This window comes from Microlunatus endophyticus (genome assembly GCF_014646195.1).
Classification (GTDB): domain Bacteria; phylum Actinomycetota; class Actinomycetes; order Propionibacteriales; family Propionibacteriaceae; genus Microlunatus; species Microlunatus endophyticus.
Genome location: NZ_BMMZ01000009.1, coordinates 114,234 through 171,904, shown reverse-complemented (window position 1 = coordinate 171,904; position 57,671 = coordinate 114,234). Strand labels below are relative to the sequence as shown.

Here is a 57,671-nt window from a genome sequence, read left to right as displayed (position 1 = left end):
CAGCGGAGTCCGGCGGCCCGGCCGGCGATTTCGCCGGTGCCCGCGGTGTGGTCGACGAGTGGAACAGGCAGATCGGCAAGGACCGTACGGCCAATCCGTCGGTCGACATGGGTGAGGTGGCGTCCTACGTCGCAGGATCCGCGGCGACCCCGACCGACGCCGGGCACCGGACGACCCTCCACTACGGACCGAAGCCCGATGATCAGAAGCCGGATGGTCAGAAGCCGGGGGCCCAGAGCACACCGACCCCTGCAAGCGGTGCGGCGAAGCCGCCCAAGGAGTCGCCGAGCACCGACCAGGAGATCACCGACGACATCCGCAGCGATCTGCTCAACCGGCCTGTCGCCTCGATCTTCGCCTTCGACAAAGTCGGTCTGATCACCCCCGTCTACCCGAAGATGCGGGCCGTGCTGGTCCACAACGGCCAGGCCACCAACGACGCCATCGTCGCCGGATGGCTGTGGCCGACCAAACCGGCGATGACACCACCGCCGAGCCAGACCGGCGACTACTGGCTTGCACTGCCCACCGAGCTGGACGGCGACGGACTGCCCACCGGCAAGGGTGTCAACGACCTGACAGACAAGAACGGCAACCGGGTGATCACCGCCCGATCGACACGGATCGTCGTCGGCCAGTCAGCTCTTGATGACGTCGGGAAGCGACCGAAGGTCACCGAGCCGGACAGCCTGGTGATCGAGCACTCCAGCGGGACCAAGATCACCGTCGACAAGGACGGTGGCATCACGATCGACTCGGCAGGCGAGGTCAAGCTGACCACCCAGAGCAAACCCATCACGCTCGGAAACGGCTCCGTCGCGGTCAAGATCGACGGCGCCTCGGTCCAGGTGGGACAGTGATGGCGACTTCGGTGCTCACCGCGACGGACCTCCTGCAGTGCTCACACGGCGGACCGATCACCGTGATCGTCGCACCCAGGCGCAGCCTGTCCGCGGGTGGGAGCCTGGTCATGGTGCAGTCGGACCTGACATCGGCGGTGATCGCCTGTCCGAACGTCAACGCTCCCTGTGTCTCGATCACCTCGGTGATCTCCGGAGCGAGCCAGGTGCTCACCGTCGACGGCTCCCCGGTGCTGCTGGCCGATGTCCAGGGTGCGACCAATGCCGGCACCTGGAAGGCCACCAGCCCCGGCTCACCACTACTGAAGGCATGAAGCGCGAGGGCATGAACAATGGCTGAACTGTCCAGGGCGGATGCCGAGGCGACGGCGTACGGAGTCGGGCTGCTGCTCGACGACGGCGACGTCGTGCTCGAGGGCGGAACCCTGCAAACCGTCGAGGGCCTGGCCAATCTGGCGCAGGTACTGCAACTGCGGATGCTGACGCCGTGGGGCACCGACCCGATCAATGCGGCGTACGGCCTGGACCTGCGGGACGCGCTGACGATCGGGCTCGGCCGGGACGCGATGAAGGCGCTGGTCCGGCTGAATCTGATCCGTACGGTCGCCGCGGACCCGAGGGTCTCCGAAGTGCGATCGGTGCTGTTCGACGACGATCCTGACTACATCGCCGCGCACCCGGATGCTGCGGTCGCTCCCGGTGACAGCGAGCGCCGCCGTCGGGCACTGGTCGAGATCACCTTCGACCCGGTTCCACTGCCGCAGGACGGGACTGCCGGTATGTCGGCGGCCGCCCTCACCGGGGGCACCGGGGTCTCACTGCTGACCGATCTGAGCTGGTGACCTGATGAGCGACGACTACGGCATCACCGACAACGGCTTCGTCCTCAAGGGCATCGACGTGCTGCTGGCGGCGGTCCTCGCCGATGCGGCCCAGATCCTCGGCCCCGGCACCGACCTGACGACCACCAGCGTCGCCCGAAAGCTGTACGAGACCGCGACACTGGAGTACGGCGAGCTCTGGAAGGAGCTGGAGCGCCAGTACTACGCCACCTATCTGTCCACCGCCAGCGGCGACGCGCTCGACCTGCTCGGCGGCGACGCCGGCTTCACCCGGTTGGCCGATTTCGCCACCGGCACCGTGACGCTGACCCTGGGCAACGGGGTCGCCGGTCGCGGCTACGTGCTCGACGAGGCACTGCTGGTGACCAGCACCACCCCGGCACTGGCCTTCACCCTGGACCAGTCGGTGACTCTGACCGCCGACCGGCCGACGGCAACCGTCGGCGTCACCTGTACGACCCGCGGCTACCTCGGCAACGTCGCCGCCGGGGCGATCGACGGCATCGATCCCGGCTGGCTGGCTGCGATGACGGCCGACCTCGGTGCCGCAACGCTCACCGTCACCAACGAGGACGCACTCGCCGGCGGCGGCACGCCCGAGGCCGACAACGACTTCCGCGGCCGGCAGATCGGCGCCTCCCGGACGCTGTGGACGCAGGACTCCGTGCTGCGCGCAGTGAGTGCGGTCGACGGCGTGGTCGACGTCTTGATCTCCGATCCGCTCGGCGGGGTCGACGTCGCCCAGTCCTACTTCAACCAGTTCGACTTCGGCACCCGGCTGTTCTCGGCCGAGCGCCGGGTCGGGGAGCCCTACCGCTTCGACATCGTCGTCGCCCACGACTACCGGTGGCCCTGGGACACCAGCGGTGTCCAACAGGGCATCTCCGACGGCGTCGCCGCAGCCGTCGAACTCGTCCGTCCGCCCGGAATCCATCCCAATATCCTGGAGGCCGACCACATCGACGTCGGCGTCCGGGCGACCGTGGTCATCGAGCCCGCCTACGACGGTGCGGCATTGCTGGCCCGGATCGAGGACCGGATCGCAGCTGGGATCGCCGGGCTCAAACTCGGCAGCGACGTGGTCGCGTCCCAGGTGATGAAGGCCTTCACCGACGAGCCCGGGGTGGTCGACGTACGGTCCCTGCACCTGCGCCGCGGACCAGCCGCTTTCGGCCGGATCAGTCTGGGCGGCGTCCGCTTCCAGGCCGACATCACCGAGGCCGCGGTCGGGGAGAACCTGACCATGGCCGCCACCGAGTTGGCGATCTTCCGGGCCGACTCCCCGCTGAACGACCTGCTGGCGGCGACGTCATGACCGCCCAGCCGGCTGTCGCAACCATGGCAGCCCGGCTCACCGCGCCCTTCGGCCGGGGGGCCGACCTGATCATCCTCGGGCTCGCCGCCGGCAGCACCGCGGACAAGATCGCCGTCGGTCCGTACGACGCCGGCCTGCTCGAGCACCGCGCGCGCTTCGGCCAGGACCCGGTCACGACCTACGCCCTGGAGGCCGTCGCCGACGTCTCACCGCTCACCACGGTCACTGCCCAATGGGCCAGCCCCGCAGCGACCACCTCGATCACCTTGGACGACGGACTGGCGCCCGGCGACGGTGTCGCCCTGCCGCTGCCGGGCGGTGCCGACACCAGCACCCGGCTGGTGGCACTCCAGGAGAGCCCGCCGCGCCCGAATCCGGTGCCGGCCGTCACCCGGTATCGCGTCACGGCCCTGCTGGGCACGATCGCCCGGCTGCTGTGGGCGATGGCCCGGGAATCGGACCGGATCCGGGCGCTCCGACCGGTGCTGGCCGACCAGCGCACCACAGCCGGCGCCACCGGAGCCGGGCTCGACCTGATCGGCGCCGATCTCTACGTTCCGCGGTTCCCGCCGATGCCGTACGCGGTGGACGACGACACGATTGCGCTCTACCACCTCGACGACCCAGCTGCCGCGCTGGACGCGGTCGACGGCTTCCCCGGCCACGCCGCCCACCCGGGAGTGCCGGCGGCCGGCGCGGCACTCGGCTCGGTCGGCCGCTACGGCGGCGGTCTGTGGCTGGCGGCGGGGGGTTCGGTGTCGATCGCCTCCTCCACCGATTTCGACATCGGGGGAACCGACGGATTCACCGTCGAGTGCTTCGTCCGACCCGACCAGACCACAACCGTCGGACCGATCGTCTCCCGGACGGGTACGACCAGCACCGGCTGGGAACTATCGGTCGGCGGCATCGCACCCGACCCGCCCCTAGCCGTGCGAGGTGTGCTGCGGGACGGCACCACCGAGGTCGAGGTGGTGTGCGGCGCAACGCTTCCCACCTCCCGGTTCAGCCACCTGGCGCTGGTGCTGGACCGGGGCGTCGGACTGGTGCGGCTGTTCGTCGACGGTGCCGAGGTCGCCCATGCCGACGCAGCCGGCCTCGGTGCGATCGGCAATCCGGATCCGGTTCTGCTGGGCTCGACGACCGGCGGCTACGCCGGCTGGCTCGACGAGGTGCGGATCAGCAACATCGCCCGATCCGACTTCAGTCCGGCGCTCGGCGAGGCCGATGATCACTATCGCCGCCGGCTGGCGCTGTTCCGTCGCTGGCTGCTGCCGACGCCGCAGACGGTACAAGATCAACTCAACGCGCTGGTCCCGGTCCTGGCCGGCGTGACGAATCCCTTCCTGGTCACCGATGCCGACGAGCCGATCGTCCGCGGACGGCACCTGGTCCGGGTCTGGCCGGCGAGTGTGCTGCGGGGCGCCCACATCGACCGCGACGGCCGCACCGACACGACTCCGGCGCAGCTGTGGTCCGACGACGTGGACAGCTTCGATCCCGCCCTGTGCGGACACCACCACAACCCGTCGATCGTCTACGACGCACCGCGTCCTGATCCCAAACGTGATCTTGCATTGCTGCCGCCGGATCCGTCGCTGTTGCAGCCGCCTGTCGCCGCGGCCCTGGACGCATTGGTGACGGCGCTGGCCGCCGACGGCATCGGCAATGTGCTCCATGTCGTGTCCGGCTTCGACCAGGCGGCCCCCGACGATCGTCGCTCGGCTCGCGGGGTCGTGCTCCGACTGGCCGCAGCGACCTCCGAACGGCTGGCCGCATTGGCCCACCGCGCCGGCTTCGACTTCGTCGAGCACGCCCATGACGGCTCCGTGTATGCCGCTTGCGCGCCCGGACGGCAGCTGCTGCTCGGGCCGGCAGGCGCCACCGCCGACCTGCTCGCCGGACAACCGGTGACCATCGCGGAGGGCGAATCGGCCACTTTCACTTTTGCCCAGACCTCGACCACTTACACCCAGACTGCTCCGGATCTGACCGTCGAGGTCGACTGGTTCAGCGTCGACGGCGCGGTCGGGCGGGTCGATCTTGCTCCGCCGCCGGCGATCCCGCCGGCGCCACCTGTACAGAACCAGCAGGTGGTCACCGGTGTCGCCGCCGGGCAGGTGCTGGTCTCGGTCGACCTGCTGCGCAACGGTCACGTCCAGACCGCCGGCGTCCAGGTGGTCGTCGAACCCGCGCCGCTGGCCGACGGCCAGACCATCGCCGCCGACGGCACTCGGTCGATCACCACCGCCGATCTGGAGCCGCCGGAACCGGTCTTCGACCCGAGCTACCTGGCCACCCTCGCCGATCCGTTGGTGACGATCACGGCAGGGGTCTCGGACCGGATGCAGTCCGCCATCCTCGACCTGCTCGAGTCGCTGATCGCCGATCTGCACGCCGACGGACACGACGGGCTGCAGCTGACCGGGGGTTACGTCGCCGACACCGGCGCGCCGACCCTGGTCGGCCGCGGCCGGCAGGTGCGGGTACGCCACACCTCGATCGGCAACGACGCACTGGCCGTACGCGCCCACCGCTCCGGATTCGGCTACGTCGGCCGGGCCGACCCGGACGTCGTGCTCGCAGCCGAGCTCGCCGACCTGGCGCGGATCACCGGACCGGACACCGTCGAGGTCGGCGGCACCCAGATCCTGACCGTCAGCCCGGAACCGACCGACGTGTCGCCGACCACCCGGCTCGGCTGGTCCTCCGGCCAGCTGCTGACCGCCGACGACAGCGGAATCGCGCTCGGCGCCGTACCGCCCGCGGACCCGGATTCACCGCAGATCCAGCTCCGCGGCATCGCGCCGGGCATCTCCTGGGTGCAGGCGACCCTACGAGAAGTCGACGCGGTCGGGCCGTTCTCCTTCACCGTCGACCTAGCCCCTGCGCTGGCCGGTGCCCGGCTGCCGCTCGACGACTACTACCTGGTCATGAACGCGCTGCACACGCTGTGCCCGATCGGGGTCGAGATCCGCACCGACAAGATCCGGGCTGCTGTCGTCGAGCTCGGGCTCAGCGGTGCGGCGGTCGACCCGAGCTTCACCTATCCACTCTTCCGGCTGCACAGGGCCGCGGCCACCATCCGAAAGGAGCCAACTGATGGCTGATATCAGCTTCACGCCCACCTTCACCCACACGCCATGGGTGGACAACAAGGACCGGGTCCAGGCCGGCGGCACCAACGGGTTCAACATCCGCTTCTCCTCGTTGGAGAACGATCTGCAGACGATCGCCACGGTGGTGGGCAGCATCGACGGGGCCCTGGACGCACTCGAGGCCGGCACCGGCCCGGTCGCCCAGCTGCTCAGCATCGCGCCGCCATCCTTCCTGCCGATCGGCGGTGCGACGAACCAGATCTGGACCACCGATGTCGACGGCTCGGCGATCCCGTCACCCCTGCACGGCAACGCCGACGGCATCATGCCGGTCACCCTGCCGGGCGGTGCGACGCTGACCCAGTTCGCGGTCAAAGGAGCTTTCAGCGGGGCAGGTGGGCTGGAAGTGGACTTCCAGCGGGGCAGGCCGACCGGCACGACAGCGACGATCGATCTGCTGGCGTCGGTGATCGTCGGCGTCACTCCGGGCAACACGGTGGCGATCGGCGGTCCGAATGCGGTCGTCGACACCAACAACTACTACTACTTCGTGCGGGCATCGATCGCCGGCGCCAGCGCCACGACGAACGCACGGATCTTCGGCACTCAAGTCACATTCACGGCGTGAAGGCCGGCACCCGACCGACACCGGACACGGAGGTTCGCAATGCTCTATTTCAAGATCGATTACGACGGCAACCCCGATCCCTCGACGGGGGACCAGGGCGGGAACTACACGTCGACGGCCCCACCTTTCTGGGACAACAACAGCTTGTGGCTGGTCGGCGGGCCGTCCCAGACCAGCGTCAACGTCAACAACCAGGTGCAGGTGAAGACCCGGGTGACCAACAACGGCGACAACCAGGTCGGGGCGGTGCACATCCAGGCATGGGTGTTCCAGCCCTTCGTCGGGCTGACCCAGCCCGGCAAGGCGATCACCGCACTGCACGAGACCAACGGACTGCCGGACGGGTCGCTGATCAGCTTCTCGGGATCGCTGGCCAACCTCGCCCACGGGTCAGGGGCTGACGTGCCGGATCCGCACGTGGCGATCGCCGGCACACCCACCGGCAGCGGCTACTGGGGGGCTTCGCAGCAGGAGCTCGACACCTACGGCGGCCATCTGTGCATCGTGGCGAATGTCTACACCAGCCAGGAAGGGAAGCTGCTGAACACCGAGGACTACTTCGCCACCACGTCCTACGTCGACAGCAACGGTGTCACCCAGCCCCGCGACGGCCATCACGGCCAACGCAACATCGCCTTGTTGCCCTCTGCCCAACCCAAACAGGTGATGGGTTTCCAGGTCCACCCACCGCTGCTGCAGGGACATCCCACGTTGCTGGACATCCACGCGCTGGGATCGGTCGGCATCGGTGCGGGCGAGCGCTGGCTGCTCCAGTCGCGAGCGAACGTGACCAAGATCAACAACAGGCAGTTCGTGATCCCGGGCCTGCGCGGCAAGCCCGCGACACCGCTGAGCTACAGCCGCAAAGGGCTGCAGGGAACGCTCAATCTGGAGAGGTTCGGGGAGATCGACCTGGCCGAGGCGTCGAAGGCGACGAAGACCGCGCTGAAACGGTCGGACGGCGCCATGAAGGTTCCCTTCAGCACCCGGAACGACGGAGCCCGGATCCGGTTGGAGAGCCTGGCCGAGTCCCAGACCGCGACGATCACGCTGCAACGCGACGATGCCAAGGGATCAATGCAGGCCTTCGACATCGTGCAGCGCACCGAGGACGGCCAGATCCTCGGCGGGCTGCGGATGTTGTCCTTGGTGACCGGCGACCTCGACTGACAGCGGTGCCGGATGGGTGACCCGGTCCACGTGCACGTGCCGGTGACGCTGACCGTCACCGGCACGCCGACCGACGACGACCTGGACCGGCTCAAGGACACGCTGCGCCGGCAACTCGGCGACGCGGTGTCGTCGGCCCGGCGGCAGGCCGCCGGCTACCGGCAAGCCCGTACGCCGCCCGCACCGGTCCGGCGTCCGGCCACGCAGGTCGTCACCCGGGCGGTGATGCCGCTCTGGCAGCCGCGCACCGGTCCGTTGGTCGTCGGGAGGGACTGGCGGGTGCTCCGGGCGCTGTCGATCCAGGTGACCATCAGCAGATTCCTGGCCGCGGTCACCATGATCAACGGGGAATCGCCGGACAGCATCCCCGACGTGCTGCAACAGGAGCTGATCGAACGCCTGGGTGATCGGCCGCTCTGGGTAACTGTGTGGCTGGTCGAGACGCTGCGGTCCGCCACGCTCGACGAACTCGAGCAGGCGGTCGACGACCGCTATCTCGAGCTTGCCCATGCCGGCAACTCGGCGTACGCCATCAGCCCGGCCGACGGCGATCGCGCGGTGCTCGCTGATCTTGATCCGAGCGGGACGATCGCCGGCTGGCCTTCGCTGGACGCCGTCAACCTCCGCCGCGTGACCGGCGATCACGAACTGCTGCACGGCGCCCGGCTGGTGTTCGCAGCGGTGACGGTGCCGCGGATCGACTTCGCCGACGTCGTGACGACCGGGCCGCTGGTCCGGTTGTCGCTGACGGCAGCCGAACTGACGCCGTTCGTCGACCGGCAGGATTTCGAACATCGCTTCCTGGATTGGGATCGGTATGCGACCGAGCTCGGCACCCGGACGATCACGGTCGCCCTGCTCGGTGGCGTGGTGCATCGGCCGTACAGCCGACGGACGGCCGCGGCGGCCATGATCAACGAGGTGGAGACGCAGGTGCCTGCCGATCCACTGCTGGCCCGCGGCAGGCGCCTCTACGACGCCGACGAGCCGCAGCTTCCCGCGATCGCGCGCAACCTGGTGATCGGTCAGCAGGTGGTGGTCGCGGTCTTCGACCTGCCCCTCGATCCGGACACCATCACGGCGGCCCGTGAGCGGCCCGACGCCCACCGGAAGGCGTCCGAACTCCGGGCCAGAATGACCGGCGATCCGACCGATTACCACTGGGGCTGGGACCTCTACCGGTGGCTGCGCGACTACTACGGCGATCCTCCGGACGCCCGGCCGGAGGGCGGTACCGCCTTCGAGTACGTGGCGATCGACCTGGCGGCGACCGGCGACCTTGACCGGCTGATCGATTGCGCCGACCGCTCGGGCGAGGAGTTGCTGCGATTCTGGCTGCTGCGTCAGCTGCAGGCCGCCGGGTACGGCAACCGGCCGCGGGTGCAGCAGTTGCGCGGCTCGTTGACCCGGCTGCGGGAGTCACGGTGGGCGAACCGCTACAGCCTCGGCACGGGCGAGCTGTGGCTGGACGGCAGCCACCACGTGCGGGCCGGCACCGGCGACGACGCCGTCCTGGCCAACGCATTCTCGATCTACGTCGTCTCCGCCAAGAGCCAACGACTCAAACCCGCTGCCGCCGACCGGCTCCGCGGGCTGGTGCCGCAGGTGGCGATCGACCTGCTGCGGGAGATCAACATCGCCGGGACGGGGACGTACACCCCGGAGTCCTTCGGCCAGGAGGTGTTCGCGCGCGCGGCCAAGAAGGCCCATGTGACCAACGATGACGTGGATTCGATCGAGATCCAGCGGAGCTGGCGGGTCGAGCAGATCCGGCCGATCGAGCAATGGGGCGTACCGTCGTACGTCCTGGTGCTGAGGGCGGTGCAGAAGCTGCCTGGCGGTGGCTGGGAGCCGGTCGGCGACATCTTCGAGCAGACCGCCGGTGACTTCGAGGCGAATCTGACCTACTGGGCGCTGGGCGCCTCGGCCAAGGTCTACCAGACACTCGGCCTGATCGTGACCGGCATCGGGCTGATCGCCGTTGCCTGGGAAGTAGGGATCATCGCCTTCCTGGTCGACGCCGCCGGCGGCGCAGCGGCACTGGCCATCTCGATCACCGCCAGTGAACTGCTGTACTTCGCCAAAGTCCTGCTGGGCAAGGCGGAACTGACCTGGGAGGGCTTCTTTCTGGCAGCCGCAGACGGCTACGTCAACGCCGTCGGCTTCCGGATCGGCGCGCTGGTCGCGGCACCGATCGGGCGGGCGATCGGCATCGGCACGGTGACCCGGGTGTGGACCGGGCTGGTAGTGGAGCGTCTCGCTGCCGGAGCGGTCGGCGGTGCGTTGTCGGCGGCCGGTGACACCTTCGTCCACGACATCGTGAACGTGGCCTTCCACGACGGCAGTCTCTCGGGCTGGCGCAGCTATGTGCGCAATATGGGCATCGGAGCGGCCCTGGGTGCGCTCGGCGAGCTGACCGTACGCCCAGTGCTCGCCGGGCTCGGCCGCCGCGCGGCCGTCACCGCCGCGGAGATCATCGAGCAGCTGCGGACCGAGGGCGTCTCGCTGGCCACCTTCACCTCGATCGCCACTGCAGCATTGAGCCGGCTGCGGACGGCGATCAACGGGCTGGTCGAACAGGCCGAGGCGGGAGGACTGTACGAGTCCTTCGAGGACTACATCGTCACGGTGATCAAGGAGTGGGGTCCGACGACGGTCGCCCGACGGGTGCTCGAATTGCAGCGCGTCACGTTGACCCCGGCCGCCGAGGCCGGGGTGTCCCGGCTCGCCCGGCTGACCGAGACCCCGCTGGACCAGGAGGCGATCCGGCGGCTGACCTCGGAGCTGGCCGCCCATCCCGGCCCGGCAGTTCCGTTCCTGGAGGTCCTCGGCCGGCTGGACCCTGCGGTGGCCCGCCGGCTCGTCAGCGGCACCTTCGGCAGCGACGCGGATCTGGCCGCCTTCATCGGACGACTGGCCGGCTATCCGGCCGACCAGCAGCGTGCGGCCGTGCAATTACTGGCCGATGCCGATCTGGTCGCCGGGCCACCCGGTGCCGGCGACGCATCGGCGGTCCTGGACCGGCAGTTGCGCCAAGCTCTGGACATCGAGGCCCGGGCCCGGCGGGCCGAGGCGGACGCGCTGCTGAACCAGGCGAACAAGGAAGCGGCGCGGGGCAAAGCGGTCCGGGCCGGCCGGATCCAGCAGCGTGGCGAGGTCCAGCAGGCGCAGGCCGAGGCGCTGGAGCAACAGGCCGCCGGAACCGCCCAGGGGGCAGGACGAGCCGTGCTGCCCGACATCGCCGGGGATCCCGAGGCGGCGGCCGCATTCGAGCAGGCTTTCGGAGGTCCGGGTGGCGAAGGTGCAACGTTGAGCCTCGGCAGCCATTACCGGCTCCCGGCGCGGCCGGACTGGGAGCCGACCGATGCCGACGTCCGGATGATGTTCAGCAGTCGCTCCGGCAATCCGGTGGTCTTCCGCGTCCAGGGCGGCAGCAATCCGCCGCTGGTGAGCAAGCAGGTGTTCGCCGTCGATGCCGCAGGCCGGGTGTCGATCCCGGGCGGGCGTTCCGAGGACGTGTTCGTCAACGTCGGGTCCCTGGAGCGGGCCATTGAGTGGCTGGTGGAGAAGCGGCCGGGCGGGTCCCTGGTGATGTTCGAGGTGGACGCGGCCTGGCTGAGATCGTTCCGCGGTATCGCCCGGCCGGAACAAGCGGCGACCGCGGCCGGAGTCCCGTACACCGTCGACGTCAGCTACGCGGCGGACCAACTCGCTATCCCGTCGAATCTCCTGGCGGAGTTCGAGGAATTCATCGTGCAAGGTACCGGACGGGTGCTCACTTTCGTCCCTGCCGGTCGGTGATCACCTGCATGTCACGATTAGCCTTTGCAGCCAATTGTCACAGCAAGATCAATTCTGGTCCGCAGTATCCGGCGGAGCACGAAAATGTGCCGCTGTTGTGGTGAAAACGGCTCCAAGCCGACCCTGTGACGGTGCACAATTTGGTGATCGGAAAGGTGAAGCGCTGACCCGGGGGAGGTCACAGGTGATCACCGCTGCCACGGTTCTGCAACTCAGCCGCCAGCTTCTCGAAGTGCCACCAGCCGGATACCTCGAAGCTGCTGCCGACTGTATCCACGAATTGATTCCCAGTGACGATGTCGTCTGGATCCAGGGCAACTGGAGGGACGACTCGTTCACGGTCTGGCGCAGAAGTCTGCGCGGTCGCGATGCCTCGGCAGAGCAGATCCTGCGGTGCGGCTACCAGAGCCCGGTGGTCCAGTCCTGTATCCAAACGCCGGTTGATCTTTCGCCACGCCGGCTGTCGGATCTGTCGGCGCCGGACCACAATGCCGCTGCTGTGCGCCAGGCCCAGCAATGCATCGGCCGTGAGCAGCTGTGCCTGATGGTGAATGTGTACAGTCCGATCGCGGGGCGGTGCTGGGTGATCACCCGCGACGACACGGATTTCAGTGACCGGGAAATGGCGGATGCCGAACAGATTCTGCCGGTGCTCTACCTCCTTGATCACTTTCATCACCCTGGGCCGACGCCGACGCCGGCGGGTCTGTCCGTCCGCCGGGCCGGGCTGACGACCCGCGAGGGTCAGGTTGTTGACTTACTCACCACTGGGATGACCGCGGCGGCGATCGGCCGGATCCTCGGCATCTCCGAGCGGACGGTCAGCAAGCATGTCCAGAATGCCTACGACAAGCTCGGCGTCCACGACCGCCTACTGGTGGCGGCAGATCGCCGGTCCGCCGATCACCTGCGGATCCCACCGCCCCGTGAGCGGGTCCCGGATCTGGCGGGAACCTGACGGACCGGGCCGAAGCCGTACGCCGGGCGCTGCCCGGGCGCGGATACCATCGCCGGGTGGGCAGGACGACTTCTGATTCGGTGACATTGCGTCAGGTCGCCGAACGTGCGGGAGTGTCGATCCGCACAGTCTCCAATGTCGTCACCGGTGCGGTACCGGTCAGGGACGCGACCCGGATCCGGGTCGAGCAAGCAGTCGAGGAGCTGGGATATCGGCCCAATGTTGCGGCCCGCCGGCTCCGGTCGGGTCGCGCGCAGGCGATCGGGCTGGTGCTGCCCGACGTGACAGTGCCGTACTTCCGCGAATTCGCCGACGACGTGTTCGCGGCAGCGCGCGCTCACGGCCTGGCCGTCGTCGTCGAACAGACCCGTGGCGACCTCGACCGTGAGCGGTCGGTGCTGGCCGATCCGCGACTGCGGCATGTCGACGGGATCGTCTTCGCGTCGGTAGCGCTGGACCGCGATGATCTTGCCGCAATGCCGCCGCCCGGCCGACCGGTGGTGCTTGCCGGCGCGAGCGCGTTCGACGGTCCGCTCGATGCCGTGGCGCCTGACCAGTACGCCGCCGGGCATGCCGTCGGCGATCTGTTCGGTCGGACCGGGCGGTCACGGCCGGTCATCGTCTCCGCCGACTCGCAACGGTCGCCGTTGCAGGCGTCCGCGCGATACCAGGGCTTCATCGACGGCCTCGCTGATCATGGTGTCGACTTCGGCGACACCGGTGGGGGCCAGGCCGTCCTGCGGAGCGCTGCCGTGACGCTCGAGGCCGGCCGGGCTGCGGTGCCGACCGTCCTCGACCGATGGCCGGGCGTCGATGCGATCTTCGCCAACGCCGACGCGCTGGCCCTCGGGGTGCTCAGAGGTTTGCACGATGCCGGTCGGCGGGTGCCCGAGCATGTCGCCCTGGTCGGATTCGGCAATGTCGAGTACGCCGCCCACAGCCACCCGACGCTGACCACTGTTGACACCTCCCGTGCGGCTGCTGCCCAAGCGGCGGTGAAGCTGATCCTGCAGCGACGCGACGCGGCACTGCCAGCGGCACCGCAACACCTGGACATCGGGTTCACGTTGGTGGAACGGGAGTCGACCGGTGCCGGCGGCTGAGCGCCGGACCGGTCGCAGGAGGTCGACCGGATGGGTGACCATGGCCGACGTCGCGGCGCGGGCCGGCGTCTCCAAGAAGACCGTGTCGGCGGTGGTCAACGGGGTCGGCCAGGTCAGTCGACGGACGGACGCTCGGGTCCGTGCTGCGATCGAGGAACTCGGATTCCTGCCGAATCCTGCGGCCAGAAGCCTGAACTCCCGTCGCGCCGGCGTGATCACGCTGGCACTGCCGCATCTGGGCTCGGGCGACCTGGCCGCGATCGCGTCGGCGGTGATCGCGGCCGCCGAGACTGCCGGCGTGGGAGTCGTCGTCGAACCGACGGGCGGCGACCCGGCACGCGAGGGTGAGGTGTTGCGACCGGGCGCCGGCATCACGGACGGCGTGCTGCTGATCCCGTCACGGCGCACATTGCCGGTCGTGCCCGGCGTGCCGGTAGTGGTGATCGGGGACCGGATGGTGCAACGAACCGTGGCCCAGGTGGTCGCCCCTGCCGAGGCATCGATAACCGTGGCGGCGGAGGTCACCGGCGAATCGGGCGAGCTGGTGGTCGTCGCGGCCGAGGAGGACGCCGACCTCGTCCCCGAATCGCTGGGCGCCACTGTGGTGCCCGCCGAGGATGCCTCGGCGGGCGCGGCGTTCCGCGCCGTCGTCGCGGAACGCACACTGTTCTCCAGCGGCACCCCGAACCGGCCGCGGGCAGACAGGGTGGTGACACTCGGGGGCGGATCGGCGATCGGCGTCGCGCACGCCCTGCGGACGCTCGGGCTGGATATCCCAGCAGATGTCCGGCTGGCGGCTGTCGGTGGCGGCGGCGAGCCGGCCTTCGCCGATCCGCCGATCACCACCGTCGCGCCCGACGTCCGGCAGCTGGCCGAGATCGCGGTGGGTCGGCTGCTCGGCCACCTCGACGGCAGTGATCGGACCGTCCGCTACGACGAGGTCGGACTGCTGGTGACCCGTCGCGCGTCGACCGGCAGTTGACCCGCCAGCTCCGAGGCAGCCGTTGACTCTGCCGCGCGATGCTTCTACGCTGCACTTTGCAACGGTAACGGTAACCGTTGCAAAACTGCTCGGATCTGCATCGAAGGAGCTGTATGAGCGGCACCCAGCCCATGGCGGGACCAACCGGCGGTCGCGGACCGATCTCCCCGGCCGCGCGCCGGACCGTCCTGGCGAGTTTCCTCGGTTCGCTGTTCGAGTGGTACGACTTCGGGATCTACGGCACCACCTCGGCGATCGTCTTCGACCAGGTGTTCTTCCCCAAAGAGAGCCCCGCCGTCGGCACCCTGCTGGCGCTCACGACCGCCGCAGTCGGCTACTTCACCCGACCGATCGGCGGCATCATCTTCGGCCACTTCGGCGACCGGGTCGGGCGCAAGCAGCTGCTGGTGATCACGATGTTGATCATGGGCATTCCGACCTTGATCATCGGGTTCCTGCCCGGATACGCGAAGATCGGCATTCTCGGGCCGATCCTGTTGTTGCTGATGCGGCTGGTGCAAGGAGTGGGCCTGGGAGGCGAATACGCCGGTGCCGCGCTCGCCACCATCGAGTCCGTTCCACAGAACCGGCGCGGCTTCTTCGGTTCGATCCCTCAGCTGGGCAACCCGATCGGGGGCCTGCTCGGCGCGGTGCTGGTGCTGGCGGCAACCAGCGTCGCCGGCGACGACGTCTATGCCGCCTGGTTGTGGCGGGCGCCGTTCCTGATCAGTGTCGTACTGCTGGTCTATGCCATGGTCGTACGGCTGCGGCTGGTCGAGACCGGCGACTTCCACAAGCTTGTCGAGGACCGAGGCGTCCAGAAGTCTCCCTTGATCACCGTGCTGCGCTACCACTGGCGACCGCTGCTGCTCGGGTTGGGTGCCCGCTGCGCCGACGCGATCAGCGGCAACATCGCCATCGTCCCCTACATCGTCACCTTCCTGCACCTGTCGAACAGCACCAGCCTGGCGACGACGATCATCCCGGCGATCTTCGCAGTGCCGCTGATGCTCTCGATGGGCGCGGTGTCGGACCGGATCGGCCGCAAGCGAATGTTCGTCATCGGCCTGTGTGTGCTCGCCGTCACGATCTTCCCGCTGTTCGCGCTGCTCAACACCAAGATCTTCTGGCTGATGGTGCTCGGCATCGTGATCATGAAGCTCGGCAACAGCACCCAGTTTGCGGTGCAGAGCGCCTTTCTGTCCGATGTCTTCCCGACCGAGGTCCGCTACACCGCCGTTTCGCTGGTCTATCAGCTCACGGCGATCATCGGCGGATTGACCGGTCCGGCCTGTGTGGCCATCCTGATCGCCTCGAACGGCAGTCCGTGGCCGTTGGCAGCGGCCGTGACGGCGGCCATCCTGGTCAGCGTCGGCTGTGCGCTCGGGATGCGAGCGAGGGTCAGCACCGAGACGATGCAACCCGTACAGGCATGACAACAAGCCGTCTGATCAAGACACCGGAGGAGCGCCGTGCCGACTGACCGTCCCGACATCGTCATCGTGATGACTGACCAACACCGCGCGGATGTCCATGCCCGCAACGGTTTTCCATTGGACACGATGCCGTTCGTCGACGCGCTGGCTGCCGAGGGCACCTGGTTCGACCGCGCGTACACGGCCAGTCCGCTGTGCTGTCCGGCGCGTACCAGCCTGATGACCGGCCGATGGCCGTCGGCCCATCGGGTGACCCAGAATCCGGCCGCGGACCAGGCCGTCTTCGGCACCGACCTCTTCCAGGCCGCCAAGCAGGCCGGGTACGCGACGGCGTTGATCGGCAAGAACCACACCTATCTGACGGCCGACGACGTGGACGTCTATGTGGACTTCATGCACGACGGTGCCGTGATCCCGTCCGCCGACCCGGTCGAGGCGGCCTTCGATGGGTGGCTGGCCGGACTGCGACACCGGACCGCCGAGGATCCCACCCCGTATCCGCTCGAGGCCCAGAATCCGTACCGGATCGTCCAAGCAGCGTTGGACTGGAGCCGAAGCCTGCCCGACGACGTGCCGATGATCATGGTGGTCTCGTTTCCCGAGCCGCACAACCCGTACCAGGTGCCGGCGCCGTACTTCGATCTGTTCCCGCCCGAGTCGTTGCCACCTGTCCGGGCCGGCGCGGAGGCACTGGCGGACCGGCCGTTCAGCTGGCGCTACCTGCGCGAACTCGGTGATCAAGCCGTCGAGGACTACGAGGGCATCATCCCCAGGGCACGGTCGAACTACTTCGGCATGCTGCGGCTGATCGATGACCAGGTCCGTCGACTGCACGAGGGCTTGGCCGACCGGCACGCCCGTCGTGAGCGGGTGATCGCGCTGACTGCTGATCATGGTGACTACGTCGGGGAGTACGGGCTGGTGCGCAAGGGTGCCGAGGTGCCGGACGTGCTGGCGCGGATTCCCCTGGTGATCACCGGCGATGCCGTTCGGAGCGGCCCGTCCGAGGCTCACGTCTCGCTGGCCGACCTGATGCCGACCTTCTGTGAAGCCATGGGCCTGGCACTCCCGGTCGGCGTCCAGGGCCGCAGCCTGTGGCCACTGATCACGGGGGCCGACTATCCCGAGGCCGAGTTCCGGTCCGCCTACGTGGAACAGGGCATGGGCGGACTGCCCTACGACGAGCATGATCGACTGCCGGATCCGATCCCCGGCCTGTTCCGGGACGGGCCGGGCGGGGCACCGCGGTTCGACGAACTGAACGCCGTCACGCAGAGCGGTCGCCGCCGCAAGATCCGCGCCGGCCGGTGGTCATTACAGATCGACCTGCTCGGGAACTGCGGGCTGTACGACCTGGATGACGATCCCGACGAGCTCATCGACCTCTGGGACGCGCCGACCGCGGAGGTCCAGGACGCCAAGATCGACTTGCTCCGGGAACTGGCCGTCTGGCAGCTGCGGACCGAGGATTCGCTTCCGCAGACTCCCCGCGGCTACGTCCAGAAACTCAACCCCCGCAATTGGCTGGCAGACGGCTGAACGCAAACGTCCGGCGCCGGACCCGATGGACCGGCGCCGAACGATCGTGGATCCGCGTGAGCGGGAAGGTACTCAGTGGGTCCAGGCGTGGTTGCGGATGTAGGGGAGCCGGTTGAAGTAGCGGCCGAGGCCCCAGGTGATACCCGCGGAGGTTGCTGCCAGCACGATCAGGGCCAGCGCGTAGATGATGTGGTAGTCGACGATCGGGTTGGTGGAGCCGCTCGGGTCTCCGGTGGTGGTGAATCGGGCGATCGGGAATTCGGTGGCCCACATCATCAGCATGATCAGCGAGCCGGCGACCGCTGCCGGCCGGAGTGCGATGCCGGCCATGACGGCGACGCCGACGGCGAGCATGCCGAGCATGAAGAGCCAGTCGGCCCACCAGGTGCCGGCGATCGCGTGGGCGATGCCGGTGAAGGGTCCGACGTCGGCGGAGGCGAGGAAGCCCTTGGTGGGTGAGCCGCCGTTGATCCAGGATTTCGCTGCGGTGGTGGAGTAGCCGAGGCCGAAGGTCTTGTCGAGGAAGGCCCACAGGAAGATGAAGCCGGTGGCGACCCGTAGTCCGGCCAACAGCCGGCGGGCGACGGTGCTCGTGGTTCGGGTGCTGCTCTGCGCGGATACCTCGGCGGCGGTGCCGGGGACCTTGGTGATCAACTGCCCGGTCGCCGGAGCTGATGTGGTGCGGGCAGTGCTGGTGCGGGCGGCGAGGCCCACGGTGTGCGTTCCGTGATGAACGCTCATGATCGGTCCTTCCCTTGGTGATCCGTGCTTCGAACCCGGGTCGCTGTGTCTGTTTTCTCTGACGTCTTTGATCTTGCTCCGGGGCGCGATGCGAAGGATCTGTCGAAGGACGGTACTTCGTAGGACCTTCGTCATACGAGTTCCGCGAGTATTCCTGGAAACGCCGGATCCGAGCGGGGTCGCGTCAGCGCAGGGTGCGCGATGCCAGGTGCAGCGCGAGCCTGGTCTCGGGATCGGCAAGATCAACTCCGAGCAGCCGTTGGATCTGGGCGAGACGGTTGGACACGGTATTGCGGTGGATATCAAGGATGGCCGCGGTCTCGGCCACCGACGCTCCGGTGTCGAGATAGTGCCCGAGCGTGATCAACAACTGCCCACCGGCCCGGTCCAGTGGAGCGAGCAGGTCGCGAGCGGCGGGCAGGAAGGTGTCGGTCTGCGTCCAGGCGAGCAGCAGCTGGGCCAGGCCCAGGGTGTCGATGTGGACGAAGTGGCCGGTCTCGGGCCTGTTGCTCGCCAGCCGCGCGGCATCGGCCGCTTCACCGACGGTGCGTACGAGACCGGATGCGCCGGCTTGGACGCTGCCGACTCCGACGTTGGTCGCGATCCGTGATCGGAGGTCGGCCTGGCCCCGGCGCATGCCGGCAGACGCCGAGCGGACCTCGGTCACCGACGGTTCGGAGTCGTAGGAGATCCAGGCCGCCCAGCCGGTGTCCTGCTCGACGGACTGGATCGCCAGGCCGCGCCGCGCGAATGCCTCCAGGATGTCGGACCGCTGGGCGATGGGGTCGGCGGGTCCGCGCGGGACGATCCGGATGCCGATGTGCCAGGCGTCCAACGGCCAGCCGGCCCGGATCGCCCGCTGGGCCAGCTCCGGTGGCGGCGCCGATCCGGCCGCCCGGAGTTCGTCCAGCAGGCTGGTACGGGACTGGGCGTCGCGTTCGTCGGCCAGGCGCGCCAACGCGAGCCGGTGGCCGACGGCGATGCTGGCGGTCTGGAGTGCGCCCAGCAGCCCGGCGGTCTCCATCGGAAGACTTCGGGGGACGGCCGCGGCCAGCCAGGCCCGTGGCCCGATGCCGGTCCCTACCGCAGCCGCGACCAGGTGGCCGCCGTCGCGGTCCGGCACCTGCACCGGGTGATCGCCGGCCGAGCTCGCGATCAGCAGCGACCTCCCGGCGTCGTCGAGCACCGTCGCTCCCTCGAGCGTGTGGCCGGAGGCGTCGAGCAGCGAGAGCGGGTGGCCAAGTGCCGCCTCCAGGCGGTGCAGGGTCTCGGTGACATCGGGTCCGGCCTCGAGCGCTGCCTGCGCCGCGCGGGTGATGAGCCGGACCGCCGGCGCGTGTGAGGAGGCGAGCTGTTCGTGGAGCTGGATCGACGTCTCCCACGGCTCGGACACTGCGAGCAACCCGACGTGCAGCCGGTTGGCCAGAGCCGTCGTGCCCGGGCCCGGTTCGGCGTCTGGGGAGGCGGTGAAGGCGACGGCAACGATCCGGGCCTGACTCGCTCGGCGCAGCAGCACGTCGAAGGCCGTGTCGAAGCGGGTGACCGGGTCCATCAGCACCAGGACCGCAGGCGGGCCCTCGGCGAGCGTCGCGGAGATCTTCCGCGGTGGACCGGAGCGGCCGAGGACGCGCTCGATCTGAGTCTGCGGGTCGCCGGTGATCAGTCGAGCGTCCTGGAGATCCGGTACGGCCAGCAGTTCCGCGAGCCGCGCTGTCATGGGGTTCTCGCTGTCATGGGGTTCTCGCTGTCATGGGGTTCTCGCTGTCATGGGGTTCGCCATGATCGGGTCGGCGTCGATGCCATAGAAGCGAGGATCGGCGCGGGCGAGGAAGGCGGGATCCGAGCGCCAGAGCGGCGCGCCGGGCAGTACCAGGACCTCGACGTGGTTCCCGGTGCGCAGTTGGTCGGCGCCCAGTGGTCCGCCGGTCCTGGCGTCCAGCACGCTGATCACATCCGGGACGCTGGCCGCGGGCTCGCCGTCGACGGTCAGGTAAAGGTATTCGCTGCCCATCTCCAGTCGCGCGACCGCTCCGCTGCGCGGGTCGCTGAGTGCCGCGGTCCCGTGCACAAAGCTGATCGGGTCGTCGTGTCGTTCGACCTCGATCACCCGGCCCCGCGCCGCGATCCGGCCGCCGAGCGCGGCCGCAGCGGCAGCCAACGATGCGTGCTCGGCCATCGCGCGGCCGATCCGGATCGCATGACTCACGCTGCCGGCCACCAGATCGGAACGTACCTGCTCCAACGGCAACGGGCCGAGGGCGAAAGCGGCCCATCCGCCGGAGCGGGCGACCGCACCGCGGAGGGCCGACTCCAGCTCGGCCGGGGAACTGGCGTCGATCACGATCGACAGGCCGCTGGTGGTGACGATGGCCGCCGTCACCCGGACGACGCCGCGGGTGAAGATCGACAGCTGGTCGAGCCGGGGTGTGGCGCGGCCAACCATGTCCGCGTCGAGGATCGGCAGTCCGGACACCGCTGCCAACGCGACGGTGCCGAGCGCGGTCATCCCGCCGATCTGGGCCGGCACCACCGCTTCGGCCCGCTCGCCGGTCCAGCGCTCGACGGCCTCGACCGCGGTCGGGAGCTCGAAGCCGCCGGGCGGCTTCTCGCCGAGGACCGTCGTCGAGCCGAGGAAGGTGACTGCGACCAGCGAGCGCAGCGTACTGTCGACCGGTTCGACCCGAACCGCCAGCTCGTTGCGGCGTGGACGCAGTGCCGACCGCAGCAGGTCGACCTGGCCCCCGCCGCCGCAGCCGAGGATCGCGGCCCCGGCCGCGAGTGCGCCGATGTCGGCGCCGGTGATGCGGCTCACCGCACCGGCGTCTGCTCCCATTCCTCCATCCTGGCATCGGCGGTCCCGGCGATCTCTCCACCAGGGCCGTCCTCGACCGGGACGAATTCCCGGTCCAGGCCGAAGCAGCGTGGGCCGAAGACCGCCAGAGCCTCCGGCGTCCGCATCAGGGCCGGTGTCGAGACACCGATCACCCGCACGCGATCGCCGTAGCGCAGCCGCTCGGTGGTGATCGGCTCAGCCGTCTCCTCCTCGAGGATGCAGATCAGGTCGGGCACAACCGCGAGCTGTATCTCGTCCCGGATCGCCACGAGATTCTCGTTCTGGAAGGAGATCTCCAACTCGCCGTCGCCGTCGGCACTCCGGATCCGCGCGCGGCCACGAGCGAAACCCTCGGTCGTACGGCGTTCGACGTCGACCACCTTGCCGTGGAACAGCTCGCGGATATGGGTGTAGATCGTCCTGCTGAAGGCGTCCGCGAGCGCGGCGAACGGATCGCGATGATCACGGCGGGCGTCCAGGATGGCCCGGCCGACGCTCAGCGCGAGCGAGAGCGTACGGGGCACGGCAGTGTCCTTGACCTGCCGGCCGGTCATCGCGTACTCGGCGATGTAGGCGACACCGCCGAGCCGGATGGTGACACCGCGGGCCAGCCATTCCAGCTGCCGGTTGTCCTCGCCGGTGTCGATCAGCACGGTGTGCCCGAGTTCGTCGGCGATCGCCAGCGGCGAGCCGGGTACGCCGTAGACCGAGAAGGTCTCCATCTGCAGTTCCGGGAACGCGCGTCCCATCCCGTCGGCGTCCACAACGGGCAGCCCACCGGTCGCGCCGACCAGCAACGGGATCATCGAGTTGATGCCGCCGCACTCGATGGGCATCGTCGCCGCCGCCCGCCGACCCCGATGATCTTCCAGACGCCGGAGGGCGGCCAGTGGCTCGGGACCGGCAGGAATGCGTTCCAGTACGACCGTCGGCGCACCCATCTGTGCGGTCGGGATGATCAGCAGGTCGTCGTCGAGATCGTCCGGATCGAGGATCGTGACCGGCCCGTGCTCGCGCATCGCCTGCTCGACCAGCAGCCGCCCGATGTGCGGGTCGCCGCCGCCCCCGGTGCCGAGCAGGGTGGCGCCGAGCGCGAGGGCGGGGAGATCTTCCGGCCCCAGCTGCCAGCTCACGAGTCCGACACCACGATGCCGTCGAAAAGGACCGGGTCGGTGTCGTAGCCGAAGTAGGCCGGCCCAGCCAGGGCGTGGGCGGCGGCAGAGTGCCACCGCGGATCGGCGGGAGCTGTGACGATCCGTACCCGGGCGCCGTACCGCAGTCCCTCGGTGGTGATCGGCTCTCCGGTGTCGGCCTCCAGGACGATGATCAGATCGGGGGCCGTGGTCTCGACGGTGCGGTCGACCTCGACGATCAGGTGCTCGTTCTGGAAGCGCAGGACGGCCTCGCGCCCCTGGTTACCACCGATGCCCGCAACTCGCGCGGTACCCCGGGCGAAGCCGGTCTGGGTCCGCCGCTCGACGTCGACGACCTTACCCTCGAAGACGATCCGGCCGGACAGCACGTCTGCCACCGCGGCCACCGGATCGGCGTTGGCCGCCCGGGCGCGCACCAGGGTCTGTCCGAGTTCGACGCACAGCGACAGGGTGCCCGGAACGTACGACTCCTTCAGCTGGGCACCGGTCAGCACGTACTGGGCGGTGGATACCGAGCAGCCCATCTCGACCGTGGCCGTACGGGCCAGCCGCTCGGCCCAGCGGTTGTCGATGGTGTCGAGCATCAGGCTGTTGCCCTTCTCGTCGGCGACTGACATCGGCGCGGCCGCGTGACCGTAGAGAGTCGGCAGCACCATCTGCACCTCGGGAAAGGCGCGACCCATCCCGTCGGCGTCGATCAGCGGCAGGCCCAGCTCGGCGGCGGCCACGATCGGGGTTGTCGAGTTGACGCCGCCGGCCTCGATACAGGCGATATGGGTCGGGACGATGCCGAGCCGGGCGGTGAGGTCGCGTACGGCCTGGGCGAACTGGGTCCCGGTCGGCAGTTTCTCGACCATCACGGTCGGCGCCCCCATCATCGCGGCGGAAACCACCACTGCGTCGTCCGGGATGTCGGGCACCTGGACGATCTCGACCGGCCCGCGCTCCCGGACGGCCGCCTCGGCGAGCAACCGGCCGACGTACGGATCCCCGCCGCCGCCGGTGCCGAGGATCGCCGCGCCACGGGCCAGGTCCTTGATCTCCGGCCCCTCGATCCGGGTCAACGGCCGGATCGCGGTCGTGATGGGACTGCTTCCGGCGTTCACCGGGCCACCGCCGTCAGGGCGAGGTCGCCGACCGCCTTGGCCCGGATCCGGGTGGCATTGCCGGGGAGGTAGGGGATTGGCACCTCGTCGAAGTCGACGATCTCCACCGATCCCGGGTGGGCGCCGGCGGCGATCGCCCGGTCCACCGCCTCCTGGCGGGCCTCGTCGATGACGGTGGCGCGGCTGCCCTCGGAGATCGCGTACACCTTGTCGATCTCTCCGGAGACCTGGGCGATGGCGGCGCCGATCGCGTTGGCGACGGCGAAGTTCTCCGGCCGGTGCAGTCGGCCCAGGCCCGGCAGCTCTTCGGGCAGCAGCACCGATCCACCGCCGACGGCGACCACCGGTAGGGGTGCCGCGGAGGTCCGCATCCGCTCGACCACGTCGGCGACCCGGGTCGCGATCACGTCAAGGGCCCGGTCGGCGGCTTCCTGGGACAGGTGCCCGACCCGACCGGTGTCGCCGATCTCGGCCCAGCCTGCCGCGACGGCGACATCGGTCGCGGTGAGCGTGGAACCGCCGAAGACCAATGCCTCGGTGTTCAGCCGGTAGCCGACCGAATCGGGGCCGACGAGGGCGCCGTTCTCGCGGACGAGCGAACCACCGCCGATGCCGATCGACAGCACGTCCGGCATCCGGAAGTTGGTGCGGACGCCGGCGACCAGCACCTCACCGGTCGCCTCGCGGGGGAATCCCTGATTCAGCACGCCGACATCGGTTGTCGTCCCGCCGACGTCGACGACCGCGCAGGTGTCCAGGCCGGACAACACAGCGGCCCCGCGCATGGAGTTGGTCGGTCCGGAGGCGAAGGTCGCCACCGGGTAGCGCCGGGCGTACTCCATGTCCATCAGCGTTCCGTCGTTCTGGCTCAGGAACAGCGGTGCCGTCAGCCCGCTGGCGGCCACCGACGAGGCCAGGCCGTCGACGATCGAGGTGGCCAGCTCGCGCAGCGCGGCGTTGATGATCGTCGCGTTCTCCCTTTCCAGCAAGCCGATCCGGCCGATCTCGTGGGAGAGCGAGAAGGCGACGTCGGGACCGAGTTCGGCCTGCAGGATCTCCTGCGCCTGCAACTCCAGCTCGCTGTTGATGGGCGAGAAGACCGACGAGATGGCGACCGATCGTGAACCGGAGGCCGCGATGTCAGCTGCATGCCGCTTGAGCTCGTCGGGATCCAGCGGTGAGATCTCCCGGCCGTCGAATTCGTGACCGCCGTGGGCCAGGTAGGCCCGTCCCTGCATCGCCGCGACCAGCGGCTCGGGCCAGTCGACGAACGGCGGAAGTGACGCGGTGGCGGGCAACCCGAGCCGTACTGCTGCGGTCGGGGCGAGCCGGCGTGCCTCGACCAGCGCGTTGATGAAATGCGTGGTGCCGATCATCACCGCGTCGATGTCGTCGACGGAAAAGGCCCGCTGCTCCTGCAGAGCGGCCAGCGCCTCGACGATGCCGGTGGTCACATCGGCACTGGTCGAGCGTTTGACCGCCGCGGCCACCGTATTGGCGTCCATCAGGACCGCGTCGGTGTTGGTGCCGCCGACGTCGATGCCGATTCTCATAGCTGGGTTATGCCCTTTCGGTTTCCGAGATGCCGGCTGCGCGGACAAGGCCGAGCCTTCCTGCGACCAAGTAGAGAACGAACGCGATCACCACCGAGTTGATCGATGGCAATCCGATGTGCACGAAGTATCCGATCAAGGATGCGATCGCCCACACCACCAGGGTGGTCGGCACCCATCGCGGTGCCGAGGAGGGAAGCCGGTCCCCGGCAGCGGCGAGGTCCTTGCGCCAGGTCTTCACGAAGAAGTACTCCGCGATCATGATGCCCGCGATCGGCGGAAACACCACACCCAGGACGGTCAGGAAGGAGGTGAACAGATTCAGGATGCCGGCGGCCGCGAGGATCGATCCCGCGACGCCCATGATCAGCGTGACCAGACCGCGGTTGAGTTTCTTGCCGAAGACCACGTCGATGAAGTTGACCACGCCGAGACCGGAGCTGTAGATGTTCCAGTCGTTGATCTTGAGCGTGCCGAGCACGAGGACCAGGACGCCGACCCAGCCGACCGAGGACATGATCACGGTGGTGACGTCGGAGGTCTTCACGGCGTGGGCCAGCAGCACGCCGGCCAGGCCGATCACGTATTCGCCGAGGGTGATGCCCAGCACAGTCTGCTTGACGACATCGGCGGCCGAGCGGTTGAAGCGGGTCATGTCGGGAGTGATCACCGAGCCGACGATGAAGCCTCCGGCGACCAGCGTCGTGCCGGCGACGAATCCCAGGTGCGGGCCCGGCGGAGCCTGGGCGACCAACTGCGAGAAGGAATGCCGGTGCAGTTCGACGATGGTCGACCAGCCGACCAGGACCACGAACACCGGCACCGTGATGTTGGCCAGCCACTGCATGCTGTGGAATCCGCGGAGCACGATCGCGGTGACCAGGAAGCCGAAGAGCAAGGACCAGAGCCAGGTCGGGAAGAACGGCAGCAGGCTGTGCAGGCCGGTCGCGGACACACCCGACTGGATCCCGAACCAGCCGATCAGGCTCATGCCGATCGCCAGCCCGACGAGCGCCGACCCGGCGGATCCGAAACCGGTCCACCGGGTGATCATCGAGGTGTTCAGACCCTCCCGCACACCGATGATGCCGACGAAGATCGACACGATCTCCAGGATCACGGCGCCCAGGGTGAGCGCCCAGAAGGCGCTCCAGAAGGTCATCCCGAAGCCGAGGGTTGCGCCCAGCAGGAACTGGGACAACGCAGAGATCTGACCGAAGCGCTGGACGGCGACCTGGAACCAGCCGTAGCGCTCCGCGGCGGGAACGCGGCGCAGTGAGAAGTCGTCGACTGCGATCGGCGCCGCCACTGGTACGGCCGGCGCACCTGTCTGACTGGCCATCGGGTACTCCAAATGTCGTGGGGTCGAAGAATGCCGCCACGCTAAGCAGCACAGCCGGACCAGGCAATGTTCATCCTGTCGTTACGGACAGGTGACACTGTGCAGGTTGCACAAGGAGACGGAATCTCAGTGGACGGTCGGGGTGATCAACCGCTTCCGGCCGTACGGAAGAATGGCATCATGGGCCGACACACGCCTGGACGGGTTGCGATGTTGAGCCTGCACACTTCCCCGCTCGACCCGCCGGGCGTCGGCGACGCGGGCGGTCTGAATGTCTATGTGTACGAGCTCGCACGGCGACTCGGCAGCCGGGGCGTGCAGGTCGACATCTTCACCCGGCGGCGGACGCCGGACGTGCCGGAGGTGGTGCCCGCGGGCGGCGGCGTACGAGTGGTCCAGATCCCGGCCGGGCCGGCCGAGGCGGTGGCCAAGGAGCGGCTGCCGGAGCTGGTTGATGAGTTCGCGGCCAATGTCCTGGCCTGGCATGCCACTCACGCCGCCGGCGAACAGGAATGGGACCTCATCCACAGCCACTACTGGCTCTCCGGGATAGCGGGGATCACCGTGGCCGAGGGGTTGCAGCTGCCGCTGGTGCACACGATGCACACCATGGCCCGGGTCAAGAACGCCAATCGCGCGGGTGATCATCTCGTCGAACCGGACGTGCGGGAGGACGGCGAGACCAGGATCGTCGAGCAGGCTGATGTGCTGACCGCCAATACGGCCGACGAGGCACAGGAGCTGGTCCGCCACTACGGCGCAGTGCAGGAGCAACTCACGGTCGTCCCACCGGGTGTCGACCTGGAGACCTTCCACCCTTGTGCTCAACTCCAGTCCCGACGGCAGTACGGCCTTGCGATGTCGGACAAGATCATCTTGTTCGTCGGGCGACTGCAGCCGCTGAAGGCGCCGGACGTGCTGATCGACGCTGTCGCCGAGCTGGTACGCCGTCGGCCGGATCTCGACGATCAGCTCAAGTTGATCATCATCGGCAGCCCGAGCGGACCGGAGAGCACCTATGCCGACGCCTTGCCGGACACGATCCGTGATCACGGACTGGAGGACAGGATCATCGTTCGCCCGCACTCGCCCAGGCCGGAGCTCTTCCGCTGGTACTGCGCGGCGAATGTGGTCGGAGTCCCGTCCTACAACGAGTCCTTCGGCTTGGTCGCCCTGGAGGCACAGGCCTGTGGGCGACCGGTGGTCGCCACGGACGTGGGCGGGTTGCGCTATGCCGTCCACGACGGCGAGACTGGCTTGCTGGTCGCGGGTCACGATCCGGTGCTGTGGGCCGACGCGCTGGAGAAGCTGCTGGACGAGCCCGAGCTGGCGCGGGAGTTCGGTCGCAACGGTGCCCTGCATGCGGCCCGGTTCAGCTGGGACAACACCGCCGCGGCGGCCCTGGACGCCTACGCCCGGGCGCTGGCAGGGCCGTCCTAGCGCGAACCCGCACTTGGCCGGTGGGATCGTCAAGGCCAGGTCCGAAAACCGCCGGAGTCGGACGAGATGATCTTGCACGCTGAATCTCATGCACTCGACCGTTTCCTTGAAGGTCCACTACTACGGGACGCCGGTCGTCCTGATCTCCTCGACCAATCCCGACGGCACAACGAACGTGGCGCCGATGTCATCGGCCTGGTGGCTCAATGACTGCGCGATGCTCGGGCTCGGTGGGTCGTCCCGAACAACGAAGAATCTGCTGCGTACCGGCGTCTGCGTACTGAATCTGGCTTCCGCGGACCTGGTGGACCACGTCGATCGCCTCGCCTTGCTGACCGCCGAGCCCGTACTCAGCGACAACAAACGGCGGACCGGTTACCGATACGAGCCGCGCAAGTTCGAGGTGTCCGGTCTCACCCGACAGAAGTCCGATCTGGTGACCCCGGAGCGGGTCGCGGAGTGCCCGATCCAACTGGAGTGCGAAGTCGTGGACAGTCATGATTTCGGAACTGCCCAAGCGATCCAAGTCAGGGTCCTGCGGTCGCACGTGGAGGACTCGCTGATCATCCCCGGGACGGCGTACGTGGATCCGAGGTCGTGGGATCCGCTGATCATGAAATTCTGCGACTTCTTCGGTGAGTCGCGGCCCTTGGCTCCCTCCCGACTGGCTGCCGGCTGGTCGATGCCCGGCCGGATGCGAAACTACTTCGACGATCCGATCGAGATCCCCTCCACGACGTAGCGGGAGGTCAGAGTGAGCAGCAGGATCGGCACCGATGCCGCGATCAGCAGCCCGGCGGAGACCAAGGGCTGATTGTTGACATAGCGCTGGCCGATCATGGACAGCGCCGGCGTCAGTAGCCGCTTGCTGTCATCCGGCAGCAGGATGAGCGCGTAGAGCAACTCGTTCCACATGCCGAGGAACTGCAACACCGCGAGCGTGGCCAGGCTCGGGATCGCCACCGGTACGGCGACCCGCCCGACGGTGCGGAAGAAGCCTGCTCCGTCGACCTTCGCGGCGTCCAGGATGTCGTCGCTGATCGATCGGAACGAGAGGGTCAGGAAGAAGACCGCGAAGGGAAGATTGGTCGCGGTGTAGAGCAGCATCAGGCTGGTATAGCTGCCGACCAGACCGAGTGCAGACAGCAACAGATAGATCGGCAGGATCAGCACCTGGCTGGGAATCAGCATCACCGAGACGAACGAGCCGGTGATGATCTTGGCGCCGGGTGGGTTGAGCTTGGCCAGCGAGTAGCCGGCGAACGTTGCGAACAGCAGTACCAGGCAGGTGGAGACCGACACCACCAGGATGCTGCGCAGGAAGGCCGGGCCCGCGCCGTAGCCGTTCCAGACCACGCTGAAGTTGTGCAGTGTCCACTGCCTCGGCAGGCCGAGCGGATTCTCCTGATAGTCGAGCTGGGTCCGGAAGGCAGCGATCGCCAGGAAGTAGACCGGGTAGATGATCGACGCGGCCAGCACACAGAGGCCGATGAAGATCGGGATGCGAGCAGAACGGTTCAGGGTCTGGCTGGTCATCGGTTGGTCCTCAATCGTTGCCCTGGATGCGGAAGAACCGGTTCTGCAGGATCGTGAGCAGACCGATGAAGAGGAAGAGCAACACCGCCAGGGCGGCCCCGGGGCCGAGATTCTCGCTCCCGAACGCCTTCAGATAGACCAGGTAGTCGACGGTCGTGGTTGCATAACCCGGTCCGCCGGCCGTCATCACGAAGATGAAGCCGAACAGTGAGGTGAAGGTGTAGAGCACATTGATGATGAACACGAAGCCGAGCTCGCGTCGGATGTTCGGCAGCGTGATCCACCGGAGCCGCCGCCACCAGCCCGCTCCGTCGAGTGCCGCCGCCTCGAAGACCGAGGTGTCGATCGCCGAGAGTCCACTCATGATCAACAGAGCTTGATAACCGAAGCCGGACCAGACCAGCGCGATGACGATCACCCAGATCGCCAGGCTGCCGTCGGTGAAGAAGCTGACCCGGTTCCCGCCGACCGCAGCGATGATGCTGTTCACGGCACCGTAGTAACCGAAGATGCTCTTGAACATGACACCGATCACGACGATCGACAGCACGTTCGGCAGGAAGAAGATGATCCGGAACGTCTTCCAGCCTCGGATCTTCTCGAACAGCAATACCGAGACGATGATCGAGAAGAAGATCACCAGTGGCACCGAGATCAGGAACTTGACGTTGTTGAGGAAGACCTGGTGCACCAGCGGGTCGGTCAGGATGTTCGAGTAGTTCTTGAACCACACCCACTCGAAGTCGACGCCGTCGGTCTTGTTGAAGGAGATGAACAGCGCGTAGAGCACCGGGTACATCATGAATCCGACCACGATGATGAAGGCCGGTGCAGCAGCCGCCAGACCGATCCTGCGATCCCGGCGGCGCCAGGGAGCGGTCGGTCGCAGGGACGTAGCGGTCGGCGCAGCATCGGCTGCGCCCACCACCTTCGAAGCAGCGGGGACTGAAGTCACCCTTGCTCCGCATCCAGAGCAGCCTGGAGTTGCTGAACCGCAGACTGCGGGGTCGTCTTGCCCAGGAAGGTCGAAGCATCGAGGCGGTAGTAGAGGTCGATCACCGACTGCGGCATCACGTTGTCGAACGGGTAGACGATCGTCTGGGTGGTCTTGAGCTTCTCCGCCTGTTGCTTCAGCAGCGGGTTCTTGATCACCGAGGTGTCGCCCTGCTTGTTGCTGGACCCCTCGGTCTGTCCGAGCTTGACGTAAAGGTCCTGGGTCTTCGGCTCGGCGAGATACTTGACGAACTCCTCTGCGGCCGCCTGGTGCTTGGAGTAGTTCGTGACCGAGATCGCCACCTGCGGCCCACCGGCCGCCACGTCGGAGAATTTCGCGTCCTGCTCCATCGGGATGAACGACCAGCCGACGTTGTCCTTGAACTTCTGGTACATGCCGACGTCACCCCAGGTGCCGGAGAAGTAGATCGGCGCCTTTCCCTGGATGAAGCCCTGGTCCGCGTCGCCGTTGGAGACTTCGCCGGCATCCTTGTTGATCAGTCCGGTCTTGAAGAAGTTCGACCAGGTCGTGTACGCCTGCTGCATCGCCGGAGTATTGATCTTGGTCTTGCCGGAATACTGATCGGTGAAGGCGGTGGAACCGAGGTTTCCCGCGGCCAGCGCAGCGACGACCCAGGCACCGACGTATCCCTCCAGGTCGGCGACGTAGAAGGCCGGCTTGCCGGTGGCGGTGTGGTACTTCTGGCCCTCGGAGATCAGGTCCTGCCAGCTGGTCGGCTGATAGTCGGGATCAAGTCCTGCCTGCTTGAGCAGCTTCTTGTTGTACCAGACGGTGAAGTAGGTCCCCGATCCGTACGGCAGTGCCAGCAGGCTTCCGCTCGGTTCGTAGTTCTTCCGGACGGTGTTGAGGCCGTTGAACTGGGAGAGCGTGTCCTTACCCAGCACCTCACTCAGGTCGACGAAGTACTTCGAGAAGGACAGCGTCGGCCCGCCGGTGTACTGGATATGGATGTCCGGGCCGTTCCCGGCGATCGACGCGGCCTTGAACTGCGCAGCGTTGGCGCTGATGTCGCCACCCTGCTCGACGATCTTGATCGTGATGTTCTTGTGGGTGGCATGGAAGTTGCTCGCCGCCTGGTGCAGGAACGAGTCGGACTTCGCCGAGCCGTTGTCGTTGGTTTTGCCGAGCAAGCCCGTATCCCAGATCAGTACGGTCTGTGGGGCATCCGCGGACGTCCCGCCGCCCGATTTCGATGATGAGCAGGCAGCTGCCGATGCTGCCAGGGTTGCGACCGTAAGGACCGCGACCGCCGTCCTGAGTCTTCGCATCGTTGTGTCCTTTCGGTGAGCCCGTGGCTCAGCAGTTTCCGAGCGAGTTTTCGCCAGCGACCAAGCCATGGCTGACGTCTCGCACCCCCTGAGCATCGTTGACCCGGCGTCCCTACCTGCTGGGCCGAACGACCCCGGCTCGGAATATATACTACTTTTCGGCTCCAGCAGAAGGGGCTTCCCGGAACATCTTCGCAGAGCAAGGGTATGCGCCGCCTCCGGCGAGCGAACATGCCATCATCAGGATCAGTAAAAATATGATCTAATGCACCCAGTGCTGCGATCTGAACGAGGAGGGTGGATGAACATCGACTCGGTGGATTTCTTCTACGCCTCGATGCCTTCCGTGACCTACGACGCCGACGGCAGCCAGGACACGCTGCTCGTCCGGGTGCGCTCCGGCAGTGATGAAGGCTGGGGCGAATGCGAGGCCTCGCCACTCACCTCGATCGCCGCCTTCGTCACTCCGCGATCCCACGGGGTCTGTCAACCTGTCGCCGACTCCGTGCTGGGGGAACGGCTGGACAGCGTTGACGACATCGCCCGGATCGCTGCGCTGGTGCGCCGCAACAGCATGGATCTGCTCCAGGCGCCGCACACCTTCTCCGGCATCGAGATCGCACTATGGGACCTGCTGGGACGCCGGCTCGGCGAGCCGGTGTGGCGGCTGCTCGGTGGCCGGAGGGCCTATCCGAAGGTTCCGTACGCATCGATGCTGTTCGGCGCAACCGCGCAGCAGACCCTGGACGCCGTCAAAAGTGCGGCGGACGCAGGTTTCCGGGCGGTGAAGGTCGGCTGGGGCACCTTCGGACAGGGATCGGTCGACGCCGACGCCGACCAGCTGGCAGCGGCCCGCGAAGGTCTCGGGTCGGACGGGTTCCTGCTCGTCGACGCCGGTCAGATCTGGGTCGATGACGTGGCAGCCGCAGCGCAACGGCTACCTGCACTCGAAGCGGCGGGTGCCACCTGGATCGAGGAACCCTTCCTGCCGTTGGCCTACCGGGCGCACGCGGAGTTGGCGGGGCGCAGCGGGACCGTCGGCGTCGCAGGCGGAGAGGGCGCACACTCGGTCCACATGGCGACCAATCTGATCGACTACGCCGACGTCCGGTTCGTCCAGATCGACACCGGGCGGATCGGCGGGATCGGTCCGGCCAAGGCCGTGGCCGATTACGCGGCTGCGCGCGACATCGCGTTCGTGAATCACACCTTCACCAGCCAGCTCGCGTTGTCGGCCTCACTCCAACCGTTCGCGGCGCTTCCTGATCACCGCATCTGCGAGTTCCCGCTGACTCCCAGCGAGCTGGCCAGGAAGATCACCGCCGGCCGGCTGGAACTGGTGGACGGCGAGCTGCTGCCGCTCGATGCGCCGGGTCTGGGCCTGGACGTCGAGCTGGAGGCGATCCGTCCCTACCTGCACGATGTCGAGATCAGCATCGACGGCCACGCTCTGTATGCTGGCGAGCACTTCGGCGGGACCCGATGAAAGCCAGCCCGTGAGGAGCTCCGTGACACAGCTCGATGGTGAGGTCGAGACCACCTCCGGTTATGCGATGCGTGGTCGGCAGGGCAAGATCATCGAGGCGCTCGGCCGGGACATCGTCGGTGGCCGCTACCGGCCCGGAGATCTGCTGCCGCGCGAGGCAGAACTGACCGAGGCGTACGCGGCCAGTCGCACGTCGCTGCGTGAGGCGATCAAGGTGCTGGCAGCCAAAGGGCTGGTGGAGACCCGCCAGAAGGTCGGGACCCGGGTCCGGGAGCGCGAGCTGTGGAGCGTCTTCGACACTGACATCCTCCGGTGGCAGACGGCCGGCGACAATGCCGAGTCGGTGATGCGGGATCTGATCGAACTGCGCCAGATCCTCGAGCCCGCCGCTGCCCGGCTGGCAGCCGGTCGGGCTGAGATCGAGGATCTCCGGCGGATCGGGCAGGTGACGGCCAGGATGGCCGCCAGCGCGGAGGAGCATGAGCAGTACGCGGCCAGCGACGTCGACTTCCATCTGGCGATCTATGCGGCGTCGCACAATGAGTTGCTGGGTCGCTTCGGGCGGTTGGTGGCCGACTTCATGCGGCTGAGCTTCGATGTCCAGCAGCGGGCGCGTGCCCAGGAGACGGTCGACTTCGCCGATGATGCCAGAGCCCACGCCGTCGTCTACCAGGACATCAATCGCGGCGACGCCACCGCTGCGGCGGAGTCGATGCTCGCCGTCGTGCTCGACGGCAAGAGCGCACTGATCGAAGCGCTCAACACCCTGTCGCTGCGCGACGACGCGGTCGCATCGGACCGTTAGCGTCGTCCGGCCGTCCCGTTATCCCACTCGGCTACCCAGGCTCGGCCATCCAACTCGGCTGTGATGGTCCAAGTCAGCGTCGCTCCCGGATCCAGCACTTTGTGGGTCTGTTGATCGACGCCCTCGACGACCGAGACCGGATATCCGGTACAGGGCTCCAGGACCAGGACCTCCAGTCCGCGCCAGCCGCCGTACGACGCGAAGAGCCAGCACGACGGCAGTGCGTCCAGGTCCCAGCTCAGGCGCAGGCCGGTCCCGCGTGATGGATGTCGTACGCCGCAGGCTCCGTCGGCCGGCGAGGTCGCCAGCAGGAATTCGCTGACCGGACCGCTGGGGCTGTCGGGCAGCCGGCGGAAATCGTGCCGTACTCCGTCCCGATCGAAACCTGGCCAGTCGAACGTGTTGCCGATCGGCCGGGCACGAGGAGAGCCGAAATCCTCGATCAGGATCGGACCCGACGGCAGATCGATCATGGTGTCGGGGTCCAGGGCCAGGGCGACATGTGCCTTCCACAGGAAGGGCAACGGCCGCGGGGTCGGATTGTGCAGCCGATAGCCGACCACCAGCCGCGCATCGGTACCCAGGGTGAGCGTCTTGACCGCCTCGACTCCGGTCACCGGGCCCACGATCCGGAGCTCGGTCGACACCGCGCCGGTCCCGGCGCCGGCCGCGTAGGCCCACGGCACAGACCACAGCTCGCCGTGATCCGGCAGTGCGTTGCCGGCCAACACCTCGGGGATGTCGTTGGGGAAGATCTCGTCCCAGCCGCCGACGAATTGGTCGTCGTAGTCGGAGCCGAATTCCGGCTCCTGCAGCGGGATGCGGGAATTGCGCCAGAGCAGGTCGGAGTCGGTGCGCTTGTCAACCAGGCTGATCAACTTTCCGCCGAGCGACGGGAGCAGCACCGCCCGGAGCACCTGGTTCTCCATGATCACGCTCGGGATGCCGGCGAGCGACTCACGGGTGTCGATCGTCGGACCCGGTTCAGCCGCCATGGTGAGGCTCCGACGCAACCAGCACCTCGGACCCCAGCTCGTCGACGACGATCTGGTGGATCCGCGGCAGCTGCGCGACCAGGCTGTCGATGTCGGTCCGGGTGGCCACCGCGGACACACTGATCGCACCGGTCGGCCGGGACGGCGAGTCCAGGAACAACGGCAGTGCGACACAGACCACACCGAGGTCGTTCTCCTCCCGGTCCAGCAGATAGCCCTGCTCGCGCCCTTCGGCCAGGGCCGCGTGGAGGCCTTCGGCCGTCGTGATCGTGTGCGGAGTCCGCGCTTCGAGTGGGCCGGTGGCCGCGACGTACTCGCGAACCGCGTCGAGATCGCGGAGCCGGTGCATCAACAGTGCCTTGCCGATTCCGGTCCGGTACGCCGGGTTGGAGCCTCCGATGACCGAACTCATCCGCAACCCGTCGCCGCTGCCGGAAACCTTTGCCTGGTAGACGATCCGATCGCCCTCCAGGACTCCGTAATGGGCGGTCTCACCGGTCTCGGCGGCCAGCCGTTGGAGCAGCGGGCCGACCAGCAGGCTGGGCGCCCGGGCGTCCTGGTAGCTGAACACCAGCCGGAGCAGCTCGAAACCGACGTGGTAGAGACCCTGGTGATCCTGCCGCGCGAATCCGGACTGGATCAGCGGCGCGAGGGCGCGATGCGCGCTCGACCTCGGCAGTCCGAGGCTGTGCGCGATGTCGATCAGCCGTGCGCCGTTCGGCTGGCCGGCGAGATAGCGCAATGCGGACAGGACGCGTACGGCTCCGCCCGGAGGAGCCTCGCCCGCGCCTGCATCGGGCCCGACGTGATCGGCCACGCGTCCTCCTCCGCCCGCTGTCGCGACAGCCGGATCGTCTTGACACTGGTACGTCCGGACGGAAGACTAGCGAACAGTGCGCGATATAGGAATGGTGTTCCGATAATCGGAACCGATGAGGTGGGTGGCGAGAGGATCCCCGGATGCGAGCACTGGTGCTCAGTGATGTCGAGCGGTTCGAATGGCTCGAAGTGGACGACCCCGAGCCTGGCCTGGACCAGGTGCGGATCGCCGTGCTGCAGGCCGGGATCTGCGGGTCGGAACTCGGCGGCTTCCTGGGGACCGATGGCCTGCGCCATCCCGGCCTGGTCTTCGGCCATGAGTTCCTCGGGACCATCGACCGGTACGGGCCGGGGCAGTCTGCCGGGCATCGGTTGCCCGAGGGCACCCTGGTCACGGCCAACCCGCTGCGCTCCTGCCACGCCTGCACGATCTGCCGCTCGGGACATGCGAATGTCTGTCCGCACCGGGAATTGCTGGGCGCCCACCTCAACGGCAGCAACGCAGAATATATCGTCGTCTCCTCCGGCGACGTCATCCGCCTCGACGGGCTGCCCGACCCGGGCGCCGGCGTGTTTGCCGAGCCGACGGCCTGCGCACTGCGCGCCGTCCGGCGGGTGGGGCTGCTGCCGGGCAGCCCGGCGCTGGTGCTCGGGGCTGGGACGATCGGGCTGCAGGTCCTCGAACTGCTGCGCCACGGCGGGGTCGACGAGCTCTACTTCACCGAGCCGAACGCGGGCCGGGTACGGGCCGCGGAGGCCATCGGGGCCGTACGACTCAGCAGTGACCCTGCCGAGCTGGCGGACCAGGTTCGGGATGCCACCACCGGCCCCGGCGTGGCCGCGGTGTTCGATGCGGTGGGGACCGAGCAGGCCCGCTCCTCCGCTGCCGCCCTGGCCCGCTCCGGCGGCAGCGTCTGCTATCTCGGGCTGCACGCGGCCGGAGCGGCGCTGCCGGTTCGGGATCTCATCCGACGCGAGGTGACCGCCTATACCAGTTTCGCCTACAGCGCTGACGAATTCGCCCAGGCGGTCGGGCTGCTGGGTCGCGCGGAAGTCGCGTTCCACGGCGAGGTGATCCGCGCACCGATGGCCGACGGCCAGCAGTGGTACGAGCGGCTGATCGCCGGCCACCACGCGACCAAGGTCCTGCTCGAGCCCCGTCCCGGTGCCGCTTCCTGACCTTCCGCACTCGCTGCCGCCATCACATCAACGTCGATCACCATTCGAGGAGCACCTTCTGATGATCATGCCGCCGGAGTTGAAATCCGATCGCCGGACCGCCGTATCCGTGCGCCGGGAGGGTGACCACGCCCGGACGTTCGCGACCACGGCGACCGAACCCGGCACCGACGACGCATCCGGTCTGGTGCTCGGCAGCGTCGTCGTCGACAACGTGATCGGCATCGACGGCTTCACCAGCAGCTGGGGCCTGGAGTACCAGCCGATCCGGCTGCCGGTGACCGAGCCTTCCGGCCTCGAGGTGACTACCGGCCGGTCGACGCAGGGTGCGATCCCGTGGCTGCGGTTGACGACCCCGGAAGGCGTCGTGATCATCACTATCCACTGGAGCGGCAACTGGCGCCTCGACACCCGACCCGACGGTCGGGGAGCGGTCACGGTGACCGCCGAGCTACCGGCTCGCGGCCAGGAGGTCGCCGGCGGGGAAGCACTCCCGGACGTCAGCATCGCTTGGGGACCGGAGCAGCGCAGCGCTTCGGCGGCACTTGCCCGGCACCTTGCAGCCAATGCCCCGTCCGGGCCGCCGGCGCTGACCGAATGGAACCACTGGTGGCCGTACGAGGACGCCGAGATCACCGAGGACGTCTTCCTAGCCAACGCCTCGATCGCCGCGGAACTCGGCTTGGAGGTCGCGGTACTGGATGCCGGCTGGTTCGGCCGCTCCGACGCCGGTAGTGACTGGTACGCCGAGCGCGGCGACTGGGATCACGTCAACACCGAGCGGTTCCCGCACGGCCTTGCCTGGCTGGCGAACCAGACGCGTCGACGCGGAATCGACTTCGGCATCTGGATCGAGGCCGAAGCGGTCGGGGAGCAGGCCACGATCGCCGCTCGGCGACCGGAGCTGATGGCCACCGCTGACGACCAGAGCCTCGGCTACGTCTGCCTCGGATCACCGCAGGGGCGCGAGCATGTGCTCAGCTCGGTGCTGGAGCTGATCGAGACCACGACAGCGCGATGGATCAAATGGGATTTCAATCTCGATCCCGGCTCGGGATGTACGCGGTCCGATCATGGACACGGGCCCGACGACGGGCTGGCTCAGCACTACCTCGGCCTCTACCAGACGCTGGACTGGATCCGGGCGGCGCACCCGGAGACGATTCTCGAGGCGTGTTCGTCGGGCGGCCTGCGGATCGACCCCGGCCTGGCCGCACACGTCGACGCATTCTTCCTGTCCGACCCGGACTGGACCGAGCATCACCTCACCTGTCTGTGGGGAGCAGCCCAGCTGTTGCCGGCCCGCCAGCTCCTGCACTGGCCGCAGAGCGAGTGGCGCGGCGAACATCGCTTCCAGAAGGTCGACTACTCGGGCACCCTGATCACCCGGGCCCAGTTCGACACCAAGATCAGAGCGGGACTGCTGCACCGTCTGGGACTGTCGATCCGGCTCACCGAGCTGCGTCCGGACCTGCGCGAGCGGCTGGCCGAGCACATCGCGGGATATCGCGAGCACATCCGTCCCTTGGTCGAGACCGGCGTGATCATCCCGCTGACCGATCAGCCACTACGGGAGGAGAAGGGCCACCGGCAGCCGGCGTTCCAGCTGACCACGGGTGATGATCATCTGATCGCGGGCTTCAGGCTTCCGCCGACCGGGGACTGGGATCCGATCATCCCTTACGGATTGGCGGGCGAGCGGACGTACGACGTGCGGCTGCTGGACGGCAGCACTGTGAATGATCTTGGTCAGCGGACCGGCGAGCAGCTCGCCACCGAGGGCCTGTCGGCCGGGGATCCGGCCGAGACCTCCGCTCTCTGGCTGCTCTCACCTGTTCAGCCGGTTTAGGGAATCAGGTCGGGTAGGGGTAGCACCGGGCGGTTGCACCGCCGTCGACCGTCACGCCCTCGCCGGTGACGAAGCCGGCCTCGTCGGACAGCAGGAAGGCGATCACCCGCGCCACCTCGACGGGCTCGATCAGTCTGCCGAGCGGGTGCAGGTCGGCATACTCCTTGAGCAGCGCGTCGGGATCAGTGGCAGCGTCGAGGAAGGACTGGGTCAGCGGCGTCCGTACGGCGCCGGGCCGCACCGAGTTGCAACGGATGCCGTGCGGAGCCTGCTCGACCGCCAGTTGCCGGGTGAGGGCATCGATCGCACCCTTGGTCGACGCATACACGAAGGCCTCCGGAAACCCTGCCAGGGCGTGAATGCTGGAGATGTTGACGATCGAACCTCCGCGGTCGCGCATCGTCTCGGTCGCGACCGAACAGCCCAGCAGGGTGCCGATCAGATTCACCTCGATGATCCGACGCATGGCGTCCTCGTCGAGGTCATGCGCCGTGGTGGGGATCTCGATGCCGGCGTTGTTCACCCAGCCGACCAGCCTGCCGTGCTCGGCGGCAGCATCGCGAGCCCGCCGATGATCGTCGCCGAGGGAGATGTCGCCGCGCACGCCGATGAACCGGCGGGGAAGATCATCGGCGAGCCTCTCCAGCCCGGCGCCGTCACGATCGAGTCCCACAACAACGTGCCCGCGATCGACCAGTAGTCGGGCTGTCGCTTCCCCGATCCCGTTCGCGGCGCCGGTGACAACGACCGCAGTCAAGGTTTGATCAGATTCCACTGCCCCACCGTATTCGTCGCCGTAACGGCCGTGTGATCACGGCGTAACACCCACCGAGTTTACTAATCGTATACATTGATTCCTATCATGAAACCGAGGACACCGTGGTTGACCGAGGTGATCTGGTGGAGCTGGTGGAGCAGACCGGTACGCGCTATCTGCTGGCGATGTTCGTTGATCTTCGCGGCAAGCTGTGCGCGAAGCTGGTGCCGGCCGCGTCCACCAAGGCGCTGGCCGCGGAGGGTGTCGGCTTCGCCGGATTTGCGGTCGGCGCGATCGGCCAGCAGCCGTCTGATCCGGATCTTGTGGCGATGCCTGATCCGGCGTCGTTCGCGCCGGTCCCGTTCGTGCGTCCGGGGCTGGCGGTCGTGCACTGTGATCCTTACGTGAACGGCGAACCGTGGCCGTACGCGCCGCGGGTGATCTTGAAATCTGCGCTGCAGAAGTCGACGGCCCGCGGACTGACGCCCTATGTCGGCGCGGAGATCGAATACTTCCTGCTGCGCCGTGACGAGCTCGGACGGCTGCAGCCTGCGGACGGTCGCGATGTCGCGGCACAGCCCTGCTATGACGCGCGCGGCGTGACCCGGATGCTCGATCATCTGACGGCGGTCTCGGAGGCGATGAACTCGCTGGGCTGGTCCAACTATGCCAATGATCACGAGGACGCCAACGGCCAGTTCGAGCAGAATTTCCAGTACGCCGATGCCTTGACCACCGCCGATCGGGTGATCACCGGCCGTTACTTGATCTCGGTCCTGGCCGAGCAACGGGAGATGACGGCGACGTTCATGGCCAAGCCGTTCACCGATCGCACCGGCAGCGGACTGCACCTGCATCTGTCGCTGCGTCGCGGCAATGACGTCGGAGAGGAGCTGATCTTCCCGGCCGCCGATGATCCTCGGGGTCTCGGGCTGTCGGTGACCGGCTATTCCTTCGTGGGCGGGATTCTCGACCACGCTGCCGCGCTGCAGGCGGTCATCGCGCCGACCGTCAACTCCTACAAGCGGACTGGAGCCGCCGCGTCGACGTCCGGTGCCACCTGGGCGCCGCGGGTGCCGAGCTACGGTGGCAATGACCGGATGCACTACATCCGGATCCCCGACGAGCAACGGATCGAGCTGCGCGGGCCGGACGGGTCGGCGAACCCGTACCTTGCCATGGCGGCAGCGATCGCGGCCGGTCTCGATGGTGTCGATCGCAGCCTGGATCCGGGCGAGCCGGGCGATCAGGATCGGGATCCGCTCCCGCCGACGCTGTTGCACGCAGTCGAGGCGCTGGAGGCCGATCCACTGATCTCAGGAGTGCTCGATGCGGCCGGCCCAGGCGTGACTGCCTACTTCGCCCGATTGCAGCGCGAGGAGTTCTGGCAGTGGCACCACCAGGTCGGTGAGTGGGAGATCAATCGTTATCTGCAAGCGTTCTAGAGGGAGCAGGTTGATCATGTGCGGCATTGTTGGACTGCATCTGCGGGATCGGGGACTGTATCCGCGGCTGGGTGAACTGCTGGCGGGGATGCTCGTCGAAATGGCAGAGCGGGGGGCGGACTCGGCCGGTGTGGCCGTCTACGGCGACCCGGGCTGGTCGCCGTCGGGCCGGGTGGGCGTCTGTTTGCTGGACGTCGGGCTGCCGCCGAAGCGGGTCGCGGAGGCAGTCGGTGACCGCCTCGGATCGGCCGTGGTCGCAGAGCAGCTTGACGCCACGACGCTGCTGCACGCCCCGGTGGATCCCCAGGAGCTGCTCGAGGCGGCGACCACAGCGTTTCCCGAGGTGCTCGTCGGCGGCTTCGGTTCGGATGTGACGGTGCTGAAGGGCGTCGGCCGCCCCGATGATCTTGTCGCGCGGTACGGGCTGCGGTCGGCCCAGGGCTGGCAGGGTGTCGGCCACACCCGGATGGCCACCGAGTCCGCGGTCACCGCCGGGGGCTGTCATCCCTATTCGGTGGGTCCCGATCAATGTCTTGTGCACAACGGATCCTTCGCCAATCACGCGACGATCCGCCGGGAGCTGATCGCCGACGGTGTCCGGTTCGACTCCGACAACGACACCGAGGTCGGTGCCCGCTTCGTCGCCCGTGCCCTGGCTGACGGATTGACGCTGGAGGCTGCCCTGAAGTCGCTCTGTGCGACGTTCGACGGCTTCTACACGCTGCTGGTGTCCAGTGCCGACTCGTTCGCGGTCGTCCGTGATGCGATCGCCTGCAAGCCGGCGGTGATCGCCGAGACCGACGACTGGGTGGCGATGGCCTCGGAATACCGGGCGCTGGTCGGACTGCCCGGGATCGAGCACGCCACCATCTTCGAGCCGGAGCCGGAGGTCGTCTACGCATGGACACGCTGACCCCACGGACCGCCGACGCCGTCGAGCTCGACCTGTCGGGCGTCGGACTGCGCGAGACCAACCGGCTACTGCATCACCCCGAGGAGCTCACCGGCACCACGGTGACGATCAGTCACCCGCAGGGCGCCCACAGCGTGGCTGCCGGGCTGGATGCACCGCTGGTGATCACCGTTGCCGGTCATGTCGGCTACTACGCCGCCGGGATGAACCAGCAGGCCACGATCACCGTCGACGGCAACTGCGGCCCTGGTGTCGCGGAGAACATGATGAGTGGCCGCGTACGAGTGCGTGGCAACGCGTCCCAGTCCGCGGGGGCGACGGCCCATGGCGGCTTGTTGATCATCGACGGCGACGCGGGGGCCCGCTGCGGCATCTCGATGAAGGGCGTCGACATCGTCGTCGGCGGCAATGTCGGCCACTCCAGTGCCTTCATGGCCCAGGCCGGCCGCCTGGTGGTGCGCGGCGATGCGGGTGACGGGTTCGGCGACTCGATCTACGAGGCGCGGCTGTACGTCCGGGGCCGGGTCGCGTCGCTCGGAGCGGATTGCGTCGCCAAGGATATGGGCCCCGACCAGTTGACCGAGCTCGCCGGACTGCTCGAGGCCGCGGGCTACGACGACGATCCGGCCGAATACACCCGATACGGGTCGGCGCGCCGGCTGTACCACTTCCACACCGACAACGCGAACGCGTACTGACCGAGACCCTAGGAGAACCTGCGATGGCTGTTGGTCAGCCGACAACCCAACCCGGGGCCAGCGCTGACTGGCGGGCCGAACACGGACTGCGGGAGTCCGCGACCTTCGACCGGGCGACGATCCACGAGATCCAGCGCGCCGCCGCGACGGGTGTCTACGACATCCGCGGCTGGGGCGCCAAACGGCCGCTGCCGCATTTCGACGATCTGGTGTTCCTCGGCGCGAGCATGTCCCGGTATCCGCTCGAGGGCTATCGCGAGCGCTGTGACACCGACATCGTGCTGGGTGACCGGCACGCCAGCAAGCCGCTGCACCTGGACATCCCCGTCACGATCGCCGGGATGAGTTTCGGTGCACTTTCTGCCCAGGCCAAGGAGGCGCTCGGTCGTGGCGCCAGCCTGGTCGGGACCTCGACCACGACCGGCGACGGCGGGATGACCCCCGAGGAGCGTGGTCACTCCAGGCTGCTGGTCTACCAATACCTGCCGTCCCGGTACGGGATGAATCCGGATGATCTTCGCGCCGCGGATGCCATCGAGGTGGTGCTCGGTCAGGGTGCCAAACCGGGCGGGGGTGGCATGTTGCTCGGTCAGAAGATCACCGAGCGGGTCGCCCGGATGCGTACGCTGCCGGTCGGCATCGACCAGCGCAGCGCCTCGCGGCATCCGGACTGGACCGGCCCGGACGATCTGACGATCAAGATCAACGAGCTGCGGGAGATCACCGACTGGGAGAAGCCGATCTATGTCAAGGTCGGCGCGACCCGCACCTACTACGACGTCAAGCTCGCCGTGCACGCCGGTGCCGACGTCGTCGTGGTGGACGGGATGCAGGGTGGCACCGCCGCCACCCAGGAGGTGTTCATCGAACATGTCGGGATCCCGACACTGGCGGCGATCCCACAAGCGGTGCAGGCGCTGCAGGAGCTCGGAGTGCACCGCAAGGTTCAGCTGATCGTCTCCGGCGGGATCCGTGGAGGCGCCGATCTGGCCAAGGCCCTGTCGCTCGGTGCGGACGCCGTCTCGATCGGCAGTGCGGCCTTGATCGCCTTGGGAGACAACGACCCGGCCTTGGAGGCCGACTACCGCGCATTGGGCTCGGCGGCGGGCTTCTACGACGACTTCCAGGACGGCCTCGACCCGGCAGGGATCAGCACCCAGGACCCCGTACTCGCGGCCAGGCTCGACCCGGTCGCCGGCGGCCGGCGGCTGGCCAACTTCCTGTCGGTGATGACCATGGAGGCCCAGACCATCGCCCGCGCCTGCGGCAAAGCTCACGTCTGCCACCTCGAGCCGGAGGACCTCGTCGCACTGAGCATCGAGGCTGCCGCGATGGCCAGGGTGCCGCTGGCCGGGACCGACTGGATTCCCGGCCGATGAGCACTCAGCGGGTCGACGTTGTCGTGGTCGGCGCCGGCCTGGCCGGCGCGGCCGCTGCCTGGGAGCTGACCAATCGCGGATACTCGGTCGTGATCGTGGAGCAGTTCGAGGTAGGCCACGCCGAGGGCAGTTCGCACGGCACGTCACGGATCTATCGCCGCGCCTACCTCGATCCCTTCTACATCCGGTTGACCGGACGGGCCGAGCGGGAATGGGACCGACTGGAGGACCAGGCGGGAATCGCGTTGCGGACCCGTACCGGGGGACTGGATGCGGGCCGACTGCGACATCCGACGGAGCTGATCGGCCTGCTCCGCCAGCAAGGCGTCGCAGCCGAGTTGCTGCCCCCGGAGGAGATCACCGAACGCTGGCCGGGTATCGATCTCGGCGAGCCTGCTGTCTTCCATGACCAAGCCGGCTACCTCGATGCCGGTGCCACCGTTCGTACGCTTGTTGGACTGGCCGTCGGCGGTGGTGCGGTATTGGCCGAACGGTGCGCTGTCGAGCGGCTGTCGCCCTGTGCGGACGGGATCGTGGCGCAGACCGCGGACGGCAGTTGGCGTGCCGGGGCGGCGGTCGTTGCCGTCGGTTCCTGGTTGCCAAACCTGATGAACGGTTTTCCTTCGCCCGTGGTCACCCCGAGGATCACCGTCAAACAGCAGGAGGTGTTCCACCTGCCGCGCCGGACCGATGTCGGCGATCCGGACGCGATCTGGCCGACGCTGGTCTACAAGGACGAGGTCGAGATCTATGCGCTCACCTCCGGTGCCGACGGCGGGCAACGCCCGGCCTACAAGATCGGCCAGTTCGACAGCGTCTCCGACACCACGGCGGACAATCGCGACAAGATCATCGACCCGGTCGCGCGGGCCGTCTGCCTGGACTTCGCCGGACGACACCTGCCGGGTCTGGAGCATCAGCCCAGCAACGAACAGAGCTGCCTGTTCACGATGACGGCGGACGAGGACTTCGTGATCGACCGGATCGGCCCGATCGTCGTGGCGTCGCCCTGCTCGGGCCACGGTGCGAAATTCGCGCCGTTGACCGGCGTGCTGATCGCCGACCTGGTCGAGGGCGGACCGGCGGTGCCGCGGTTCGCCTTCCGCACCTGACATTCTGGGTCCATGGACTCCGCCAATCCGCTGCTGCGCAACGTCACGGGCCGAACGGCCGAGCGGCGCCGGGCCGCTGTCGATGAGCCCGGACTGGAGGAGATCATCGGCCGCAACGTCCGCGAACTGCGGACCACGGCCGGTCTGACCGTAGCCGAGATGGCCGACCGGATCGGCATCTCCAAGGCGATGCTTTCCAAGATCGAGAACGCCAACACCTCGGCCAGCCTGTCCACGCTGAGCCTGCTCGCCACCGGACTGGATGTGCCGGTCACGTCACTCTTCCGCGGCGCTGACGCCGAGCGTGAGGCCGTGTACACCCCGCGTGGCACCGGTCCACGCATCGCCCGCAACGGCACCCGCGTCGGACACGAGTACGAGTCGCTCGGCTCGCTTCGCGGTCGACACAAGCGCCTCGAGTCATTGCTGGTCACCCTGACAGAGAACAGCGAGACCTATCCGGTCTTCCAGCATCCCGGTACTGAGTTTCTTTATATGCTTGAAGGAATCATGGTCTATGGGCACAGTCGCCAGACCTATCGGCTGACGCCGGGAGACTCATTGATCTTGGACGGTGAGGGTGCACACGGGCCGACCGAGCTGGTCGAGCTGCCGATCAGCTTCTTGTCGATCATCGCGTTCCCCGACTCCATGGTGTGACTAGGGAACCGGCCCGGTAGGCGGCGATGTGATCGGCCGCCGCGATCGGGTAGCGCTAGCGTCATGGACATGCGCGCGATCATCTACAACACCAACGGCTCTTCTGATGTTCTTTCGCTCGCGGACAGGCCAGTGCCCGAGCCCGGCCCGGGAGAGGTACGCGTCCGGCTGGTCCGCGCGGGTGTCAATCCGACCGATTGGAAGGCCAGGGCCGGCATCAGTGGCCGGCTGGCCTTCAATGAGGTCGTGCCCGGGCAGGACGGTGCCGGGGTGATCGATGCGGTCGGCGACGGCGTTGATCGAGAGATCGGGCAGCGGGTCTGGCTCTATCTCGCCCAGCACGGCCGGCCGTACGGGACAGCGGCAGAGTACGTCGTCGTGCCCGCCGAGCAGGCCGTTCCGCTGCCGGACGGTGCGTCGTACGATCTCGGTGCGTCACTCGGGGTGCCCGCGATGACCGCCCATCGAGCGCTCACCTGCGGTGAGGTCGACCGGCTGGCCCGGTGCGTTGGACGGCCGGATGGTCTTGGTGCAGGGCGGAGCCGGCGCGGTCGGCAACGCGGCCATCCAATTGGCCCGCTGGGCCGGCGCCACGGTGATCACCACGGTCTCCGGTCTCCAGAAGGCGGAGCTGGCGCGGGCGGCGGGTGCTCACGCCGTGATGAACTACCGGACCGAAGCAGTGGCCGACGCGGTCCGTTCGCTGGCGCCCGACGGGGTCGACCTGGTGGTCGAGGTCGCACCGGCGGCCAACAATGATCTTGACCGGTCGGTGATCTCCATGGGCGGCACGATCGCGATCTATGCCAACAACGGCGGCCAGACCTTCACCCTGCCGATCCGGGAGACCTATGCGCTGAATCTGCGCTACCAGTTCATCCTGCTCTACACGATCACCCAGGAGCAGAAGCGGCGTGCGGCCGAGGAGGTCTCGGCCGCGGTCGCTGCCGGCGGACTGCGGGTCACCGACGACGCCGGAGTGCCGCTGCATCACTACCCGCTGGAGCAGACCGCGGCGGCCCACGATGCCGTGGTCAGGGGCAGTGGGCAAGGTGCTCCTGGACCTCGAGCAGGACCCGAGATAGCCGCACTGGGTGCGCAACCCGACCGCCGGCCGGGACCAAAGTCACTTCCTAATTCGGACATGTCCATTTTGGACATCCAGCTGCTATCGTTATCCCAGGTTGTTGGTTCGGCCGGTGTCGGGTCGGCCGAAGCACTGACCGGAAACCGGTTGTCCGGTTTCTCTTGCACGCGCACTTGCGCAGCGGTTTGACATTCGGGTGGATCGCCCATGGGGCATCGGGGGAAGCCCCGTGGGTGATCCCCCGGAATGGCAGCTGATGGCGCCTGGCGTGCGGGATCGTGATGATCTTGAAACGGGGGTGCAATGAGTATCAATTCGCCGGGCGATTACCTCGTCCACAATCCGGCTGGGCGCTTCATTGCAGTCCCGGTCGATCAACCGGCCCAGCAGTCGGAGCAGCAGTGTCCTGAGGTCCTCGCCAAGTCCGGCGGATCGTCACTGAAGCGGCTGTTGCTCGACTCCCTGCGCCGGCGCTGATACACCACCCGAGCAGGCACGGGCTCGTGTCGTCGTACCGAGGTCGTACGACCTCGCCGGAAGACCCGGTCCGCCGTGGGATGTGTCCGGTGCCCGGAGCGCATAGGGTCGCTTCATGATCGAGATCCAGCACCTCAGTAAGAGGTACGGGCCCAAGCTGGCGGTGGACGACATCACGTTCACAGTCCGATCCGGAATCGTGACCGGCTTCCTCGGACCGAACGGTGCCGGCAAGTCGACCACCATGCGGATGATCATGGGTCTCGACCGCCCGACCGCCGGCACGACCGCGGTCAACGGGAAGCCGTATGCGGCGCATCGCGATCCGCTCCGCCAGGTCGGCGCGCTCCTGGAGGCGAAGGCCGTTCACACCGGGCGGTCGGCCTACAACCACCTGCGTGCGCTGGCGGCAACCCACGGCATCCCGAAGTCCCGCGTCGGTGAGGTCATCGAGATGACCGGCCTGGAACAGGTGGCCAGGAAACGGGTCGGCGGCTTCTCTCTCGGCATGGGGCAGCGGCTGGGCATGGCGGCTGCCCTGCTGGGCGACCCGCAGACCCTGATCCTCGATGAGCCGGTGAACGGGCTCGACCCGGAGGGCGTTCTGTGGGTCCGCCGGCTCAGTCGGCGACTAGCCGGTGAGGGCCGCACCGTCTTCCTGTCCAGCCACCTGATGAGCGAGATGGCCCAGACTGCCGATCACGTGATCGTGCTGGGTCGCGGCCGGGTGCTGGCGAACGCCCCGATCGAGGAGATCCTTGCCGGTGCCACCGCCCAGCGGGTCAAGGTGCGCACGCCCACGCCAGAGCAACTCGCCGACGCGCTGACGGGGCCGGACGTCACGATCCAGAAGACCGAGGACGGCGCCCTGGATATCGGTGGCGTTCCGGCGGCGACCATCGGCGAGGCCGCCGCGGCCGCCGGTGTCGTGCTGCACGAATTGACACCGCAGACCGCGAGCCTCGAGGAGGCCTACCTCGAACTCACCCAGGACGATGTCGAATACCGCTCGGAGTTGACCCGATGACAACGGTGACCGCGACCAAGAAGACCACCGGCACCGATCTCACCGGTGCCCGTCTGACCTTCCCGCACCTGATGCTCAGCGAGTGGATCAAGATGCGCAGCATCCGGTCGACGGTGTGGTGCTACCTGGTCATCTTCGTCCTGAACATCGCGATCTCGGTGCTCGCATCCCTCGGAGTGAATCCGACCGGTCAGCATCTCACCGGCGATGCCGCCAACAGCGCCGTCGTGCAGTTCAACACCGCCAACGTCACCATCACCGGCCTGGTCGCGGCAGTCCTGGGCGTGTTGATCATCTCCGGCGAATACGGGACGGGAATGATCCGCTCGACCTTCGCCGCCGACCCTCGTCGCTACGGCGCCGTCGGCGCCAAGGCCCTCGTCCTTGCCGTGACCACCTTCGTGATCAGCGGCGTCTCGGCCGGCATCGGTGTCCTCGGATCCGGGCCCATCATGTCGTCCAACAACGTCGATGTGAATCTGGGCGACGCGGACGTCCTGAAGCCTTTGCTCGGCGCCGAGCTCTATGTTGCGATGATCACCCTGCTCGCCTTCGGGATCGGGCTGCTGATCCGTGTCAGCGCGGGCGGCGTCGCCATCGCCGTGGGTCTGCTCTTCGTCGTCCCGATCCTCCTCCAGGTCATCGCTGCGCTGACCCATCAGAACTGGATCACCAACATCACACAGTTCCTGCCCTCGCAGGCCGGCGGCCAGCTGTACGCCTACCAGGCCGGGACTGCATCGGGTGGTGACAACGGCATCATCAGTCTGAACGCGTGGCAGGGCTTCGCCGTCCTGGCAGCCGAAGTGGTCGCAGTGGGCGCTGTCGCCGTGATCCTGCTGAAACGCCGCGATGCCTGATCACTGCTGACGAGCGGTGATCATCCTGCTCGAGCGCGGAGCTGCCGCGGTGACATACCGGTCACAGCGCGACAGGTCTTGTTGAAGGCCTGGAGATCGGCGAATCCCACCATGGCAGAGATCGCCGTGATCGACATGGTGCTGTTGGTCAGCAGCTGGCGGGCACGGTCGACCCGTCGCCGGCGGATGTAGGCAACGGCCGTCTCGCCCAGTTCGTCATGGAAGATCCGGCCGAGATGGTTGGCCGAGATGCCGATCCTGTCGGCCACCTCCGGCACCGTGATCACATCCGGGAGCCGGGACTCGATGTACGACATCGCCGCCGCCAGATGCCGTTCCGACGGTCGGGGTGGGACCGGGTGCCGCCGACCGGCCAGCCGGAGCAAGGCAGCCCAGACGTCACAGCGGGTCTGCGCGGGACGAGTGGCTGCGGAGGCGATCGCCGACCGCATCAGGTCGGTGATCACCGGCAGCTCGGCACCCGGATTCATGATCAGGTCGAGGCCGGAGCGCCCGGGTCCGGCGGGCGCCGGATGATCGCCGACGCTGCGCAGATGGGCGTACAGGTGGGTCGACGGTCCTTCGTAGCGGTACCGGATCAGTGACGCCGGCGGGACCAGGGAGACGTCACCCTCGGCGATCGGGTAGCCGATGCCGTCGATCTCGAGCTCGGCACTGTAGCCGTACACGTGCAGCGACCACAGCTCGGGCAGCTGGAAGACATCCTCGAGGCTGTGGACGCCGTGGGTTCCGCGCCCGATGTTCACGACCTCCGGCGGGAACGACAGGTCGAGCTCCACAGTCGGCATCAGGACCGTCATGCAGGAATTGAACCAGTAGACGCCTGACCTGCACCACCCGATGCCGGCCGGCGGCTGCATACCATCACTTCGGCACACTTCAGTCTTTCCCATCAGATCCAGCCGAAACCCCGTTATGTACGGGGAGAAGGACCTTGCTATGACAACGACGTTCGAACGCAAGCACCTGCTCAGTTCCGTGGAAATGGCCCATTTCGTCTCGCACGGCAGCGTCCTGCTCGAGTCGGTCGTGCCGGACTCCATGAACCAGCGCGCGATAGAGGTGCTGGACGCAGGAATCCCTGGCTACCCGTACGGGACCCCGCTCGACATCGCGTTCCCGGTCGGCACCTTCGTCAGGGAGCTGCTCGAGCTGCCGGCGATCGCCGGCGCGATCCGCAGCCTGGTCGGGCCGGACCCGGTGATCGACCACCATGCGGTCCACATCCGGCCGCCGCGCGGCGGCGAGGCCCAGAACATGCACGGTGACGCGATCCTCGACCCACGGGTCGACGCCTTCGACGTCCAGCTGATGTACTACCCGCGCGCGGTCACCCTCGAGCAGGGCGGCACGCTCAGTGTTCCGGGCACCCACCTGCGCAAGATCAACCAGACCGGTATCGGGCGCTACCAGAATCTCGCCGGCCAGACCCGGCTGGTCTGTCCGGCCGGCACTGTTGCGCTGCTGCACCACGGCATCTGGCACGGCGGACGCCGCAACGATTCCGACGAGCCCCGCTACATGTTCAAGATCAGATTCAATCCGACGGTCCGGCAGTTGCGGCTGTGGAACACCGACGACATCGACGATCCCGGCGTGCTGGAGGAGCTGACCGCGCGGTTCGGCTGGGCGTCGGCCAACGAGGGCCGGCTGGAGCTGGTCAACCGGGCCAAGCTGTGGCGCGTACTGACCGGGGATCAACAGTTCGATATCGACAACTACCTGACACGCGAGCAGCTGCGTCCGCAGTTCGTCGCCGTCGGGGCCACCGACGCCCGACTGGGCGCGGGCCCGGCTCACGCCGGCCGCGGCGTGTGAGCCGACACTGAATCCGCACGACACCCGAATCCGCACGACACCCGAATCCGTACGACACCCGATTCCGGCAGACAGGAACACCAGCAATGACCATGACCGTTGAGGAATCCTTCGCCACCCGGCCGATCGATCCGCACCTGCGTCAGCAGGTTCTCATCCTCTATCTGGGCACCTCCGCCCTGGACTCCAACGTGATCGGCTGGACGCGCTATGACGGCACCGGCCGCTCCCGGCCGACCATGGGCGACAGTGACGAGCCGCCGTACGCGACCGGCCTGGACGCCTTGATCGACGGCTGGCGACTGATCCAGATGTCACAACTGCAGGCCCACCTGCCCGGCCACGAATACGACGTCGCCTACTTGCCGTACGAGTTCGTGTTCGAGCGCCTGGTCGAGACTGTCGCCGGCTGACCCGCGATAATCGCATCGAACAGAGACCCACGAGGAGCAGAGCCTTGCCCAATTTCGACGAAGCTGCTGTGCGGCCGGCGGAGTACGAGAAGTTCGAGCACGAGACGCCGGACTGGTACCGGGACGCGAAGCTGGGCATCTTCACCCACTGGGGCGCGTATTCGGTGCCGGGATGGGCCGAGCCGATCGGTCCTCTGGGCACCTTCGAACCGGAGTACTGGATGGCGCACAATCCGTACGCCGAGTGGTATTTCAACACCATCCGGATCGAGGGCAGCCCGGCCCAACGGCATCAGCAGGAGGTCTTCGGCGGCGCCGACTACGACGACTTCCTCGACCAGTGGAAGGCCGAGAGCTTCGACCCGGACGCGTACCTCGATGTCGTGGCCTCGACCGGCGCCCGGTATTTCATCCCGGTCACCAAACACCATGACGGCATAGCCCTGTGGGATGCGCCCGGCACCGGCGACCGCAACACCGTCAAGCGCGGACCGAAGCGTGACCTGATCCAGGAGTTCCACGACGCGACACTGCGGCACGGACTGCGATTCGGCGTCTACTACTCGACCGGACTGGACTGGTGGTTCAGCAAGCTGCCGGCGATCACCGGCAGCATCGACCCGAACTACCGGCCTCTCGACAAGGCGTACGCCGACTACGTCTACGACCACACGATCGACCTGATCGAGCGCTACCAACCGTCCGTGCTGTGGGCCGACATCGAGTGGCCCGATGCCGGCAAGGTGCCCGGTGACAAGAGCCTGATCGAGGTCTTCGAGCGTTACTACGTGGCGGTGCCCGACGGCGTCGTGAACGACCGCTTCGGCAGCACCCACTGGGATTTCCGCACCAGTGAGTACGAGTCCGGTCGCGCCGGCGAGGCGAAAGGCACCTGGGAGAACACCCGCGGCATCGGCTTCTCCTTCGGCTACAACCAGCTCGACGACGAGACCAACTCGCTCAGCGGGCCGGCGGCGATCAAGCACTTCGTCGATGTGGTATCCCGCGGTGGCAATCTGCTGCTCAACATCGGTCCGACCGCGGCCGGCGAGATCGCCCCGCCGCAGCGGCGCACCCTGGAAGCCCTCGGGGCGTGGAATGCGGCCAACGGCGACGGGATCTTCGGGTCACGGGTGCTGCCGGCGGACGTGGCCCGCCCGTCGGACGACCGGTGGGTGCGCTGGACCCGGACCGACGGTCGCGCCCACGCGTTCGTCGACCTGTCCGAGACCGAATCCGCGGTGCTCGATGTCACGCCGGCGGCGGTCGAGATCTCCGGGGCCCGGGCATCGGACGGCGCTCGGGTCGGCACTGACGACGCGGGCCGGGTCATCGTTGGGCTGGACGGCTCGACGCGACCCGATGGACCGGTCCACGTGACGCTGCCGCTGCGCTGACCCGAGCAGAGCGGACTGGGAGACCGATGGCTGCGGTTCTGATCACCGGCACGAGCGGCTTTGTGGGATCGCGGCTTGCCGCAGCACTCGCGCCCGCCCATCAGGTGACGGGCCTGTCGCGGCAGCCGGTCGCGATCGACGGAGTTACCTCGGTCCTGGGGGATTTCGCCGATCCCCGGTCGCTGGGTGATCTCGACGATCACCCGGTCGACGTCCTCGTCCATCTCGCCGGCGTCACCGGAGCCGCCAGTGAGGAGGATGCGATGACCGTCAACGTCGTGGGCACTCGACGGCTGCTGCGCTGGGCCGTCGACCGCGGCATCCGACGGATCATCCTGGCCAGTTCGATCGCGGCCGTCGGGTGCCTGTCAACGACCTTCGTGCCGCGGCAGCTGCCGATTCCCGATGATCATCCGTGCGACTCGAGCAACGTGTACGGGGTCTCCAAGGCGATGATCGAGCAGCTCGCGGACTACTTCTACCGCGTCACTCCTGGTCTGGAGATCCTCTCGTTCCGGATCGGTGCCGTGCTGCCGGTCGATGCCGTCCCGGTCGACCAGGTCGACGTCCGGTCGTTCGGACAGCCCTTCTGCCAGCTCGGTGCCGTCGAGGTCGACGAGGTCGTCCGCTCCTTCGCCGCCGCGATCGACAATCCTCTGGGACCGGGCGTACGGCGGATGAATCTCGTCGCGGAGCAGGCCCGGTCGCCGATTACCACCGCCGATGCCATCCGGCTGCTGCTCGGCGATCGGGCGGCCGGGCTGGATCTCTCGTACTACGAGACCGCCGGGCACGAGCGGGCGGGCGTGTACGCCGTCGACCGCATCCGACGGGCATATTGGCCGGCGACCTGATCGCCGGCGGACCCGACGAAAGACGCACGACCGCAGCTGTTCCTCGCCGGGCCAGATCTCTTCACTCCTTGTTCATCCCCTCGTCAGAGGGCAGCAGCCGGATCCTGGCTAAACTGAAGTTGTCGAGATAACTAGACAACTAAGGAGTGGTCGTGAGCGAGGCAACCGCCCAGGAGGCGGAGGAGATCGCGATGCGGCAGCGGGCGGCCGGGGTGCTGGCCGGCGCGTCCACCGCCGAACTCGCCGAGTGCTGGAACGCTTGGCCCAACCGACCGGAGGTCGAATACCTCCGCGGTCCCGAGTCGGGCCTGGTCATGGTCCAGGGGCGGATCGGCGGCAGTGGCGATCGGTTCAACCTGGGCGAGGCGACCGTGGTTCGGGCGACCGCTCTGGTGCGCGGCGGTGGGCTGGCCACAGAATGCGTCGGCACCTCCTACGTCCTCGGCAGCGACCCCGACCATGCCGGCCTGGCCGCCGTCTTCCAGGCCCTGCTCGCGGACCCGGGCCAGCGCGACCTGGTGCTGCAGCAGGTGATCGAGCCGCTGCAGTCGCGGCAGGCCACGGTTGATGCCGGGTCCCGCGCCCAAGCGCGGGCCACCACGGTCAACTTCTTCACGGTCGCGCGGGAGAACTCCGGCGGAGTCGAGGAGGACGACGAATGACGCTCTCGACTCCGATGCCGCAGACCAACGGCGTTCCCGCCCCGGGCTTCGCCGAGCCCGTCCACCAGGCGCAGCTGACCTTCCGTGCTGTGCTCGACGCGATGGCCCGCCCGACCCGACCCGTCACGGTCCCGGGCATCACAGGACCGGACGGACTGACACCTGCAGGCGCAGCCCTGCTGCTCACGCTGTGCGACGACGCGACACCGCTGTGGCTGGACGATCGGTTGCGATCCTGCGCGGACGAGGTGGCGACCTGGCTGGCCTTCCACACCGGCACGCCGATCATGGACCGACCCGGCAAGGCGTCGTTCGCGGTCGTCTCCAGCCCCGCGGCCCTGCCTGAGTTGGGCAGCTTCGCCGAAGGCACCGACGAGGCGCCCCACACCTCGGCGACGGTCATCGTCCTCGATCCGGTGGGCACGACCGGTCCGGCCTTCACTGCCGACGGTCCAGGCTTCCAGCGCCCGCTGGACTGGGCGGCACCGGCCCTTCCGTCCGATTTCGCCGACCAGTGGGCCGGCAACCATGCCCGGTTCCCCCGAGGTGTCGACCTGATCATCGCCGGCACCGAGACCGTCGTCGGCCTGCCGCGTACGACACGGCTCACGGCCCGCCCGGGGATCCGATCGATCGAGGAGAACTGATGTATGTAGCGGTCAAGGGCGGGGAACAGGCGATCGCCAACGCCCACGCACTGCTGGCCAGCCGCGGTCGCGGTGACCAGAGCCAGCCGGCGATCACTCCCGAGCAGGTACGCGAGCAACTGGGCGTCCTGGTCTCCCGCGTGATGACCGAGGGCTCGGTCTACGATCCCGATCTCGCGGCCCGCGCCATCTCCCAGGCCCAGGGCGACGCGCTGGAGGCGGTCACCCTGATGCGTACCTACCGTACGACGCTGCCGCGCTTCGGTACGACGATCGCGATCGACACCGCGGGCCTGCCGTCCGAACGCCGGGTGTCGGCCACCTTCAAGGAGATCCCCGGCGGCCAGCAGCTCGGTGCCACCTTCGACTACACCCACCGGCTACTCGCGGATCCGACCGAACCGCTCGACCTCGAGGCCGCCGTCGAGGAGGACGAACCGATGCCGCGGGTCACCGACCTGCTCGGTGCCGGAGCCCTGCTCGAGCCGGTGACCAACCATGCCGAGGGTGAGGATCCTGATCCCGACCCGGCCGACCTGACCCGCGAGCCGACCGTCTTCCCGATGAGCCGCGCCGAGCGGATGCAGGCGCTCGCGCGCGGCGACGAGGGATTCCTGCTGGGCATCGGATATTCGACCCTGCGCGGCTACGGCGGCACCCATCCCTTCGTTGGGGAGGTACGGGTCGGTGAGGTCGAGGTGGAGTTCGTGCCGCCGGAGCTCGGCTACCCGGTCAGCATCGGGCGGATCGAGGTCACCGAGTGCCAGATGGTCGCCCAGTTCGTCGGCAGCTCCGAGGTGCCGCCGATGTTCACCCGTGGCTATGGCCTGGCTTTCGGGCGGTCGGAACGCAAAGCGATGTCGATGTCACTGGTCGACCGGTCGATGCGGTGGGAGGAGCTCGGCGAACGCAAGGTGGCGCCGGCCAACGACGAGGAGTTCGTGGTCGAGCACGCGGATGCGGTCGCCGCGACCGGATTCGTCGAACACCTGAAGCTGCCGCACTACGTCGACTTCCAGGCCGAACTGGTCCTGATCCGGGGAATCCAGGAGGAGATCCGCGAGCGCCAGGCCGAGGCGACCGAGTCCGAACCCGAGCTCGAGGAGGTGTCGCGATGACCTTTCCCCGCGTCACGTACAACGAGGCCTACCTCGACGAGCAGACCAAACGGGTGATCCGCCGGGCGCTGCTCAAGGGCGTCGCGATCCCCGGCTTCCAGGTCCCGTTCGCCAGTCGTGAGGTGCCGATGCCCCGGGGCTGGGGGACCGGCGGCGTCCAGGTGACCGCCTCGGTGATCGGCCCGGACGACACCCTCAAGGTCATCGACCAAGGTGCCGACGACACCACCAACGCGGTGTCCATCCGGCAGTTCTTCGGCAAGGTCGCCTCCTGCGAGACCACCACCCGTACGGATGAGGCGACGGTCATCCAGACCCGGCACCGGATTCCCGAGACACCCCTGTCCGAGGGCCAGATCATGGTCTACCAGGTGCCGACTCCCGAGCCGTTGCGCTGGCTGGAGCCGCGGGAGTCCGAGACGCGGCGGCTGCACGCGCTGGAGGACTACGGACTGATGTACGTCAAGTTGTACGAGGACATCGCCCGTTACGGTCACGTCGCGAAGACCTACGACTATCCGGTGATCGTCAACGGGCGCTACATGATGGCGCCGTCGCCGATTCCGAGCTTCGACAACCCGAAGCTGCATCGCTCGCCGGCCCTGCATCTCTTCGGCGCCGGGCGGGAGAAGCGCATCTACGCAGTCCCGCCGTACACCGACGTGATCAGCATCGACTTCGAGGACTTTCCCTTCGAGCCGCAGCAGTTCAAGACCCCGTGCGAGGCCTGCGGGTCGGTCGGTGTCTACATGGACGAGGTGATCGTCGACGACCAGGGCGGCTCGGTGTTCGTCTGCTCGGACACCGACCACTGCGAGCGGGTCGCCGCAGCCCGCGCCGAGGACGATCTGCAAGCACAGGAGGCATCAGCATGACCGCAGTCTTCACCGGTGCCTTTGACAGCGGGCAGCCGTTGCTGTCGGTCCGCAACGCGGGCCATCGGTACGGCGACCGGTTCGGCTGCCGCGACGTCTCGTTCGACCTCTGGCCCGGCGAGGTGCTGGCCGTCGTCGGCGAATCCGGTTCGGGCAAGTCGACACTGCTCGGGATGCTCGCCCAGCGCCTGGGGACCGACGAAGGCAGTATCCGCTACCGGATCGATGATCAACTCATCGATCTGAGCGACCTCAGCGAGCGGGAGGTACGTCGGCTCTGGCGCAGCGAATGGGGCTTCGTCCACCAGAATCCGGCCGACGGGCTCCGCATGCACGTCAGCGGCGGCGGGAACGTGGGTGAGCCGTTGATGGCGGCGGGCTGGCGGCACTACGGCGAGATCCGGACCCGGGCGGAGGAGTGGTTGAAGCGGGTGGAGATACCGGTCGACCGCATCGACGACACACCGGCGACCTTCTCGGGCGGCATGCGGCAACGGCTGCAGATCGCTCGCAACCTGGTTGTTTCGCCGAAGCTGGTCTTCATGGACGAGCCGACCAGCGGACTCGACGTCTCGGTCCAGGCACGGCTGCTCGACCT

52 protein-coding genes and 1 pseudogene (2 of these 53 cut by a window edge) are annotated in these 57,671 nt (G+C 67.8%); 39 read left to right on the top strand and 14 right to left on the bottom strand.

Features of this window, described 5'->3' with window-relative positions:
- From IEY07_RS17290 to IEY07_RS17230, 13 genes are all read left to right on the top strand, one after another.
- Positions 1-860, top strand: partial view of a hypothetical protein gene (locus tag IEY07_RS17290; RefSeq protein ID WP_188896644.1) — the final stretch only. Its footprint begins 1,075 nt before the window's first position; only the last 860 of its 1,935 coding nucleotides appear in the window; its start codon lies off the left edge, out of view; it ends in the stop codon at positions 858-860.
- A complete protein-coding gene (locus tag IEY07_RS17285) occupies positions 860-1,174 on the top strand; it encodes a hypothetical protein (RefSeq protein ID WP_188896643.1) in 315 nt (104 codons plus the stop codon). Before IEY07_RS17290 ends, IEY07_RS17285 begins: the two co-directional genes overlap by 1 nt.
- Positions 1,175-1,192: 18 nt before the next feature.
- Positions 1,193-1,702, top strand: a complete 510-nt coding sequence (locus IEY07_RS17280) for a GPW/gp25 family protein (protein WP_188896642.1) — start codon at positions 1,193-1,195, stop codon at positions 1,700-1,702.
- Positions 1,703-1,706: 4 nt separating this feature from the next.
- Positions 1,707-3,017: a baseplate J/gp47 family protein gene (locus IEY07_RS17275; protein WP_188896641.1), complete on the top strand. Its 1,311-nt coding sequence runs from the start codon at positions 1,707-1,709 to the stop codon at positions 3,015-3,017.
- Positions 3,014-6,127: a LamG domain-containing protein gene (locus IEY07_RS17270; protein WP_188896640.1), complete on the top strand. Its 3,114-nt coding sequence runs from the start codon at positions 3,014-3,016 to the stop codon at positions 6,125-6,127. Before IEY07_RS17275 ends, IEY07_RS17270 begins: the two co-directional genes overlap by 4 nt.
- Positions 6,120-6,743, top strand: a complete 624-nt coding sequence (locus IEY07_RS17265; RefSeq protein ID WP_188896639.1) for a hypothetical protein — start codon at positions 6,120-6,122, stop codon at positions 6,741-6,743. The genes IEY07_RS17270 and IEY07_RS17265 overlap by 8 nt, the downstream gene beginning before the upstream one ends.
- A gap of 39 nt (positions 6,744-6,782) precedes the next feature.
- Entirely contained in the window at positions 6,783-7,913 is a 1,131-nt protein-coding gene (locus tag IEY07_RS17260; protein ID WP_188896638.1) for a hypothetical protein, read from the top strand.
- Positions 7,914-7,925: 12 nt separating this feature from the next.
- A complete protein-coding gene (locus IEY07_RS17255; RefSeq protein ID WP_188896637.1) occupies positions 7,926-11,714 on the top strand; it encodes a coiled-coil domain-containing protein in 3,789 nt (1,262 codons plus the stop codon).
- Between the two features lie 184 nt (positions 11,715-11,898).
- Positions 11,899-12,672 carry a helix-turn-helix transcriptional regulator gene (locus tag IEY07_RS24270; protein ID WP_229670224.1) on the top strand — a complete coding sequence of 258 codons (774 nt, stop codon included), beginning with the start codon at positions 11,899-11,901 and terminating at the stop codon, positions 12,670-12,672.
- Between the two features lie 56 nt (positions 12,673-12,728).
- Positions 12,729-13,775 carry a LacI family DNA-binding transcriptional regulator gene (locus tag IEY07_RS17245; protein WP_188896636.1) on the top strand — a complete coding sequence of 349 codons (1,047 nt, stop codon included), beginning with the start codon at positions 12,729-12,731 and terminating at the stop codon, positions 13,773-13,775.
- Positions 13,776-13,815: 40 nt separating this feature from the next.
- Complete coding sequence (locus tag IEY07_RS17240; protein ID WP_229670232.1) at positions 13,816-14,757, top strand: LacI family DNA-binding transcriptional regulator; 942 nt, start codon at positions 13,816-13,818, stop codon at positions 14,755-14,757.
- Between the two features lie 113 nt (positions 14,758-14,870).
- Positions 14,871-16,193: an MFS transporter gene (locus IEY07_RS17235; protein WP_188896634.1), complete on the top strand. Its 1,323-nt coding sequence runs from the start codon at positions 14,871-14,873 to the stop codon at positions 16,191-16,193.
- A 36-nt stretch (positions 16,194-16,229) separates the two neighbouring features.
- Positions 16,230-17,732 (top strand): sulfatase-like hydrolase/transferase, encoded by a 1,503-nt coding sequence (locus IEY07_RS17230; RefSeq protein ID WP_188896633.1) that lies wholly within the window; start codon positions 16,230-16,232, stop codon positions 17,730-17,732.
- A 72-nt stretch (positions 17,733-17,804) separates the two neighbouring features.
- Here IEY07_RS17230 and IEY07_RS17225 read toward each other — a convergent pair whose 3' ends face one another.
- From IEY07_RS17225 to IEY07_RS17195, 7 genes are all read right to left on the bottom strand, one after another.
- On the bottom strand, positions 17,805-18,473 hold the full coding sequence (locus IEY07_RS17225) for a DoxX family protein (protein ID WP_188896632.1): 669 nt from the start codon (positions 18,471-18,473) through the stop codon (positions 17,805-17,807).
- Between the two features lie 184 nt (positions 18,474-18,657).
- Entirely contained in the window at positions 18,658-20,190 is a 1,533-nt protein-coding gene (locus IEY07_RS17220; RefSeq protein ID WP_188896631.1) for a helix-turn-helix domain-containing protein, read from the bottom strand.
- A 30-nt stretch (positions 20,191-20,220) separates the two neighbouring features.
- Positions 20,221-21,306: a DUF917 domain-containing protein gene (locus tag IEY07_RS17215; protein WP_188896630.1), complete on the bottom strand. Its 1,086-nt coding sequence runs from the start codon at positions 21,304-21,306 to the stop codon at positions 20,221-20,223.
- Positions 21,282-22,439 (bottom strand): S-methyl thiohydantoin desulfurase family protein, encoded by a 1,158-nt coding sequence (locus IEY07_RS17210; protein ID WP_188896629.1) that lies wholly within the window; start codon positions 22,437-22,439, stop codon positions 21,282-21,284. Before IEY07_RS17210 ends, IEY07_RS17215 begins: the two co-directional genes overlap by 25 nt.
- Positions 22,436-23,566: an S-methyl thiohydantoin desulfurase family protein gene (locus IEY07_RS17205; RefSeq protein WP_229670222.1), complete on the bottom strand. Its 1,131-nt coding sequence runs from the start codon at positions 23,564-23,566 to the stop codon at positions 22,436-22,438. Before IEY07_RS17205 ends, IEY07_RS17210 begins: the two co-directional genes overlap by 4 nt.
- Positions 23,563-25,119 (bottom strand): hydantoinase/oxoprolinase N-terminal domain-containing protein, encoded by a 1,557-nt coding sequence (locus IEY07_RS17200; protein ID WP_188896628.1) that lies wholly within the window; start codon positions 25,117-25,119, stop codon positions 23,563-23,565. The genes IEY07_RS17205 and IEY07_RS17200 overlap by 4 nt, the downstream gene beginning before the upstream one ends.
- Before the next feature lie 7 nt (positions 25,120-25,126).
- A complete protein-coding gene (locus IEY07_RS17195) occupies positions 25,127-26,461 on the bottom strand; it encodes a purine-cytosine permease family protein (protein ID WP_188896627.1) in 1,335 nt (444 codons plus the stop codon).
- Positions 26,462-26,641: 180 nt separating this feature from the next.
- On the opposite strand from IEY07_RS17195, the gene mshA reads away from it, so the two are divergent.
- Positions 26,642-27,901: a D-inositol-3-phosphate glycosyltransferase gene (gene mshA / locus IEY07_RS17190; RefSeq protein ID WP_188896626.1), complete on the top strand. Its 1,260-nt coding sequence runs from the start codon at positions 26,642-26,644 to the stop codon at positions 27,899-27,901.
- A gap of 88 nt (positions 27,902-27,989) precedes the next feature.
- Positions 27,990-28,643, top strand: a complete 654-nt coding sequence (locus IEY07_RS17185) for a flavin reductase family protein (RefSeq protein ID WP_188896625.1) — start codon at positions 27,990-27,992, stop codon at positions 28,641-28,643.
- Here the strand turns inward: IEY07_RS17185 and IEY07_RS17180 are convergent.
- The 3 genes from IEY07_RS17180 to IEY07_RS17170 are packed head-to-tail and all read right to left on the bottom strand — an operon-like array spanning position 28,604 to position 31,582.
- A complete protein-coding gene (locus IEY07_RS17180; RefSeq protein ID WP_188896624.1) occupies positions 28,604-29,437 on the bottom strand; it encodes a carbohydrate ABC transporter permease in 834 nt (277 codons plus the stop codon). The genes IEY07_RS17185 and IEY07_RS17180 overlap by 40 nt on opposite strands.
- Positions 29,438-29,447: 10 nt before the next feature.
- A complete protein-coding gene (locus tag IEY07_RS17175) occupies positions 29,448-30,392 on the bottom strand; it encodes a carbohydrate ABC transporter permease (RefSeq protein WP_188896623.1) in 945 nt (314 codons plus the stop codon).
- Positions 30,389-31,582 carry an ABC transporter substrate-binding protein gene (locus IEY07_RS17170; protein ID WP_188896622.1) on the bottom strand — a complete coding sequence of 398 codons (1,194 nt, stop codon included), beginning with the start codon at positions 31,580-31,582 and terminating at the stop codon, positions 30,389-30,391. The genes IEY07_RS17175 and IEY07_RS17170 overlap by 4 nt, the downstream gene beginning before the upstream one ends.
- Before the next feature lie 439 nt (positions 31,583-32,021).
- Here IEY07_RS17170 and IEY07_RS17165 point away from each other — a divergent pair, with 439 nt between their 5' ends.
- Together IEY07_RS17165 and IEY07_RS17160 are read left to right on the top strand one after the other, a co-directional pair.
- The gene (locus tag IEY07_RS17165) at positions 32,022-33,206 is read left to right on the top strand and encodes a mandelate racemase/muconate lactonizing enzyme family protein (RefSeq protein WP_188896621.1); all 1,185 of its coding nucleotides are present in this window, start codon (positions 32,022-32,024) and stop codon (positions 33,204-33,206) included.
- A 22-nt stretch (positions 33,207-33,228) separates the two neighbouring features.
- Entirely contained in the window at positions 33,229-34,011 is a 783-nt protein-coding gene (locus tag IEY07_RS17160; RefSeq protein WP_188896620.1) for a FadR/GntR family transcriptional regulator, read from the top strand.
- On the opposite strand, the gene IEY07_RS17155 is transcribed toward IEY07_RS17160, so the two are convergent.
- Both IEY07_RS17155 and IEY07_RS17150 read right to left on the bottom strand, forming a co-directional pair.
- Entirely contained in the window at positions 34,008-35,006 is a 999-nt protein-coding gene (locus tag IEY07_RS17155) for a DUF5107 domain-containing protein (RefSeq protein ID WP_188896619.1), read from the bottom strand. The genes IEY07_RS17160 and IEY07_RS17155 overlap by 4 nt on opposite strands.
- Positions 34,996-35,823 (bottom strand): IclR family transcriptional regulator, encoded by an 828-nt coding sequence (locus IEY07_RS17150; RefSeq protein WP_188896618.1) that lies wholly within the window; start codon positions 35,821-35,823, stop codon positions 34,996-34,998. Before IEY07_RS17150 ends, IEY07_RS17155 begins: the two co-directional genes overlap by 11 nt.
- A 143-nt stretch (positions 35,824-35,966) precedes the next feature.
- Between IEY07_RS17150 and IEY07_RS17145 the strand changes: the two genes are divergently transcribed.
- Both IEY07_RS17145 and IEY07_RS17140 read left to right on the top strand, forming a co-directional pair.
- The gene (locus IEY07_RS17145; RefSeq protein WP_188896617.1) at positions 35,967-37,004 is read left to right on the top strand and encodes a zinc-dependent alcohol dehydrogenase; all 1,038 of its coding nucleotides are present in this window, start codon (positions 35,967-35,969) and stop codon (positions 37,002-37,004) included.
- A gap of 61 nt (positions 37,005-37,065) precedes the next feature.
- Entirely contained in the window at positions 37,066-38,853 is a 1,788-nt protein-coding gene (locus tag IEY07_RS17140; RefSeq protein ID WP_188896616.1) for a glycoside hydrolase family 36 protein, read from the top strand.
- Between the two features lie 4 nt (positions 38,854-38,857).
- Here IEY07_RS17140 and IEY07_RS17135 read toward each other — a convergent pair whose 3' ends face one another.
- On the bottom strand, positions 38,858-39,628 hold the full coding sequence (locus tag IEY07_RS17135; RefSeq protein ID WP_188896615.1) for an SDR family NAD(P)-dependent oxidoreductase: 771 nt from the start codon (positions 39,626-39,628) through the stop codon (positions 38,858-38,860).
- A gap of 125 nt (positions 39,629-39,753) precedes the next feature.
- Between IEY07_RS17135 and glnT the strand changes: the two genes are divergently transcribed.
- The 11 genes and pseudogenes from glnT to IEY07_RS17085 all read left to right on the top strand — a co-directional run bounded on the left by glnT (position 39,754) and on the right by IEY07_RS17085 (position 49,268).
- The gene (gene glnT / locus IEY07_RS17130; RefSeq protein WP_229670220.1) at positions 39,754-41,055 is read left to right on the top strand and encodes a type III glutamate--ammonia ligase; all 1,302 of its coding nucleotides are present in this window, start codon (positions 39,754-39,756) and stop codon (positions 41,053-41,055) included.
- A gap of 16 nt (positions 41,056-41,071) precedes the next feature.
- Positions 41,072-41,968 carry a class II glutamine amidotransferase domain-containing protein gene (locus IEY07_RS17125; protein ID WP_188896614.1) on the top strand — a complete coding sequence of 299 codons (897 nt, stop codon included), beginning with the start codon at positions 41,072-41,074 and terminating at the stop codon, positions 41,966-41,968.
- On the top strand, positions 41,956-42,666 hold the full coding sequence (locus tag IEY07_RS17120; RefSeq protein ID WP_188896613.1) for a GltB/FmdC/FwdC-like GXGXG domain-containing protein: 711 nt from the start codon (positions 41,956-41,958) through the stop codon (positions 42,664-42,666). Before IEY07_RS17125 ends, IEY07_RS17120 begins: the two co-directional genes overlap by 13 nt.
- Positions 42,667-42,689: 23 nt before the next feature.
- Positions 42,690-44,045: an FMN-binding glutamate synthase family protein gene (locus IEY07_RS17115; protein WP_188896612.1), complete on the top strand. Its 1,356-nt coding sequence runs from the start codon at positions 42,690-42,692 to the stop codon at positions 44,043-44,045.
- Entirely contained in the window at positions 44,042-45,157 is a 1,116-nt protein-coding gene (locus IEY07_RS17110; RefSeq protein WP_188896611.1) for an FAD-dependent oxidoreductase, read from the top strand. The genes IEY07_RS17115 and IEY07_RS17110 overlap by 4 nt, the downstream gene beginning before the upstream one ends.
- A 12-nt stretch (positions 45,158-45,169) precedes the next feature.
- Positions 45,170-45,817, top strand: a complete 648-nt coding sequence (locus IEY07_RS17105) for a helix-turn-helix domain-containing protein (RefSeq protein ID WP_188896610.1) — start codon at positions 45,170-45,172, stop codon at positions 45,815-45,817.
- Positions 45,818-45,880: 63 nt separating this feature from the next.
- Positions 45,881-46,168, top strand: a pseudogene (locus tag IEY07_RS24265) (alcohol dehydrogenase catalytic domain-containing protein); the annotation flags it as partial.
- 169 nt (positions 46,169-46,337) lie between these two features.
- Positions 46,338-47,093, top strand: coding sequence for a zinc-binding dehydrogenase (locus IEY07_RS24260; protein ID WP_229670218.1), 756 nt, complete (start codon positions 46,338-46,340; stop codon positions 47,091-47,093).
- 114 nt (positions 47,094-47,207) lie between these two features.
- Positions 47,208-47,381: a hypothetical protein gene (locus IEY07_RS17095; RefSeq protein WP_188896609.1), complete on the top strand. Its 174-nt coding sequence runs from the start codon at positions 47,208-47,210 to the stop codon at positions 47,379-47,381.
- A gap of 115 nt (positions 47,382-47,496) precedes the next feature.
- On the top strand, positions 47,497-48,408 hold the full coding sequence (locus IEY07_RS17090) for an ABC transporter ATP-binding protein (protein WP_188896608.1): 912 nt from the start codon (positions 47,497-47,499) through the stop codon (positions 48,406-48,408).
- The gene (locus IEY07_RS17085) at positions 48,405-49,268 is read left to right on the top strand and encodes an ABC-2 transporter permease family protein (RefSeq protein ID WP_188896607.1); all 864 of its coding nucleotides are present in this window, start codon (positions 48,405-48,407) and stop codon (positions 49,266-49,268) included. The genes IEY07_RS17090 and IEY07_RS17085 overlap by 4 nt, the downstream gene beginning before the upstream one ends.
- 20 nt (positions 49,269-49,288) lie before the next feature.
- Here IEY07_RS17085 and IEY07_RS17080 read toward each other — a convergent pair whose 3' ends face one another.
- Positions 49,289-50,089, bottom strand: a complete 801-nt coding sequence (locus IEY07_RS17080) for a helix-turn-helix domain-containing protein (RefSeq protein WP_229670217.1) — start codon at positions 50,087-50,089, stop codon at positions 49,289-49,291.
- Between the two features lie 139 nt (positions 50,090-50,228).
- Here IEY07_RS17080 and IEY07_RS17075 point away from each other — a divergent pair, with 139 nt between their 5' ends.
- The 9 genes from IEY07_RS17075 to phnK form a co-directional block, all read left to right on the top strand.
- Entirely contained in the window at positions 50,229-51,107 is an 879-nt protein-coding gene (locus tag IEY07_RS17075) for a phytanoyl-CoA dioxygenase family protein (protein ID WP_188896606.1), read from the top strand.
- Positions 51,108-51,193: 86 nt separating this feature from the next.
- Positions 51,194-51,520 (top strand): hypothetical protein, encoded by a 327-nt coding sequence (locus IEY07_RS17070; RefSeq protein WP_229670215.1) that lies wholly within the window; start codon positions 51,194-51,196, stop codon positions 51,518-51,520.
- Between the two features lie 44 nt (positions 51,521-51,564).
- Positions 51,565-52,917, top strand: a complete 1,353-nt coding sequence (locus IEY07_RS17065) for an alpha-L-fucosidase (protein ID WP_188896605.1) — start codon at positions 51,565-51,567, stop codon at positions 52,915-52,917.
- A gap of 26 nt (positions 52,918-52,943) precedes the next feature.
- Entirely contained in the window at positions 52,944-53,771 is an 828-nt protein-coding gene (locus tag IEY07_RS17060) for an NAD-dependent epimerase/dehydratase family protein (protein WP_188896604.1), read from the top strand.
- Positions 53,772-53,923: 152 nt separating this feature from the next.
- Positions 53,924-54,433: a phosphonate C-P lyase system protein PhnG gene (gene phnG, locus IEY07_RS17055; protein ID WP_229670213.1), complete on the top strand. Its 510-nt coding sequence runs from the start codon at positions 53,924-53,926 to the stop codon at positions 54,431-54,433.
- Positions 54,430-55,080 carry a phosphonate C-P lyase system protein PhnH gene (gene phnH / locus IEY07_RS17050; protein WP_229670212.1) on the top strand — a complete coding sequence of 217 codons (651 nt, stop codon included), beginning with the start codon at positions 54,430-54,432 and terminating at the stop codon, positions 55,078-55,080. The genes phnG and phnH overlap by 4 nt, the downstream gene beginning before the upstream one ends.
- On the top strand, positions 55,080-56,198 hold the full coding sequence (locus IEY07_RS17045; RefSeq protein ID WP_188896603.1) for a carbon-phosphorus lyase complex subunit: 1,119 nt from the start codon (positions 55,080-55,082) through the stop codon (positions 56,196-56,198). Before phnH ends, IEY07_RS17045 begins: the two co-directional genes overlap by 1 nt.
- The gene (locus tag IEY07_RS17040; protein WP_188896602.1) at positions 56,195-57,073 is read left to right on the top strand and encodes an alpha-D-ribose 1-methylphosphonate 5-phosphate C-P-lyase PhnJ; all 879 of its coding nucleotides are present in this window, start codon (positions 56,195-56,197) and stop codon (positions 57,071-57,073) included. The genes IEY07_RS17045 and IEY07_RS17040 overlap by 4 nt, the downstream gene beginning before the upstream one ends.
- A protein-coding gene (gene phnK / locus IEY07_RS17035; protein ID WP_188896601.1) for a phosphonate C-P lyase system protein PhnK crosses the window boundary here: on the top strand, positions 57,070-57,671 show its 5' portion. Its footprint extends 199 nt past the window's final position; only the first 602 of its 801 coding nucleotides appear in the window; its start codon is at positions 57,070-57,072; the stop codon falls past the right edge of the window. The genes IEY07_RS17040 and phnK overlap by 4 nt, the downstream gene beginning before the upstream one ends.

Bases quoted from the DNA above. Each gene is read 5' to 3' on its own strand.
- IEY07_RS17280 (WP_188896642.1), top strand. From the start codon at position 1,193: ATGGCTGAACTGTCCAGGGCGGATGCCGAGGCGACGGCGTACGGAGTC.
- IEY07_RS17255 (WP_188896637.1), top strand. From the start codon at position 7,926: ATGGGTGACCCGGTCCACGTGCACGTGCCGGTGACGCTGACCGTCACC.
- IEY07_RS17115 (WP_188896612.1), top strand. From the start codon at position 42,690: ATGGCTGTTGGTCAGCCGACAACCCAACCCGGGGCCAGCGCTGACTGG.
- IEY07_RS17040 (WP_188896602.1), top strand. From the start codon at position 56,195: ATGACCTTTCCCCGCGTCACGTACAACGAGGCCTACCTCGACGAGCAG.
- IEY07_RS17180 (WP_188896624.1), bottom strand. From the start codon at position 29,437: ATGACCAGCCAGACCCTGAACCGTTCTGCTCGCATCCCGATCTTCATC.
- IEY07_RS17125 (WP_188896614.1), top strand. From the start codon at position 41,072: ATGTGCGGCATTGTTGGACTGCATCTGCGGGATCGGGGACTGTATCCG.
- mshA (WP_188896626.1), top strand. From the start codon at position 26,642: ATGGGCCGACACACGCCTGGACGGGTTGCGATGTTGAGCCTGCACACT.
- IEY07_RS17185 (WP_188896625.1), top strand. From the start codon at position 27,990: ATGCACTCGACCGTTTCCTTGAAGGTCCACTACTACGGGACGCCGGTC.
- IEY07_RS17085 (WP_188896607.1), top strand. From the start codon at position 48,405: ATGACAACGGTGACCGCGACCAAGAAGACCACCGGCACCGATCTCACC.
- IEY07_RS17145 (WP_188896617.1), top strand. From the start codon at position 35,967: ATGCGAGCACTGGTGCTCAGTGATGTCGAGCGGTTCGAATGGCTCGAA.
- IEY07_RS17275 (WP_188896641.1), top strand. From the start codon at position 1,707: ATGAGCGACGACTACGGCATCACCGACAACGGCTTCGTCCTCAAGGGC.
- IEY07_RS17095 (WP_188896609.1), top strand. From the start codon at position 47,208: ATGAGTATCAATTCGCCGGGCGATTACCTCGTCCACAATCCGGCTGGG.
- IEY07_RS17075 (WP_188896606.1), top strand. From the start codon at position 50,229: ATGACAACGACGTTCGAACGCAAGCACCTGCTCAGTTCCGTGGAAATG.
- IEY07_RS17285 (WP_188896643.1), top strand. From the start codon at position 860: ATGGCGACTTCGGTGCTCACCGCGACGGACCTCCTGCAGTGCTCACAC.
- IEY07_RS17080 (WP_229670217.1), bottom strand. From the start codon at position 50,089: ATGACGGTCCTGATGCCGACTGTGGAGCTCGACCTGTCGTTCCCGCCG.
- IEY07_RS17265 (WP_188896639.1), top strand. From the start codon at position 6,120: ATGGCTGATATCAGCTTCACGCCCACCTTCACCCACACGCCATGGGTG.
- IEY07_RS17215 (WP_188896630.1), bottom strand. From the start codon at position 21,306: ATGGGAGCAGACGCCGGTGCGGTGAGCCGCATCACCGGCGCCGACATC.
- IEY07_RS17155 (WP_188896619.1), bottom strand. From the start codon at position 35,006: ATGGCGGCTGAACCGGGTCCGACGATCGACACCCGTGAGTCGCTCGCC.
- IEY07_RS17120 (WP_188896613.1), top strand. From the start codon at position 41,956: ATGGACACGCTGACCCCACGGACCGCCGACGCCGTCGAGCTCGACCTG.
- IEY07_RS17110 (WP_188896611.1), top strand. From the start codon at position 44,042: ATGAGCACTCAGCGGGTCGACGTTGTCGTGGTCGGCGCCGGCCTGGCC.
- IEY07_RS17060 (WP_188896604.1), top strand. From the start codon at position 52,944: ATGGCTGCGGTTCTGATCACCGGCACGAGCGGCTTTGTGGGATCGCGG.
- IEY07_RS17200 (WP_188896628.1), bottom strand. From the start codon at position 25,119: ATGAGAATCGGCATCGACGTCGGCGGCACCAACACCGACGCGGTCCTG.
- IEY07_RS17260 (WP_188896638.1), top strand. From the start codon at position 6,783: ATGCTCTATTTCAAGATCGATTACGACGGCAACCCCGATCCCTCGACG.
- IEY07_RS17240 (WP_229670232.1), top strand. From the start codon at position 13,816: ATGGCCGACGTCGCGGCGCGGGCCGGCGTCTCCAAGAAGACCGTGTCG.
- IEY07_RS17045 (WP_188896603.1), top strand. From the start codon at position 55,080: ATGTATGTAGCGGTCAAGGGCGGGGAACAGGCGATCGCCAACGCCCAC.
- phnH (WP_229670212.1), top strand. From the start codon at position 54,430: ATGACGCTCTCGACTCCGATGCCGCAGACCAACGGCGTTCCCGCCCCG.
- IEY07_RS24260 (WP_229670218.1), top strand. From the start codon at position 46,338: ATGGTCTTGGTGCAGGGCGGAGCCGGCGCGGTCGGCAACGCGGCCATC.
- IEY07_RS17165 (WP_188896621.1), top strand. From the start codon at position 32,022: ATGAACATCGACTCGGTGGATTTCTTCTACGCCTCGATGCCTTCCGTG.
- IEY07_RS17195 (WP_188896627.1), bottom strand. From the start codon at position 26,461: ATGGCCAGTCAGACAGGTGCGCCGGCCGTACCAGTGGCGGCGCCGATC.
- IEY07_RS17225 (WP_188896632.1), bottom strand. From the start codon at position 18,473: ATGAGCGTTCATCACGGAACGCACACCGTGGGCCTCGCCGCCCGCACC.
- IEY07_RS17220 (WP_188896631.1), bottom strand. From the start codon at position 20,190: ATGACAGCGCGGCTCGCGGAACTGCTGGCCGTACCGGATCTCCAGGAC.
- IEY07_RS17070 (WP_229670215.1), top strand. From the start codon at position 51,194: ATGACCATGACCGTTGAGGAATCCTTCGCCACCCGGCCGATCGATCCG.
- IEY07_RS17140 (WP_188896616.1), top strand. From the start codon at position 37,066: ATGATCATGCCGCCGGAGTTGAAATCCGATCGCCGGACCGCCGTATCC.
- IEY07_RS17105 (WP_188896610.1), top strand. From the start codon at position 45,170: ATGGACTCCGCCAATCCGCTGCTGCGCAACGTCACGGGCCGAACGGCC.
- IEY07_RS17270 (WP_188896640.1), top strand. From the start codon at position 3,014: ATGACCGCCCAGCCGGCTGTCGCAACCATGGCAGCCCGGCTCACCGCG.
- IEY07_RS17235 (WP_188896634.1), top strand. From the start codon at position 14,871: ATGAGCGGCACCCAGCCCATGGCGGGACCAACCGGCGGTCGCGGACCG.
- IEY07_RS17090 (WP_188896608.1), top strand. From the start codon at position 47,497: ATGATCGAGATCCAGCACCTCAGTAAGAGGTACGGGCCCAAGCTGGCG.